35 protein-coding genes (1 of these 35 only partly in view) are annotated in these 44,596 nt (G+C 65.7%); 13 read left to right on the top strand and 22 right to left on the bottom strand.

What is annotated here, in order from left to right:
• Together KHY18_RS05340 and dprA are read left to right on the top strand one after the other, a co-directional pair.
• On the top strand, positions 1-1,136 hold the 3' portion of the coding sequence (locus tag KHY18_RS05340) for a LysM peptidoglycan-binding domain-containing protein (protein WP_213295160.1). Its footprint begins 61 nt before the window's first position; the window shows 1,136 of its 1,197 coding nt (coding positions 62-1,197); its start codon lies off the left edge, out of view; it ends in the stop codon at positions 1,134-1,136.
• A gap of 40 nt (positions 1,137-1,176) precedes the next feature.
• Positions 1,177-2,340, top strand: coding sequence for a DNA-processing protein DprA (gene dprA, locus KHY18_RS05345; RefSeq protein WP_213295276.1), 1,164 nt, complete (start codon positions 1,177-1,179; stop codon positions 2,338-2,340).
• A 1-nt stretch (position 2,341) separates the two neighbouring features.
• On the opposite strand, the gene KHY18_RS05350 is transcribed toward dprA, so the two are convergent.
• The 5 genes from KHY18_RS05350 to KHY18_RS05370 all read right to left on the bottom strand — a co-directional run bounded on the left by KHY18_RS05350 (position 2,342) and on the right by KHY18_RS05370 (position 11,900).
• The gene (locus tag KHY18_RS05350) at positions 2,342-4,597 is read right to left on the bottom strand and encodes a DUF1631 family protein (RefSeq protein WP_213295163.1); all 2,256 of its coding nucleotides are present in this window, start codon (positions 4,595-4,597) and stop codon (positions 2,342-2,344) included.
• Positions 4,598-4,609: 12 nt separating this feature from the next.
• Positions 4,610-5,560: a protein translocase subunit SecF gene (secF, locus tag KHY18_RS05355; protein ID WP_213295166.1), complete on the bottom strand. Its 951-nt coding sequence runs from the start codon at positions 5,558-5,560 to the stop codon at positions 4,610-4,612.
• 11 nt (positions 5,561-5,571) lie between these two features.
• Complete coding sequence (gene secD, locus KHY18_RS05360; protein WP_213295175.1) at positions 5,572-7,464, bottom strand: protein translocase subunit SecD; 1,893 nt, start codon at positions 7,462-7,464, stop codon at positions 5,572-5,574.
• Positions 7,465-7,560: 96 nt separating this feature from the next.
• Positions 7,561-7,893 carry a preprotein translocase subunit YajC gene (gene yajC / locus KHY18_RS05365; RefSeq protein ID WP_213295176.1) on the bottom strand — a complete coding sequence of 111 codons (333 nt, stop codon included), beginning with the start codon at positions 7,891-7,893 and terminating at the stop codon, positions 7,561-7,563.
• Positions 7,894-8,252: 359 nt separating this feature from the next.
• Entirely contained in the window at positions 8,253-11,900 is a 3,648-nt protein-coding gene (locus KHY18_RS05370; protein WP_213295181.1) for an indolepyruvate ferredoxin oxidoreductase family protein, read from the bottom strand.
• 178 nt (positions 11,901-12,078) lie between these two features.
• Between KHY18_RS05370 and KHY18_RS05375 the strand changes: the two genes are divergently transcribed.
• Both KHY18_RS05375 and KHY18_RS05380 read left to right on the top strand, forming a co-directional pair.
• Entirely contained in the window at positions 12,079-12,582 is a 504-nt protein-coding gene (locus KHY18_RS05375; protein WP_213295184.1) for an Lrp/AsnC family transcriptional regulator, read from the top strand.
• 316 nt (positions 12,583-12,898) lie between these two features.
• The gene (locus KHY18_RS05380; RefSeq protein WP_249728928.1) at positions 12,899-14,536 is read left to right on the top strand and encodes an MFS transporter; all 1,638 of its coding nucleotides are present in this window, start codon (positions 12,899-12,901) and stop codon (positions 14,534-14,536) included.
• Here KHY18_RS05380 and KHY18_RS05385 read toward each other — a convergent pair.
• On the bottom strand, positions 14,531-15,445 hold the full coding sequence (locus tag KHY18_RS05385; protein WP_213295189.1) for a hypothetical protein: 915 nt from the start codon (positions 15,443-15,445) through the stop codon (positions 14,531-14,533). The genes KHY18_RS05380 and KHY18_RS05385 overlap by 6 nt on opposite strands.
• Positions 15,446-15,529: 84 nt before the next feature.
• Entirely contained in the window at positions 15,530-16,702 is a 1,173-nt protein-coding gene (gene mltA, locus KHY18_RS05390; RefSeq protein ID WP_502768317.1) for a murein transglycosylase A, read from the bottom strand.
• Positions 16,703-17,001: 299 nt separating this feature from the next.
• Here mltA and KHY18_RS05395 point away from each other — a divergent pair, with 299 nt between their 5' ends.
• Complete coding sequence (locus tag KHY18_RS05395; RefSeq protein ID WP_213295191.1) at positions 17,002-17,652, top strand: YiaD family glycine zipper/OmpA-like lipoprotein; 651 nt, start codon at positions 17,002-17,004, stop codon at positions 17,650-17,652.
• A gap of 185 nt (positions 17,653-17,837) precedes the next feature.
• On the opposite strand, the gene KHY18_RS05400 is transcribed toward KHY18_RS05395, so the two are convergent.
• From KHY18_RS05400 to KHY18_RS05415, 4 genes are read right to left on the bottom strand one after another with little or no spacing between them, the layout of a single operon-like run.
• The gene (locus tag KHY18_RS05400) at positions 17,838-18,467 is read right to left on the bottom strand and encodes a response regulator transcription factor (RefSeq protein WP_213295192.1); all 630 of its coding nucleotides are present in this window, start codon (positions 18,465-18,467) and stop codon (positions 17,838-17,840) included.
• Between the two features lie 4 nt (positions 18,468-18,471).
• Complete coding sequence (locus tag KHY18_RS05405; protein ID WP_213295193.1) at positions 18,472-20,583, bottom strand: PAS domain S-box protein; 2,112 nt, start codon at positions 20,581-20,583, stop codon at positions 18,472-18,474.
• Positions 20,584-20,593: 10 nt separating this feature from the next.
• Positions 20,594-21,409, bottom strand: a complete 816-nt coding sequence (locus tag KHY18_RS05410) for a carbon-nitrogen hydrolase family protein (protein WP_213295194.1) — start codon at positions 21,407-21,409, stop codon at positions 20,594-20,596.
• Positions 21,406-25,521, bottom strand: coding sequence for a YhdP family protein (locus tag KHY18_RS05415; RefSeq protein WP_213295196.1), 4,116 nt, complete (start codon positions 25,519-25,521; stop codon positions 21,406-21,408). Before KHY18_RS05415 ends, KHY18_RS05410 begins: the two co-directional genes overlap by 4 nt.
• 109 nt (positions 25,522-25,630) lie before the next feature.
• On the opposite strand from KHY18_RS05415, the gene glnE reads away from it, so the two are divergent.
• Positions 25,631-28,423, top strand: a complete 2,793-nt coding sequence (glnE, locus tag KHY18_RS05420) for a bifunctional [glutamate--ammonia ligase]-adenylyl-L-tyrosine phosphorylase/[glutamate--ammonia-ligase] adenylyltransferase (protein WP_213295206.1) — start codon at positions 25,631-25,633, stop codon at positions 28,421-28,423.
• Between the two features lie 393 nt (positions 28,424-28,816).
• On the opposite strand, the gene KHY18_RS05425 is transcribed toward glnE, so the two are convergent.
• Positions 28,817-29,437, bottom strand: a complete 621-nt coding sequence (locus KHY18_RS05425; protein WP_213295210.1) for a glutathione S-transferase family protein — start codon at positions 29,435-29,437, stop codon at positions 28,817-28,819.
• A 102-nt stretch (positions 29,438-29,539) separates the two neighbouring features.
• Between KHY18_RS05425 and purB the strand changes: the two genes are divergently transcribed.
• Both purB and KHY18_RS05435 read left to right on the top strand, forming a co-directional pair.
• The gene (gene purB, locus KHY18_RS05430) at positions 29,540-30,919 is read left to right on the top strand and encodes an adenylosuccinate lyase (RefSeq protein ID WP_213295213.1); all 1,380 of its coding nucleotides are present in this window, start codon (positions 29,540-29,542) and stop codon (positions 30,917-30,919) included.
• 216 nt (positions 30,920-31,135) lie between these two features.
• Positions 31,136-31,696, top strand: coding sequence for a YaeQ family protein (locus KHY18_RS05435; protein ID WP_213295215.1), 561 nt, complete (start codon positions 31,136-31,138; stop codon positions 31,694-31,696).
• Between the two features lie 9 nt (positions 31,697-31,705).
• On the opposite strand, the gene KHY18_RS05440 is transcribed toward KHY18_RS05435, so the two are convergent.
• Positions 31,706-32,125, bottom strand: coding sequence for a DUF3717 domain-containing protein (locus tag KHY18_RS05440; protein WP_213295217.1), 420 nt, complete (start codon positions 32,123-32,125; stop codon positions 31,706-31,708).
• A 450-nt stretch (positions 32,126-32,575) separates the two neighbouring features.
• Between KHY18_RS05440 and KHY18_RS05445 the strand changes: the two genes are divergently transcribed.
• From KHY18_RS05445 to KHY18_RS05455, 3 genes are all read left to right on the top strand, one after another.
• Complete coding sequence (locus KHY18_RS05445; protein ID WP_213295218.1) at positions 32,576-33,316, top strand: TerC family protein; 741 nt, start codon at positions 32,576-32,578, stop codon at positions 33,314-33,316.
• Between the two features lie 109 nt (positions 33,317-33,425).
• The gene (locus KHY18_RS05450; protein WP_213295222.1) at positions 33,426-33,869 is read left to right on the top strand and encodes a hypothetical protein; all 444 of its coding nucleotides are present in this window, start codon (positions 33,426-33,428) and stop codon (positions 33,867-33,869) included.
• 56 nt (positions 33,870-33,925) lie between these two features.
• The gene (locus tag KHY18_RS05455) at positions 33,926-34,273 is read left to right on the top strand and encodes a phage holin family protein (RefSeq protein WP_213295225.1); all 348 of its coding nucleotides are present in this window, start codon (positions 33,926-33,928) and stop codon (positions 34,271-34,273) included.
• Here the strand turns inward: KHY18_RS05455 and KHY18_RS05460 are convergent.
• Positions 34,247-35,785, bottom strand: a complete 1,539-nt coding sequence (locus KHY18_RS05460; protein ID WP_213295229.1) for a M48 family metalloprotease — start codon at positions 35,783-35,785, stop codon at positions 34,247-34,249. The two genes, KHY18_RS05455 and KHY18_RS05460, sit on opposite strands and share 27 nt — an antisense overlap.
• Positions 35,786-35,909: 124 nt before the next feature.
• Between KHY18_RS05460 and moaC the strand changes: the two genes are divergently transcribed.
• Positions 35,910-36,389, top strand: a complete 480-nt coding sequence (gene moaC, locus KHY18_RS05465) for a cyclic pyranopterin monophosphate synthase MoaC (protein WP_213295232.1) — start codon at positions 35,910-35,912, stop codon at positions 36,387-36,389.
• Between the two features lie 220 nt (positions 36,390-36,609).
• On the opposite strand, the gene KHY18_RS05470 is transcribed toward moaC, so the two are convergent.
• The 7 genes from KHY18_RS05470 to sucC all read right to left on the bottom strand — a co-directional run bounded on the left by KHY18_RS05470 (position 36,610) and on the right by sucC (position 42,914).
• Positions 36,610-37,158 carry a pilin gene (locus tag KHY18_RS05470; RefSeq protein ID WP_213295235.1) on the bottom strand — a complete coding sequence of 183 codons (549 nt, stop codon included), beginning with the start codon at positions 37,156-37,158 and terminating at the stop codon, positions 36,610-36,612.
• 295 nt (positions 37,159-37,453) lie between these two features.
• A complete protein-coding gene (locus KHY18_RS05475) occupies positions 37,454-38,233 on the bottom strand; it encodes a hypothetical protein (protein ID WP_213295238.1) in 780 nt (259 codons plus the stop codon).
• Positions 38,234-38,301: 68 nt separating this feature from the next.
• A complete protein-coding gene (locus KHY18_RS05480; RefSeq protein WP_213295245.1) occupies positions 38,302-38,871 on the bottom strand; it encodes a pilin in 570 nt (189 codons plus the stop codon).
• A 187-nt stretch (positions 38,872-39,058) separates the two neighbouring features.
• Positions 39,059-39,679 carry an FHA domain-containing protein gene (locus KHY18_RS05485; RefSeq protein WP_213295248.1) on the bottom strand — a complete coding sequence of 207 codons (621 nt, stop codon included), beginning with the start codon at positions 39,677-39,679 and terminating at the stop codon, positions 39,059-39,061.
• 119 nt (positions 39,680-39,798) lie between these two features.
• Positions 39,799-40,611: a Stp1/IreP family PP2C-type Ser/Thr phosphatase gene (locus KHY18_RS05490; RefSeq protein WP_349630253.1), complete on the bottom strand. Its 813-nt coding sequence runs from the start codon at positions 40,609-40,611 to the stop codon at positions 39,799-39,801.
• Positions 40,612-40,839: 228 nt separating this feature from the next.
• Positions 40,840-41,733 (bottom strand): succinate--CoA ligase subunit alpha, encoded by an 894-nt coding sequence (gene sucD / locus KHY18_RS05495; protein ID WP_213295253.1) that lies wholly within the window; start codon positions 41,731-41,733, stop codon positions 40,840-40,842.
• 20 nt (positions 41,734-41,753) lie between these two features.
• A complete protein-coding gene (gene sucC / locus KHY18_RS05500; protein WP_213295257.1) occupies positions 41,754-42,914 on the bottom strand; it encodes an ADP-forming succinate--CoA ligase subunit beta in 1,161 nt (386 codons plus the stop codon).
• A 193-nt stretch (positions 42,915-43,107) separates the two neighbouring features.
• Between sucC and argC the strand changes: the two genes are divergently transcribed.
• Positions 43,108-44,040, top strand: coding sequence for an N-acetyl-gamma-glutamyl-phosphate reductase (gene argC, locus KHY18_RS05505; protein ID WP_213295265.1), 933 nt, complete (start codon positions 43,108-43,110; stop codon positions 44,038-44,040).
• A 133-nt stretch (positions 44,041-44,173) separates the two neighbouring features.
• Here argC and recX read toward each other — a convergent pair.
• Positions 44,174-44,596, bottom strand: a 423-nt coding sequence (gene recX / locus KHY18_RS05510) for a recombination regulator RecX (RefSeq protein ID WP_213295272.1), incomplete at its 5' end; no start/stop codon positions are given.

Here is a 44,596-nt window from a genome sequence, read left to right on the forward strand (position 1 = left end):
CCACCGTGTACGCCCAGGGCGGCTACCCGGTCACGGCCACGCAGCGCGCCACGGCCCAGCAGGTGGCGCAGCAAGGGGTGCCGCTGAGCGATCTCTCGCCAACCGCCCCCGATCAATACACCGTGAAGCGCGGCGACACGCTGTGGGGCATTTCCGGCCTGTTCCTGCGCCAGCCCTGGCGCTGGCCCGAACTCTGGGGCATGAATCTGTCGTCGATCAGCAACCCCCACCTGATCTACCCAGGCCAGGTGCTGTACCTCGACAAGAGCAATGGCTATGCACGCTTGCGCATGGGGGGGGGCGGCGATGGCACGCCCACGGTACGCCTGTCGCCACGCACGCGCAGCGAAAGCCTGGCCGACATGGCCTTGCCGACGCTGCCCGCGCATCTGATCGAGCCTTTCCTGGTCCAGCCGCTGGTGGTCGATGCGCAGGTGCTGACCCAGGCGCCGCGCATTGTCGCGACCACCGACGAGCGCGTGATCATGGGCAGCGCCGACCGTGCCTATGTGCGCGGCAGCAGCGGCCTGGTGCCCCAGCCCGATTCGGAGCGCACGCGCTCCTGGCGCATCTTCCGTGACGCCGCGGCGCTGAGGGACCCCGACAGCGGCGAAATCCTGGGCTACGAAGCCCAGTACCTGGGCCAGGCCGAGCTGATCGAGGGCGAGAGCCTGGTCAGCGTGCAGGACGCCAAGGGCAAGATCCGCGAAACCACGGTTCCGGCAACCATCGACATTCTCGAAGCCAAGGGCGAGATCCGTGCGGGCGACCGCCTGCTGCCCGCGCCCGAGCGCACCTATTCGAACTATGTGCCGCATGCGGCGCCGGCCAACATGAAGGCGCGCGTGGTCTCGATCTACGGCGATTCCGCGGTCAAGTTCGGCGCGCAGAACCAGGTGGTGTCGATCAACCGCGGCACGCGCGACGCGATGACCGCGGGCCAGGTGCTGCAGCTCGTGACCCAGGGCGATGTGATCGTCGACAAGACCGGCGGCAAGCGCGAGCGCGTGCAGTTGCCGCGCGAGCACAACGGTCTGGCGATGGTGTTTCGCACTTTTGACCGCGTGTCGTACGCGCTGATCCTCGATGTGCGGCGCCCGGTGGTGGCCGGCGACCACCTGATCGCACCGAACTGAACGGCATTCTGCCGCGGAGACCGCCGTGGACCCTCTAACCTTGGATCGCGATGAACTCTCGGCCTGGCTGAGGCTCACGCAGACGCCAGGGATAGGCCGCGCACTCGCCCGGCGCCTGCTCGCGCAGGCCGGCGCGGTGCAGGCGGTATTCACGCAGTCTCCCACGGCCTTGCGGTCGCTGCTCACGCCCGCGCAGCTCGCGGCACTGCTGACCATTTCTCCTGCGCAGCGCGACGCGCTGCAGACCTGCTGGCAATGGCTGCAGACGCCGCCGCCAGGGCTGGTGCATGCGGTGATTCCGCTGGGCGATCCGCGCTACCCCGCAGGCCTGCTGGCCACCGAAGATCCGCCGCTGCTGCTGTATGTCGCGGGCGCGGCCCATTTCTTCGCGCGCGCCGAAGCGATGTTTCCCGCGCAGCGGGCGCTGGCCATGGTCGGCAGCCGCCAGCCCAGCGCCCAGGGCCTGATAGACGCGCGGCGTTTTGCGCATGAGCTGTGCCTGGCCGGCCTGTGCATTGTGTCGGGCATGGCCCTGGGCATAGACGCCGCGGCGCATGAAGGCGCGCTGCAGGCCGCGCAGGAAGGCCGCGCGGCGGACGCCGGCCCGGCGACGATCGCTGTCTGGGGCACGGGGCTGGACCAGCCCTATCCCCGCCGCAATGCGGCGCTGGCGCAGCGCATTGCGCGCGCGGGTCTGCTGGTCAGCGAGTACCCGCTGGGCACGCCGCCGCTGGCCGCGCATTTTCCGCAGCGCAACCGCATCATTTCGGGCCTGGCCCAAGGCACGCTGGTGGTCGAGGCGGCGCTGGCGTCGGGCTCGCTGATCACTGCGCGGCTGGCCGCGGAGCAAGGCCGTGAAGTGTTCGCCATTCCCGGCTCGATTCATGCGCCGCAGTCGCACGGCTGCCATGCGCTGCTGCGCCAGGGCGCGACGCTGGTCGAGACCGCGCAGGATGTGCTGGGCGAACTCCAGGGCCTGCCGCAACCCGCCAAGCCCGCGACGACGCCTGCCCGCTCCCCTGAAACGCCGGTGGAAACCGGGCTGCTCGCGGCGCTGGGCTTTGATCCGCAAGGGCTCGATGAACTGGTGGCGCGCACCGGCTGGAGCGCGGCGCAGCTGCAGGCGGCGCTGCTGGAGCTCGAACTCGCGGGGCGCGTGGCGCGCCTGCCCGGGGGGCTGTTCCAGAGGCTGGAGCGGGGCTGATCTACGCTTGCAGGCGTTCCGGATTCGCCTCAAGCTTCTCCAGCGCATCGCGCGTGGCGCGCAGCGTCACGGCTTCGGCGTCATGCCACAGCAGCAGGCCCGACTGCAGGTAGATCGCGAGCCGCTGCAGCGGCATCAGATAGCACTGGCCGTCGAGCGTGGCGAACAGGTGCAGCTGGCGCTGGTTGCTGTGCCAGGCGTATTGCACCTGCACGCTCGCGCCGTTATGGTCCAGCGTGAACCAGCTGCCGGGCTGCAGCGCGCGCGCCCACTCGAGCATCGTCGGGTCGACCGGCTGGGCCGTGCTGCTCAGCACTTCCAGGCCGGCGATGTCCACGCCCAGCAGTATTTCGATGTTCTCGGTCGACAGCGGCGTGTCGTCGGGCAGGCCCTCGCCGGTCATGAAGTCTTCGAGGTGGCTGAGGCGCCGCGCCATGGCTTCGAGGGCCTCGGGCGCGATCGCCGCGGTCTTGGCGATGAAGGCTTCGGCCAGGGTGTCGGTGAGCCGCTTGATCTGCTCGGCCTGCATGCTGGTGGGCATGCCGACCAGCGTCAGGCCCTCGCGCAGGCATTGCAGCAGCTGCGGCAGGCTGCGGATCAATTGGGCGCGTTGCTCGCGCGTGGGCTTGGCGCTGCCGGCCCAGACCAGGTCGCTCGCGGCCTGCTTGAACGCCTGCGTCTGCGCGTGCATCGCGCCCATGCGCACGGCCGACAGCGCAAGCACTTCGGCCCAGTCGCGGAACAGGAAGTTGCGCAGCTCGGCGCGCACCGGCATGCCCTGGAGCAGGCGGCGCAGCTCTATCGTGTACTGGATGGTGAGCGTTTCCTTCTCTTCCATCTGCTGCACCAGCGAGATGATCCGCGCCTTCGACTGTTCCTGCGTGAGGTAGCTGGCCAGGAACTTCTCGAACTCCTGGTGGGCGAGCAGGAACACGCGCTGGCCGGTTTCGGGGAATTGCTCGATGGTCTGCACCAGGCGCGCGATCTCGGCTTCGAGCACGCTGCCGCCCATGCTGGTCGCATCGAAGCCCAGCACGCAGGCGCCCATGCGGTCGATCAAGAGGCGTGCGGGGTGTTGCAGGTTGCTGAAGAACTCGGGCTCGGCCAGCGCCACGCGCAGCACCGGCAATTGCAGGCGCGCGAACCAGACGCGCACCGACGGCGGAATGCGGTCCTGGGCAAGAATGCTCTGGAACATCAGCGCCACGACTTCGATCGCGGCGCGGTCGCTGGGCACCGTGGCCTGCTGCTTCCAGGCATGGGATCGCTGGCGCAGCGTGCGCGCGAGCTGGTCGAGGTCTACGCTGCCCGGCGCCATGTCGGAGAGCGGGGCGGCCGGCAGTTCGGCGTAGAACCGGGCCTCACCGGGCCCTTGCTCTGCCAGCGCCTGCAGCAGGCTTTGCGACGCCTGCTCGGTCGATCCGGTGCCGCTGCTGGGCATGCGCGTGGCCGGCGAAAGCATATGGCGCAGCTGCTGCACCACCTCCTGGGCGCGCTGGCGCGCACGCAGCAGGGGATGCATGGGGCCGGCCGGCTTGCCCGCCGGGCCCTTGCCCTGGCCCGCGGCCGCGGGCAGCGGCGCCGGCGCGGTGTCGGGGTTGCGGCGCAGCACCGCGAGGTCGTCGGCCGGCGGCACGCCTTCGTCGTCGTAGAGTTTGTGCAGCGCTTCGGCTGCGCCTTGCAGCAGCTCGCCCAGCGCGGATTGCAGCGGTGCCGTGAGGCCATGCAGATCGGCGCGCGGCAAGCCCGCGGCGCGCCACTGGTTGACCAGTAGCTCGCAAAAGGTTTCGGGGCGCAGCAGGTCGTCGGCCGCGAGTTCCTGGTGTTGCAGCCACTGGCTGCGCAGGCGCAGGCCTTCAAAGCTGCTGCCCGCGAGCTCATCGGTCGCGAGCGCGAGCCGCGCGGCCTGGATCTGGTTTTCTATGGTTTCGTCGCTGAGCAGCTCGAAGGTGTCGGCATGCGCGGCGTTGCTGCGCGTGGCCGGCGCTGAAAGGCCGGCGCCCGCGAGCGCGGCCTGGAGCTTGTCGCGGCAGGCCTGAACCCAGCCGGCCTGGTGCGCGCGATAGCGCTCCAGCGCCGCACGGTTGGCCTGCATTTCGCGCTGGGTGCCGACCTGGTCGGCGAGATGCTCGAGAAATGCCTCCAGCCGCGCCGCCAGATCTGGCAGCGCCTGGGTGAGTACCTGCGCCAGTTGCTCGCGCGCCTGGCGCACGAGCCCCGTGGCGGGCACGGCGGGAGGGGGGGGCGGGGAAGCCATTGGTCCCCGAGATTACACTGCCGCCCCTGCGTTCGGGTCGTTGGCGTCGTGGTCTTTCTTCGGCGACTTGATCAGGTCTTCGCGCTTGACGCCCAGCCACATGGCGATGGCGGCGGCGACGAACACCGAAGAGTAGATGCCGAACAGAATGCCGATGGTCAGCGCCAGCGCGAAGTAGTGCAGGCTAGGGCCACCGAAGAAGAACATCGACAGCACCATGGCTTCGGTAGAAGCATGGGTGATGATGGTCCGGCTCATGGTCGAAGTGATCGCGTGGTCAATGACTTCGGGCGTGCTGAGCTTGCGGAACTTGCGGAAGGCTTCGCGGATCCGGTCGAAGATAACCACCGATTCGTTGACCGAGTAGCCCAGCACCGCGAGCACACCGGCGAGCACCGCGAGCGAGAACTCCCACTGGAAGAACGCGAAGAAGCCCAGAATGATCACGATGTCGTGCAAGTTGGCGATCACCGCCGCGACGCCGAACTTCCACTCGAAGCGGAAGGCCAGGTAGATCACGATGCCCAGGATCACCATGCCCAGCGCCATCAGGCCGCTGTGCACAAGTTCCTCGCCGACCTGCGGGCCGACGAACTCGGTGCGGCGCAGCGTGACTTCGGGGTCGGCCGCCTTGAGCGCAGTGAGCACCTGCTCGCTTTGCTGCGCAGAGGTCGCTCCCTTTTGCACCGGCAGGCGAATCATCACGTCGCGCGACGTGCCGAAGTTCTGCACGATCACATCGGCATAGCCCAGTCCCGAGACCGTCTCGCGGATCTTGCCCACGTCGGCGCTCTGCACATAGGCGACTTCCATCACCGTGCCGCCCGTGAACTCCACCGACAGGTGCAGTCCGCGCGTGAACAGGAAGAAGACTGCGAGCACGAAGGTCAGCAGGGAAATCGCGTTGAGCCACAACGCGTATTTCATGAACGGGATGTCTTTTTTGATGCGGAAGAATTCCATGGTCTTCCTCCTTACTTCTTGGCCGCCACCGAACGCAGCTCAGATGCGTCTTCGGGCTTCCAGATTTGACCAATAGAAATTTGCTTGAGCTTCTTGCGGTTGCCGTACCAGAGGTTGACCAGGCCGCGCGAAACGAACACCGCCGAGAACATGCTGGTCAGAATGCCTATGCAATGCACCACGGCGAAGCCGCGCACCACGCCCGAACCGAAGGCCAGCAGCGCCAGGCCCGCGATCAGGGTGGTGACGTTCGAGTCAAGAATGGTCGCCCAGGCATGCTGGTAGCCCGAATTGATCGCCGCTTGCGGCGAGGCACCGGCGCGCAGTTCCTCGCGGATGCGCTCGTTGATCAGCACGTTCGAGTCGATGGCCACGCCGATGGCGAGGGCCATGGCCGCGATGCCCGGCAGGGTCAGCGTGGCCTGCAGCATCGACAGCACGGCCAGCAGCAGCAGCACGTTGACGGACAGCGCGATCGTCGAGAACACGCCGAACATCAGGTAGTACACGCACATGAAGGCGGCAATCGCCACGAAGCCCCAGACCACGGAGTGGATGCCGCGGTCGATGTTGTCGGCGCCCAGGCTGGGGCCGATGGTGTATTCCTCGATGATTTCCATGGGCGCGGCCAGCGAGCCGGCGCGCAGCAGCAGCGAGGTGTCGTTGGCTTCCATGGTCGTCATGCGGCCCGAAATCTGCACGCGGCCGCCGCTGATTTCGGCACGGATCACGGGCGCCGTCACGACTTCGCCCTTGCCCTTTTCGAACAGCACGATGGCCATGCGCTTGCCGACGTTCTCGCGCGTGATGTCCTTGAAGATGCGCGCGCCCTTGGCGTCGAGCGTCAGGTTCACGGTGGGTTCCTGCGTCTGGCCGTCGAAGCCGGGCTGGGCGTCGGTCAGGTTTTCACCCGTGAGCACGACCTGCTTCTTGACGATCACTGCCTGGCCGCTGCGGTCCAGATACTTCTCGGCGCCGAACGGCACCGCGCCCGAGCCCATTTCGGCCGCGCGGGCTTCGCTGGATTCGTCGACCATGCGCACTTCGAGGGTCGCGGTGCGGCCCAGGATGTCCTTGGCCTTGGCGGTGTCCTGCACGCCAGGCAGCTGGACCACGATGCGGTCCAGGCCCTGCTGCTGGATCACGGGCTCGGCCACGCCGAGTTCGTTGATCCGGTTGTGCAGGGTCACGATGTTCTGCTTGAGCGCCTGTTCCTGCACCTTGCGCAGCGCTTCGGGCTTGATCGACGCACGCAGGCGGAAATCGCTGCCGTCAGGCTGGCTCGTGGTCTGCAGGTCGGGGTATTGATCGGCGATCAGATTGCGCGCGGCCGTCAGCGAAGCTTCGTCGCGCAGACGGATCTCGATGTTCTGGCCTTCGCGCGAAATGCCGCCGTGGCGGATGTTCTTGTCGCGCAGGCCCGAGCGCAGGTCGCCCGTGAAGGACTCGGCCTTCTTGGTTAGCGCGGCCTGCATGTCGACCTGCAGCATGAAGTGCACGCCACCGCGCAGATCAAGACCCAGGTACATGGGCTTGGCGCCAATGGCCGTGAGCCAGTTGGGCGAGCGCGACACCAGGTTCAGCGCGACGATGTAAGTCGGATCGTTGGCGTCGGGCACCAGTGCGCGTTGGATCGCGTCCTTGGCCTTGAGCTGTTCGTCGGGCGTGTTGAAGCGCGCGCGGATCGACGTGCCTTCGAGCGTCAGCGTATCGGGCGTGACGTTCGCGGCCTTGAGCGCTTCCTCGACGCGCTGCATTACAGCGGCGTCCACCTTGACGGTGGCCTTGGAAGAAGACACCTGCACGGCAGGCGCCTCGCCAAAAAAATTGGGCAGGGTGAAAAGCACACCTACCAGCAGCGCGATCACGATGATCGCGTATTTCCAGACCGGATATCGGTTCATGATCGCGCTCGTATCTCTCAGAAAGCACAATGGGCTCGGCAGCCTGTGGTCAGGCGCCGGGCCGGGGTGAAGACAGGGTCTTCGACAGCGAAAAAATTACTTGACCGAGCCCTTGGGCAGCACTTGCGTGACGGCGCTGCGCTGCAGCTGCACTTCGACGCCGGACGAGATCTCGACCTGGACGAAACCGTCGGACAGACCCGTGACCTTGCCGATCAGGCCGCCGGCGGTGGCGACTTCGTCACCCTTGGCCAGCGCGTCGATCATTGCGCGGTGTTCCTTCTGGCGCTTCATCTGGGGACGAATCATCACGAAGTACAGCACCACGAACATCAGCACCAGCGGCAGCATGCCAGTGAGCGAACCCATCATGCCGCCCTCGGCAGCGGCGGCAGGAGCGGTCTGGGCAAAAGCAGAAGAAATAAACACGGCGAAGACTCCACAGGTGGATGGGGCAAAAAGGAATTCTCATTCCAGCCGCGGGCTGCGCGCTGGATGGGTAACGGAACATTGTATGCGGGTGTTTCTCATCGGCCTCAGGGCCGACCCGCAGGCGTTTGGGTATTTGGCGGCCGGAAGTCGACCTGACAAATACAGCACGCCCGCCAGACTTGGGGCCTGGCGGGCGTGACAAGTTCCCTTGGGGGGGCTTGGGGGCGTTACAGGAGGACAGGCCGTTCATGGTTCGACGGGGCCGCCAAGGCAAGCTCACCACGAACGGGGGATGTCCGTTCGCCCTGAGCCCGTCGAAGGGTGGACGTCCTGGCCTCGATGAACTCGCACATACCTCAATGCGCCACGGCGCTGCGCTGCGGCGCATCACCCGCCACCCGCGCCACCGGCCCGCGCCACTGCGCAATCAGCCCCGCACGCTTGGTCTGGGCCGCCTCGAGGTGGCGTTCCTTCACATGGCCGTAGCCGCGAATACCTTCGGGAATGCTCGCGATCTCCACGGCCAGCGCCAGGCGCTCGTTGCTCAAGCCCTTCAGCAGCTCGGTGATGTCTTCGCGATAGGACACGATCAGCGCGCGCTCGGTGCGGCGCTCCTCGGTGTAGCCGAACACGTCGAAAGCCGTGCCGCGCAGACCGCGCAGGCGGGCCAGCACGCCGAAAGCGCTGCGCACCCAGGGGCCGAACGTCTTCTTGCGCAGATGGCCCTGGTCGTCCTTTTGCGCCAGCAGCGGCGGCGCGAGGTGGTGGACCAGCTTGTAGTCGCCTTCGAACATGTTGGCCAGCTTGGTCGTGAACGCCGCGTCGGTGTGCAGGCGCGCGACTTCGTACTCATCCTTATAGGCCATCAGCTTGAACAGGTAGCGCGCCACGGCTTCGGACAGGCGCGTGCCCTTGCCCAGCGCCTGTTCGGCGGAATGCACCTGATCGACCAGCGCCTTGTAGCTGTCGGCATAGGCCGCGTTCTGGTAGCCCGTGAGGAATTCGACGCGCTTGGCGACGATTTCTTCGAGGCCCGGCTTCTTCGCGAAGTGGATGACCTGCGTGGCCTGGTACAGCGCCTGGACTTCGGCCAGGTCGTGGGCGCAGCGGCGGCCCCATTCGAACGCCGCCTTGTTGTTCTCTATTTGCACGCCGTTGAGCTCCATGGAGCGCATCAGCGCGGCATGCGACAGCGGCACGCGGCCCTTTTGCCAGGCGTAGCCCAGCAGCAGCGGGTTGGCGTAGATGCTGTCGCCTATGAGTTGCACCGCCGCCTGCTCGGCGTCGAAGCTGCCGACCAGGCCGGGACCGACCGCGCTTTCGATCGCGCTGGCGCAGCTGCCGCCAGGAAACTGCCAGTCGGGATCGTGCACGAACGCCGCCGTGGGCGTCGCGTGGTTGTTGAGCGCGACATAGGTGCGGCCGGGCTGCATCACGGCCAGCGTCGACTTGTGTGCGGCGACGATGGGGTCGCAGCCTATCACCAGGTCGGCCTTGGCGGTGTCGACCTTGGTGGTGTAGATGGCTTCGGGGCGCAGCGCGATCTGGATATGGCTCCAGGTGGCGCCGCCCTTTTGGGCCAGACCGCCTGCGTCCTGCGTGACGACGCCCTTGCCGTCGAGGTGGGCCGCCATGCCCAGCAGCGAGCCAATGGTGATTACGCCCGTGCCGCCCACGCCGCCGACGACGATGCCCCAGGCGCTTTCGGCCAGCGGCAGCACTGGCTCGGGCAGAGGCGGCAGCAGATTGAGCTGGCCTTTCTTCTCTTTTTTCGGCTTCTTCAGCGTTCCGCCTTCAACGGTAACGAAACTCGGGCAAAAACCCTTGAGGCAGGAGTAGTCCTTGTTGCAGCTGTTCTGGTTGATGCGGCGCTTGCGGCCGAAGTCGGTCTCGACAGGCTCCACCGAAAGGCAGTTCGACTGCACCGAGCAATCGCCACAGCCTTCGCAGACCAGTTCGTTGATCACCACCACGCGGTCGGGCGTGGCCAGCGTGCCGCGCTTGCGGCGGCGGCGCTTTTCGGTGGCGCAGGTCTGGTCATAGATCAGCGCCGTGCAGCCGGGCGTGGCGCGCAGCTCGCGCTGGATGCGGTCGAGTTCGTCGCGGTGGAAGACTTCGACGCCCGCAGGCAGGTCGTCCAGCAGTTCGGGGTGGCCGGCGCGCGCCGCGCTGCCTTTCACATGGTGGGTGCGGCCTTCGTATTTGCCGGGCTCGTCGGTGACCACGACCAGCTTCACGATGCCTTCGGCGCGCAGGCTGTGCGCGATCTGCGCGACCGAATGGCCTTCGGGCCGTTCACCGACCTGCTGGCCGCCGGTCATCGCGACCGCGTCGTTGTACAGGATCTTGTAGGTGATGTTCACGCCCGCGGCAATGCTCTGGCGAATCGCCAGCAGGCCGCTGTGGAAGTAGGTACCGTCGCCCAGGTTGGCGAACACATGGGGTTCGGTGGTGAACGGCTGCTGGCCTACCCAGGTCACGCCTTCGCCGCCCATCTGGGTGAACGTCGACGTATTGCGGTCGGGCATCCAGTTGGCCATGTAGTGGCAGCCGATGCCGGCGACCGCGCGCGAGCCGTCTGGCACGCGCGTGCTGGTGTTGTGCGGGCAGCCGCTGCAGAACCAGGGCTGGCGCTCGCCGGTCTCGACCAGCGGCGCGGCCAGCGCGCGTTCGCGGGCTTCGATGACGGCCAGGCGCTGGTCCATGCGCGCGACGATGTCGTCGGGCACGCCCAGCTTCTTCAGGCGCTTGGCGATGGCCTTGGCGATGATCGCCGGCGTGAGGTCGGCCTTGGCGCGCAGCAGCCAGTTCTGGCTGGGGTTGGGCTGGCTCCATTCGCCGCCCGAGGTATCGCCTTCGCCTTCGTCGAACTTGCCCAGCACGTTGGGGCGCACGTCGGAGCGCCAGTTGTAGAGCTCTTCCTTGATCTGGTATTCGATGACCTGGCGCTTTTCCTCGACGACCAGGATTTCCTGCAGGCCGCGCGCGAACTCGCGCGTGATCGTGGCTTCGAGCGGCCAGACCACGTTGACCTTGTGCACGCGAATGCCCAGGTGGCGGCAGACGTCGTCGTCCAGGCCCAGGTCGACCAGCGCCTGGCGCATGTCGTTATAGGCCTTGCCGCTGGCGATCAGGCCGAAGCGGTCGTTCGCGCCTTCGACCACGTTGTAGTTGAGGCGGTTGGCGCGCACATAGGCCAGGGCCGCGTACCACTTGTAGTCCATCATCCGTGCTTCCTGCTCCAGCGGCGCGTCGGGCCAGCGGATGTGCAGGCCGCCGGGCGGCATCACGAAGTCTTCGGGCAGCACGATCTTCACGCGGTCGGGATCGATGGAGACGCTGGCCGACGACTCGACGACTTCCTGGATGGTCTTCACTCCCGACCACAGGCCCGAGAAGCGGCTCATCGCGATGCCGTGCAAGCCCATGTCGAGGATGTCCTGCACGCTGCTCGGGAAAAACACCGGCGTGCTGCAGGCCTTGAAGATGTGGTCGCTCTGGTGGGCGGCCGTGCTGCTCTTGCTGATATGGTCGTCGCCGGCGATCGCCAGCACGCCGCCATGCTTGGCCGTGCCCGCCATGTTGGCGTGCTTGAACACGTCGGAGCAGCGGTCCACGCCCGGTCCCTTGCCGTACCAGATGCCGAACACGCCGTCGAACTTCTTGGTGTCGGGGTAGATGTCGAGCTGCTGCGTGCCCCACACGGCGGTCGCGGCGAGTTCTTCGTTGACGCCGGGCTGGAACACGATGTCGTGCTGGGCCAGATGCTTCTTGGCGGCCCATAGCGACTGGTCGTACACACCTAGCGGTGAGCCGCGGTAGCCGCTGATGAAACCCGCGGTGCGCAGGCCGGCGGCGGCGTCGCGCTGTTGCTGCAGCATGGGCAGGCGCACCAGCGCCTGCACCCCGCTCATGAATGCGCGGCCCTGGGCCAACGCGTATTTGTCATCCAGGGTGACTGTTTCCAGTGCAAGCCGCAGGTGCTCGGGCAGGGGGGCATTCATAACTTGTCTCCATCGAGGTGGAAAGGTGCTTTTCTTGCGCCGGAAAACTTCCTGGCGCAGGCACTTTGTTTTGTCTTGATCTCCCGTTCAGTGTATTCCTGAGTCAGCGATAAGTGATTGCGTTGTATGCGCTGTTTTCGCTATTCTCGGAAAGATTCTTGCTCTAAATGGAGTGATTTTGAACACATTGGACAAATTTGACGTAGCCATCCTTGCGCAGCTCCAGGCGGATGCGCGTTTGACCAACGCCGAGTTGGCGCAGCGCGTGGGCCTGTCGGCCGCGCCTTGCTGGCGGCGCGTGCGCGCGCTCGAGGAGGCGGGCTTCATCAAGGGCTACCACGCCGAGATCGACCGCCACAAGATAGGCCTGGGCGTGCTGGCCTTCGTGCGCCTGGACGCGGTGCGCACTTCGGGGCCGCTGACGCTCGAGACCGAGGAGGCGATACGCAAGATTCCCGAAGTGGTGTCCTGCCACTACATCAGCGGCTCGGGCACGTTCGAGCTGCAGGTCGTGACGCGCGACCTCGACAGTTTCGCGCAGTTCGCGCGCAACGTGCTGCTCAACCTGCCCAACGTCAAGGACGTGCACACCAGCTTTTCGCTGGGCGAAATCAAGGCCAGCGCCGCGCTGCCGCTCGAGCATCTGCTGCGTCCGGCGCCGGGAAATAGCTATGCTCGTTAAATAGGTATCGACAGCGTGCGGGGGAGTGCATCAGCCCATGAAACTGGCGTGTCCCAGCAAGGGGGCAGCGAGCAAGGGCCGCCCCGCAGCGAGGCTGCCGTCCCCCTCCACCGAAGGTTGAGAGGGGGAAGCGGCGTAAGCCGCTCAGGGGGTGCTTTTCAATTTCAAGCAAAATCACGTCCACATGCCAGACGAGATATCGCCCCAATCGCCCCCATCGCCCTCCGCCCGTGTATCGCCGCCAGGCGAGGGCGCCCGCCCACCTTCCCCGGCGGGCCGCCCGCCCGCAGGGGGATTGCTCGAAGATCCTTCGGGCATGGCCGATACGGACCGGGCCAGCGCCCAGGCCGCGGCCAGCCAGGCCGCGCAGCACAAGGCGTCCCAGGCGGTCTGGGCACCGCTGAGCCAGCCCACGTTCCGCATGCTGTGGCTGGTCTGGGTCGCGGCCAATACCTGCATGTGGATGAACGACGTCGCCGCCGCCTGGCTGATGACTTCGCTGACCACTTCTCCGGTGCTGGTGGCGCTGGTGCAGTCTGCGTCCACGCTGCCGGTGTTCCTGCTGGGCCTGCCCAGCGGCGCACTGGCCGACATTCTCGATCGGCGGCGCTACTTCATCGTCACCCAGTTCTGGGTCGCGGCCGTCGCCGTGGTGCTGTGCCTGGCCGTGCTGTCAGGCTACATGACGCCTTATCTGCTGCTGGCCCTGACCTTTGCCAACGGCATAGGCCTGGCGATGCGCTGGCCGGTGTTCTCGGCGCTGATTCCCGAACTGGTGTCCAAGCAGCAACTGCCGTCGGCGATGGCGCTCAACGCCGTGGCGATGAATGCCTCGCGCATCATCGGCCCGCTGGTCGCGGGCGCGATCATCGCGAGCCTGGGCAGCGCCTGGGTGTTCGTGCTCAATGCGACGCTGTCGGTGATTTCGGCGCTGGTGCTGATCCGCTGGAAGCGCCAGCACACCGACAGCCCGCTGGGCCGAGAACGCCTGCCCAGCGCGATGCGCGTGGGCCTGCAGTTCGTGCGCGAGTCGCCGCGCATGCGCGCCGTGCTGCTGCGCACCATCTGCTTCTTCTTCCAGACCACGGCCATCATGGCGCTGATGCCGCTGGTCGCCCAGCGTCTGCATGTCGGCGAGGAGGGCGGGGCGGCGACGTTCACGCTGCTGCTGGCCTCGATGGGCGCGGGCGCGATCATCGGCGCCACATTGCTGCCGCGGCTGCGCCAGGCGCTGCCGCGCGAGAAACTGATACTCACGGGCGTCAGCGTGCAGGCGCTGGCGACCATCACCGTGGCGCTGGCGCCGCATCTGGCCGTGGCCGTGGCGGCGATGCTGCTGGCCGGCATGGCGCTGATCTCGACCGCCAATACGCTGGGCGTCGCGGCGCAGATGTCGCTGCCCAACTGGGTGCGCGCGCGCGGCATGTCGATCTACCAGATGTCCATCATGGGCGGCACGGCGCTGGGCGCGGCGCTTTGGGGCCAGGTGGCGTCCATTACTTCGGTCTCGACCAGCCTGATCATCGCGGCCTTCAGCGGCGTGATCGCGATGCTGCTGGTGCAGCGCCTTTCTTCCGACCGGCAGATCGAGGAAGATCTGAGCCCGTCCAAGGCCTTCAAGGCGCCCGAAGCGACCATGGCTCCCGAAGCCGGGCGCGTGGTCGTGACCATCGAATACATCATCCAGCCCGCGCAGACCAAGGAGTTCCGCCAGCTGATGCAGGAAAGCCGGCGCAGTCGCATGCGCCAGGGCGCCTTGGGCTGGACGCTGCTGCACAGCATGAGTCAGCCCGAGCGCTTCGTCGAGCAGATCATCGACGAATCCTGGACCGAGCACCTGCGCCGCTTCGACCGCGTCACGGCCTATGACGTCTCGCTGCGCGACCGCAAGCTGGCCTTCCATGTGGGCGAAGGGCCGCCGCGCGTCACGCGCTATTTCGCCGAATCCTCATAGGTCGCCCGACGCTCCACTGCCTGGGTTGGTATGCGAGGGTGGTGAGATCGTACCGACCACTTCCACATCGCTGATGTCGCTGTCGGAGTCTGTCCAGTAGGTCTCCTGGCTGCGGGCCAGCGCCTGCGGGTACTCGGCGTCGTGCCGGTCCGACGCGCGCTGCATGGGCGGCAGGACCGCAGGCAGCCGCGTCAGCGGCGGCAAAGCGCTTTGGGGCACGTTCCCGGTGGTGGCCGCGGGCCGTGACTGGTGTGCGAGCCAGGCATTGTCGAATGCCGCGGACAGCGACGGCCTCTGCACCTGGTCGATATCCGGCTGGAAGCTGCTGGGCTCCTCCTCGTCCTGCGGCAAGGGAATCCGCATGATCTGGTGGATGCTGTCGAACTCCGGCGTCACATGCCGCAGCAGCACCGGGCTGCTGTCGGGGCTGGACAGCAGCAATTCCGGGGCAGAGGACAGCTCGTTCGGAAGACCCACCGTGCCCTCCAGGCTGGTCAGCGGCGAGCCGGCAATCTCGCGCAGGCCGCCCGGCAGCGCCGGCGGGTGCAGCTGCTGGCCATCGTTGGATGCCCGCGGGGTCGATTCCTCGATGTCGATGTGAAGCGCCGGCAGCTGGGGCTGGCTGGGTGCCGGCGGCAATGGTGCGGGCGGCATGCGCGGCGCGTACAACAATTCCACCGGTCCAGGGTCGGGCTGGTTTGCCAGATCGTCCTCGGATTCCAGGCTGTCGTCGGGGAGCGAGAGCGGAGGGGATGGGGTGGTGTCTTTGCTGGGATCTGTTGGCATGTGGATAAAGTGCAGTGAAGGAATGAAGAGCCTGCGTCCGGCAGCTTGCATTTTTCCTGCAGGCCGCATGCCCGCACCGTCGGCAGCGTGCGCTGCCCGAAGTCGGCGCAGGAAGTGCGCCATTGTAGTATTTATCCTATCGATAATCAAATATAGATAGAATTTAGCTATAAACCGGGGCTGCCGGCGTGGCGCCGGCAGCCGCTATCAGCGGTTGGCGCCCGGCGTCAGATGGCGTGGCCAGAAGGTCCACAGCCGCAGCGTCTGCTTGAGCCGTCCGGCGATCTCGCCGGCTTCCACGCCCCAGCCGGTGAAGTAGTCGGCGCGCACCGCGCCCAGGATGGCGCTGCCCGTGTCCTGGGCAAACACCATGCGGTTGAGGGCCACCGTGGGGCCTGGCGTCGACAACCAGACCGGCGTGCCATAGGGAATGCTCTGGCGGTCCACGGCGATCGAGCGGCCGGGCGTCAGCGGCACGCCCAGCGCGCCCTTGGGGCCGAATTCGGCGTCCAGGCCTTCGAGCGCTTCCTCGCGGAAGAACACATAGCGCGGGTTGCTCCACAGCATTTCGTTGACGCGCGCCGGGTTGGCCGCGATCCAGGCGCTGATGCCTGGCCAGGTCGCGTCGCGCACCAGGTTCTGGTCGAGCAGCCAGCGGCCCACGCTCTTGTAGGGTTGGTCGTTGGTGCCCGCATAAGCCACGCGCACCAGGCGCACCTGGCCGTTGGGCTCGGTCAGGCGCAGCCGGCCCGAGCCCTGGATATGCAGTACCAGCGCGTCGACGGGATCACGCAGCCAGGCGATCGCGCGACCGGCCAGCGCGGCCTGGGCCTCGGGCAGGGTGTCGATCTGCTGGCGCGAGTACCAGGGCTTGCGCGTGCCAAAACCCGTGGGCACCTGGTACAGCGGCACGTTGTAGCCATTGCCGGGCAGGCGCGCGGCGTCGAGCTGGGGTTCGTAGTAGGCGGTCAGCAGGCCTTCCGGGCTGCCGTTGCTGGCTTCGACACGGTAGGGCTGGAACTTGGCGAGCATCCAGGCGCGCTGCTCGTCGCCGGTGGCGATGCTCAGGCGGCGCACTTCGCTGCACAGGCCGGCGAACGCCGGCGTAGGGCGCTCGCAGTTCTTCACCCAGGCATTCCAGGCCTCGTGCAGCGCGTCGCTTTCAAAGCCGGGCAGCTCGGTCCAGGGAACGGGCAGCCAGCGGCTCTTGGGAAACGTGACGGGCGCGGCCGTGATGGGCGCCGGCGTGCTCAGGGAACCCTGGGGCCGCAGCTCGGGAATGGGCGAAGGATCGACGGGCGGAAGGGCTGTGGTGGAACACGCGGCAAGCGTTCCTACAATCAACGCCATTGACGCAAGGCGCAGGAGGTTGAGATTCATGGGGCTGATTTTGCTTGAAGCGTTGCTGGCATTGATCGTTTTGATCGCTATTGTCTGGTGGACCATGTTTTCCGGGCGCAAACGCGGGGAACTTCCTGCGGCGCATTCAGAGGATGACACGCCGCCGGGACCTCCCGGGCCGAGGCCCTGACCCACGCTCCGGTTGTCGTGTCTGTCCTACGGGCGTGGGGATGAGAGGCTGATACGCTGGGCAGCAATTCGTTTTACACGAGGGCGCCTGCGTCGGCAGGTTTCCACGTGGCAGGTAGCGCCCGGATCATTTACGTGAAGGAGTTCATATGCGCAAAAATATTCTCGTGGCCGCAACGGCTGCAGTTCTGTTGATTTCAGGTTGTGCCAACACCGGTATGTCCGACACCCAGCGCCGCACGGCCACGGGTGCGGGCGTGGGTGCGCTGGCCGGCGCGGTGCTCGGCTCGGCCACGGGCGGCAAGGCCGGCACGGGCGCCCTGGTGGGCGCGGGTGTGGGCGCCCTGGGCACCTACATCTGGTCGCAGAACATGGAAAAGCAAAAGCGCGAGATGGAAGCCGCGACGCAGGGCACGGGCATTGCCGTGACGCAGACGCAGGACAACCAGCTCAAGCTCGACATTCCCAGCGACATTTCGTTCGACACCGGCCGCGCCGACATCAAGAGCAACTTCGCTCCGGTGCTTGACCGCTTCGCCGATGGCCTGCGCAACAACGTGAACACCGATGTGCGCATCGTGGGTCACACCGACAGCACGGGTTCCGACGCGATCAACAACCCGCTGTCGCTGCAGCGCGCCAACAGCACGCGCAACTACCTCACCAGCCGTGGTGTGGGCGGCACGCGCATTCAGACCGAAGGCCGCGGTTCGTATGAGCCCATCGCCTCCAACAGCACCAACGAAGGCCGGGCACGCAACCGCCGCGTCGAGATCTACGTAGGCGAACGTCCGCGTTAATCATAAGCACCCCCTGAGCGGCTTACGCCGCTTCCCCCTCTCAACCTTCGGTGGAGGGGGACGGCAGCCTCGCTGCGGGGCTGCCCTTGCTCGCTGCCCCCTTGCTGGGACGCGCCAGTTTCAGAGGCCGTGAGCGAGGCAAGTACTGAAAAACACTCTCCCCCCGACACTCCAGGGCATGGATTTCATATATCCGTGCGCAGCAGATTCGCCAGCTCGACCGCCGACTTGACCTGCATCTTGTCGAACACGCGCGAGCGGTGCACTTCCACGGTGCGCACGCTGATGTCGAGCTGGTCGGCGATCAGCTTGTTGGGAATGCCTTCGACGACCAGGCGCATCACGTCGCGTTCGCGCTCGGTCAGATCGGTCAGGCGCGAGCGCAAGGCGTCGCGTTCGCGCATGCGTGTCAGGTGCTGGTCGGAAGCCGCGAGCGCCTGCTCGATGCGGTCGACCAGCGCATTGTCGGAAAACGGCTTCTCGCAGAAGTCGAAGGCGCCGCGCTTGACGGTGTCGACCGCCGTGGGCACGTCGGCATGGCCGGTGAGAAAGATCACCGGCATGGCCGCGAGCTGGCCTTCGGCAAGCAGTTGGTTGAACAGCGCAAGGCCGCTCATGCCGGTCATGCGCATGTCGAGCAACAGGCAGCACGGGTGGCGCGCGGGCGACTGCGACTGCAGCATGTCCAGAAACGATTCGGCGCAGTCGAAGGACTCGCTGAGCAGGCGGCGCGAGCGCAGCAGCCATGCCAGGGCTTCGCGCACATCGGCATCGTCGTCCACGATGTAGACGGTGGCGTTTTGTACGGGTTCCATGGGATCAATTCTGAGGTGGAGCGGGCAGCGTAAAACTGAATACCGTACCACGCGGAAGGTTGGCACTGTGGCGCAACGTCCCTCCGTGCTGCTCGATCACGGTGCGGCACAGGCTCAGACCCAGGCCCATGCCTTCCTCGCGCGTGGTGAAGAACGGGGTGAACAGCTGATCGGACACGGCTTCATCGATGCCGCTGCCGCAGTCGATCACGGAAAATTCTAGCCAGCTCGCATGCGCGCTGGTGGTGGTCTGGCGCACGCGCAGCGTGAGCTCGCGCGGATGGGTTTCCATGCCGTCCATGGCCTGGGTACCGTTGCGCGCCAGATTGAGCAGCACCTGCTCGATCATGGTCGGGTCGCAGAGCACCGGCGGCAGGTCGTTGTCGAGTTGGGTGATGACGCGCACGCCCAGCTTGCGCGCCTGCATGCGCACCAGCGGCAGCACGGCGTCGACCAGTTCGCTCGCATGCACCAGCTCGCGCGACTGGTCGCGACGGCGCACGAAGTCGCGCACGCTCTTGATCACCCGGCCCGCGCGTTCGGCCTGGTGGGCGATGCGCTGCATCGCGGTGCGCAGGTCCTGCAATTGCTGGCGCAGCGTAGCCGGGTTGTCGCTGGCGGAGTCGTGCTGGCCGAGCATGTTGAGCGAGCCCGTGGCGTAGCTGGCGATGGTCATCAGCGGCTGGGTCAGCTCGTGGCTCAGCAGCGAGGCCATTTCGCCCACGGTCGCGAGCCGCGCCGTCGCCTGCAGGCGCTCCTGCGAAGCGCGCGACAGCTCTTCCATGCGGCGTTGCTCGCTGATGTCGAGGAAGGCGCTCATCCAGCCCGTATGCCGGCCCTGCGCGCTGATCAGCGGAGCTTCGAAGATCAGCACCGGAAAGCGCGTGCCGTCCTTGCGCATGAACACCGATTCATAGCCTTCGCGCGATGGCGGGGCCTTGCCGGCCAGGCGCTTGAGCTGGCGCTGGTGGTATTCCTCGGACAGCTCGGGCGGCCAATACGGCGCGAAGTTCAGCCCCAGCAACTCTTCGGAGGAGAAGCCCACCATGTCGCAGAACGCCGGGTTGACATAGCTGATGCGGCCCTTGAGGTCGCGCGCGCGCAGGCCGGTGATCAGCGAGTCTTCCATCGCCTTGCGAAACGCCAGCGCTTCGCCCAGGTCGCGTTCGGCGCGCAGGCGACGGCGGTTGTCGCGCACCAGAATCACCAGCACCGTGCCCAGCGCGATCGACATGGTGGTGACCAGGGCCGTGAGCACGTTGGGGAACACGCTGGGCGCGCGGTGCCAGTGGTCCAGCCGCAGCACCAGCATATTGCCCGGCAGATCGAGAATCTGCTGGGCGGTGAACACGCGCGTGCCGCGCCAGGCCGCGCCGACCAGCGCCAGCCGCGTGCCGTCGGGCTCGGTGAACGAGACTTCCTGGCTGTGTGCGAGGTTCTTGCTGACCTGGTTGACCAGAATGCTCTGCAGCGAATAGGTGGCGATGATGAAGCCGTCGACCCGGCCGCTGTGCGACAGCGGCAGGCAGACTTCCATCATTTCCGAGCCCAGGCCTTCGTTGAGCAGCTGGAAATAGCTGGGCGAATACGCAGGGCCGTTGAGCCGGCGCGCGTTGGCGCAGGTCAGCTGGGCGTGCGACTGGCTGTCGTCGCGCAGGCCCTCTTCCCATTGCATGGGCCGGTAAGGGGTTTCGGCGTACGACTGCAGGCGCACGCGCGAATCACGCCATTCGATGCGCAGGATCTCGCGCCGCACCTGCAGCACTTCGGCGGCGCGCGCGCGCCATTCCTGCGGATCGCTGGACTGGGCGCTCAGCGCCTGCAGGTCCTGCAGATTGCGATTGAGCGCGGCGCGCACGTCGGCGACCGCATTCGCGGCGTCGCGCTCGAGCCGGTCCTGCACCTGCACGGCCTCGTAGCGGCCCGCGAGCCAGACCAGCGTGATGAGCATGCTGACCACGAGCACCACCAGCACCGTCCACAGCGACCAGCGGCGCCAGGCGCTGCGCCAGCGGCGCCAGGGCCAGCGCGGCGGCGCGGGCTCGGCGCCGGTCGGCGTGCTGTCGGGGAAGCCCGGAAAGGAAATCGAGTCGGGCGGGGGCGTCGGAGCACTCATCGGCAGGGCATTACAGGATACGGTGTTGCAGGGCGGGCAGTTGCGCGCGCACATGGGCGATGTGCTGGCGGTCGAGCTGGGCCAGCGCCAGGCCGGGGCCCTGGTCGCGCACGGCCAGCACCTGGCCCCACGGGTCTACCGCCATGCTGTGGCCCCAGGTCTGGCGGCCGTTGGGGTGCAGGCCGCCCTGGGCCGGCGCGAGCACATAGGCCTGGTTCTCTATCGCCCGCGCGCGCAGCAGCACTTCCCAGTGGGCCTGGCCCGTGGTGTGGGTGAAGGCGCTGGGCACCAGCAGCAGGTCGCAGCCGCGCTGCGCATGGGCGCGGTACAGCTCGGGAAAGCGCAGGTCGTAGCAGATGCTCAGGCCCAGGCGCCAGTGTTCGCCGCTGCGGTCGGTGATGTCGAGGCGCACCGGCGTCTGCCCGGCGGCGATCACCTGGGATTCGTCGTAGCGCTCGCGGCCGTTGTCGTAGCGAAACAGGTGGATCTTGTCGTAGCGCGCCACGCATTCGCCGCCGGGCGAGAACACCAGCGTGGTGTTGCGCACATGCTGGGGGTCGTCGGCTTCGATCGGCAGCGTGCCGCCGACGATCCACAGGTCGAGCTCGCGCGCCGCGCGCGCCAGGAACTCCTGGATCGGGCCCTGGCCGAAGGCTTCCATGTAGCCTAGCTTGTCGGTGTCGCGCAAGCCCATGGCACAGAAGTACTCGGGCAGGGCCGCGAGCTCGGCGCCCGCGTCGCGCGCCTGTTGCAGCAGCTGCCAGGCGACTTCGAGGTTTTCGGCCACGTCGGGCGTGGACACCATTTGCAGGGCGGCGACTTTCATGGCGGAGTTTCTCCTCGGGGGGCGGGCGGGGTGCTGGCGCGGGGTTCGGACTTGGAGGTGATGGGGTTGACCTGGGGGTCGGACCAGGAGCCGTCGATGCGGAATTCCTTGGTGGCCGCGGCGATCAGCGGCCCGCGCAGCAGGATTTGCGCCAGAAAGCTGCTCAGGCCCACGACCGGGTTGATGGCCGTGGCGACCAGCGAGGCCGTGCCGGCGTTGATCTCGGGAACGACCACCACATGCAGGTTCTGCGTTTCGCGGTGCATGTCGGCCTCGCCTTCCATCAGCACCGCGGCATTCACGCCCTTCATCTGCAGGTTGTTGGTGCGCGCAATGCCCTGTGCGATCTGCACGTCGCCGCGCACGAAGTCGAAGCTGAAGCCTTTGCTGAACACATCGCGGAAATCGAGCGTGAGGCGCCGCGGCAGGGCCTGCAGGCTCAGCACGCCCAGCAGTTTTGCCAGACCGGGTTCGGCCTGCAGGAACTGGCCCGAGGCCATGTCGAGGTGCATCTGACCGTTGAGCGAGTGGTAGTCGGGCGCCAGCGGCGAGCCGTTCCAGGCCACCTGGCCGTCGAGCCGGCCGCGGCCGTTGCGTATCACGCCGGGCATGGAAAAGCGGCTCAGCAGCGCGCCCGTGTCGGCGATGTCCAGCGCGAAGCGCAGCGCCGTGCGCGGCTGCGCGGGCTGGCCCGGCTGCAGCGCCCAGCTGCCGCTGGCCTGGAGTTTGGCTTCGGGGCTGATGATGTTGAACTGTGTCAGCTGCCATTCGCGCAGCGCCGTGTTGCTGGGGCTTTCGCGGTTGCGCGCCTGGACTTCAAACCGCCCCATGGGCCGGCCGAACAGTTCCAGCGCTTCCACGGCGATGTCGAGCGCGGGCAGGCTGCGCGGCTGGGCCGTCAGCAGCGAGTCGACCGCGCCGGCCGCGCTTTTCGGCACCGCCAGTCGCGTCAGCCGCGCATAGACCTGGCCCGCGGGGTCGGCGGCATGGCCTTCACGGTATTCGATCTGGCCGCTGAGTTCGCGCGCCTCGACGCTCGCGTTCCACAGGCCGCCGTTGCGCGTGCCGCGCGCACTGAGCTCATGCAGCGTGCGGCCGCTGGCCGTGAAGGTCTGGGCGCTGAGCGTCGCGGTGTCCGGCAGATAGCTTTGCAATGACACGCCCGAAGCGGGCGGCGCAGCGGTTTCGGCCGCTGCCGCGGGCTCGGCCGCGGTCAGGCGCTGCAAGGCCTGCTGCCAGGCGTCGATGTCGACGGCCGCGAGCGCCACCTGGGCATGCACGCCGCGTGCCGGCATGTCGATCGCCGGCATGGGGTTGCCAATGGCCAGCGTGCCGCTGAGCACTTTCGCCGGCGAAGTGCCCGCATCGCGCAGGTAGCGCAGGCTGGCCAGCTCGCCCCATTGCAGCGCGATTTCGTCGTGCAGCGGCGGCAGATCGGTTTTGCTGGCGCTGACCGGCAAGACCGCGGACGGCGCCAGCGTGTGCGCGAAGCGCAGCGGCACGCTCGCCGTCGCCGCCTTGCCCAGCGGGCTGGGCAAATCGAGCGCCAGGCCCTGCAGGTTGCTGGTGATGGTGATTTCGGGCGTGCCGCGGCGCGCGCCCAGGTCCAGCACGTAGTCGGCCTGGCCCTGGGCGGCGCGCGCGATATCGGTCAGCATGCCCAGTTCGGGCGCCGCACGCAGCCCTTCGGCGCTGGCCGTGCCGGTGGCGCGCAGCGCCAGCGGCGACTGGCCCAGCGGCGCCGATGCGGGCAGCACCTGCAGGCCGCCTTCGAAGCGCACCGGCCCGCCTAGCGCCTGCGCCTGCACGCCCGACAGCGCAAAACCGGTGTCTGAAAACTGCACGTTGCCGCGAATCTGGCTCAGCAGCGGTACTTCGGGCATCAGCCGCAGGCTGTTGCCGGCCAGCGCGACGCTGCCCTGGACCTTGGACTGTTCGAGGTGGTCTATGGGCAGGTCCAGCTGCAGCTGCAGCTGCGCCGCGCCGCTGCCCTGGGAATGGTCGAGCAGCTGTTGCGTGAAGTCGGCCACGGGCGAGTTGGCCACAAAGCCCAGCATTTCGGCGAGTTCGCCCTGGGCGCGTGCCTTGACCTCGACGCGCGTGTGCGACAGGTTGGGAATGCGGGCCTCCACCTGCTGCAACTGCAGCCGTGGGTGGCCGGCGACGCGGCCCTGGGCGTTGCGCACCACCATAGAGGAGCGGTCGAACACCAGTTCGCCCGACAGCTGGGTCAGCGCGGGCCAGGGTTTGTCGCCCGCGGACTGCAGCGCCGTCGGCACGTAGACATAGTTCACATCATGCACATCGGCGGCAATCCGGAACTCGCCTTCGCCGTGCTCGAACGGCAGCTTTTTCAGATCGCCCTCGACCTTGAATTGCACGCGGCTGGCGCGCCCGCTTTGCACGCTGTCGCGCACATAGTGGCGCGCGTCGGCCGGGATTTCGAGCGGCAGATAGCGGTGCACGCGGCTGCCGTCGGCATTGCGCAGCGTCCCCGTGAGCGCGAGCACGCCGGGAAAGCGCGTGGCCGCGTCGCGGCCGGTATGCCAGGTCGCCTGGGCCTGGCCTTCGGCGTCGGCATTCGAAAAGCGCATGTCGCTGGCCTGGATTTCGATCTGCTCGCCCTGCAACTGCCAGCGCAGCGCTCCGCTCAGGTGGTCCAGCGGCACGACCGGCTCTTCAAACACGCCGGGCAGGCGAAGCGCGCCGCCTGTCATGCCGAGCTGGGCCGAGCCGCCCAGCTGGTTGAGCGAGAACTTCGCCTGCAGGCCTTCGACGCCGGGAACGCCCGTGCCCTTGGCCGCGGGTTGGTCGGCCAGCGCGAGGTCCTCGACTTCGCCGCTCATTTCATACTGCAGCGGCTTGTCGATGGGCCCGCGCCAGCTGGCCTGCAGCGCCTTGACCCGGCCGCGCGGCGCCAGCGCCTGCAGCCGGTCGCGCGCGGCATCGGCGATGGGCAGGCGGCTCGCGAGCTGGGCGGCTATTCCCAGGTCGAATTGCTCGAAGCGCAGCTCGCCTTGCTCGCCCAGCGCGCCGAGTTCGGCGGCCGCGGCATCGGCCTGGCTGTGGCGCAGCGAGAACTGGCTGGCGGGCCAGCGCAGGCCGTCGCCGGTCTCGAAGGCCAGTGACTGGCCGTTGAGCGCATAACCGCCGGGCAGGCGCGCGACGATCAGCCGCCCCTGCAGCGCGCGCAGCGCGAGCGGCGGCAAATCGGGCCGCAGCCGGGTTTCGACCGCGCTGAGCACCAGATCGGTCGTGACCTGCTGGATTTGCCCGCGCTGCACGTCGACCCAGGCGCGCAGCGCGCCGCGGCCCTGGGAGACGCTCGCGCCCTGCAAATCGATGTATTGGCCCAGGCGCGCGACGTCGAGCTGTGCGAAGTCGGCGTAGGCCTGGCCGTTCCAGCGCCGCCAGTTGCCCGCGTGGGTCGACAGCAGCGGTTGGCGGAACTGCGCGGACAGCGTGAAACGCGCGCCCCATTCGCTGTCGGGCGTGGCATCGAGCCGCACCTGGTGGCGCCAGCCCTTGTTGCGCACCACGAGATCGAGGTTTTTCAGCGACAGCGGCGGCGCCTGGCGCAGTTCATCGGTCCAGCGCAGCTGGCCGCCGCGGATCGCGATCTCGGTCTGGGAGAACAGCCAGTCGGCGCCCTGACTGTCGCCGTCGCTGGCCGCGGGCAAGGGCAGGCCCGCAATCCACAGCTGGCCTGCGCGGTCGCGCCGCGCCTCCAGCAGCGGGGCCTCGATGTAAAGCTGCTCCACACCGAAGCGCAGCAGCGAGCGCGGCGACACCGCCACCACCACCCGCGGCAGCTCCAGCGCCGGCTGGCCGCGCGCATCGAGCAGCGCCACCTGGCCCAGCTCCATGACCGGCATCAGGCCTTCGCTGCGCGCCGTGATCGAGCCTATGCGCACGGGTACCCCCAGGGTGCGCGCGGCCAGGCTTTCGAGCTGCGGACGGTACTCGCTGATTCGCGGCACAATGAATCCATGGAGCACCCCCCACACGGTGGCAAGCAGCAGCCAGAAGGCCAGCAGCAAGCCCAGTGACCACCGCGCGACGCCGGCCATCCAATGGAGCAGGCGTGAGGGGTGCGGTTGAGGTTCGATCATTGGTGGGCAGGTCAGTGCCAGGAATTATGACCCGCTGGGGACCGCAAAGGTGCGGATCCCGGGGGATCAGAGGGTTGGCAGCCGGTCCATCGTTATTCCTGTATTGCGCATGCAGACCGTTGACTATTCTCCTTCCGAGCTCGCCCCCGAGGCCCACTCCCGCCTCGAGCACTCCCGTTTTTACCAACGTTTACACCGACGTTATGCCGAGGAACTAGGGCTTTTCCCCGAAGGCGTGCCGCAGCGCGCGGGCATGGAACAGGCGCTCGACGCCTTGTTCCGCCAGGGGCTGGACCTGTCGGCCGCGCTGCGCGTGCTGCGTCAACTGGTGATGGAACGGCTGCTGCAGCTCGACTGCGCGCAGCAGGCGCCGCTGGCGGTGATCACCCAGGCCGTGACCCAGCTGGCCGAAGTGGCGCTGGACCGGGCCTGCATCCAGGTGCGGGCCGATCTCGACAGCCGCCATGGCGCGCCCACGGGCCCCGAAGGCCAGCCGGTGCAGCTGTGGATCATCGGCATGGGCAAGTTCGGTGCGCGCGAGCTCAACGTGTCCAGCGACATCGACCTGATCTATGTCTATGAGCACGAAGGCGACACCGCGGGCCTGCCCGACGGCCGCGGGCGTCTGTCCAATCACGAATATTTCGGCCGCGCGGTCAAGGGCATCTATGCGCTGATCGGCGAAGTCACCGAACACGGCTTCGTGTTCCGCGTCGACCTGGCGCTGCGGCCCAACGGCAATTCCGGACCGCCGGCGGTGTCGCTGGCCGCGCTCGAGGAGTACCTGCAGACCCAGGGCCGTGAGTGGGAGCGTTTCGCCTGGCTCAAGAGCCGCGTGGTCGCGCCGCGCGACAGTCTGCGCTCGCCCGAAGTGCAGGCGCTGCGCGGCGTGGTGCTGCCTTTCGTGTTTCGCCGTTACCTCGACTACAGCGTGTTCGACGCGCTGCGCTCGCTGCACCGCCAGATCCGCGAACACGCGGCCAAGCGCAGCGCCGGTCATCCGGGCCGCGCCAACGACGTCAAGCTGTCGCGCGGCGGCATCCGTGAAATCGAATTCACCGTGCAGCTGCTGCAGGTGGTGCGCGGCGGACAGTTTCCCGAACTGCGCTGCCGGCCCACGCTGGAGGCCCTGCAGCGCCTGGCGCGCTCGGGCCTGATGTCGGCCGAAACCGCCGAAGCGCTGACCCAGGCCTATACCTTTTTGCGCCAGGTCGAGCACCGCATCCAGTACCTCGACGACCAGCAGACCCATGTGTTGCCCACGCGCGACGACGATTTGCTGTGGATCGCCCAGACCATGGGCTATCCCGACTGCAGCCGCTTCCTGCACCAGCTCGACGCCCACCGCGAGCTGGTCGCCGAAGAGTTCGACACGCTGCTCGGCGGCAATGCGCCGCCGCAGTGCAGCAACGGCCAGTGCAGCGGCCCGCGCTCGCTGACCGTGGCCACGCCGCAGGAAATCGAAGACCTGTTGACGCAGATGCCGCCCCAGCTGTCGGCGCGCGTCGCCGAGTGGCGCGACCACCCGCGCGTCACCAGCCTGCGCGAGGAAACCCGCGCGCGGCTGTTCCGCCTGGTGCAGCGCACCGCGCAGTGGGTCGCCGACGGCAGCGTCGGCGAGGACGCCGCCGTGCGCCTGATCAACTGGCTGGAGCCGCTGCTGCGGCGCGAAAGCTATCTGGCGCTGCTGCTCGAGCGGCCCGCCGTGCACGAGCGGCTGCTGCACCTGCTGGGCGCGGCGCGCTGGCCGGCGCGCTATCTGCTGCAGCACCCGGGCGTGATCGACGAGCTGGCCAGCGATGCCTTGCTGACCGACCGCTTCGTCGCCGCCGATTTCGAGCGCGAACTCGCGCTGCGCCTGACCTCGCTGCAGACCACGGGCGAAGACGATGACGAAACCCTGCTCAATTTGCTGCGTCGTGCCCACCATGCGGAAATCTTCCGCACGCTGGCGCGCGATGTCGAAGGCCGGATCACGGTCGAGCAGGTCGCCGACGACCTGAGCGCGTTGGCCGACAGCGTGCTGCGCGTCACCGGCCAATGGTGCTGGTCGCGCCTCAAAGGCCGTCACCGCGAGGAGCCACAGTTCGGCATCATTGGCTACGGCAAGCTCGGCGGCAAGGAGCTGGGCTATGGCAGCGACCTCGACATCGTGTTTGTCTTCGACGACGACGACGAGCGCGCCCCCGAGGTCTATGCGGCCTTCGTGCGCAAGCTGATCAACTGGCTCACCGTGAAGACCGGCGAAGGCGACCTGTTCGAGATAGACACCGCGCTGCGCCCCAACGGCAGCTCGGGCCTGCTGGTCACGGGTTTCGACGCCTATGCGAAATACCAGCAGCAGCGCGGCAGCAATACCGCCTGGACCTGGGAACACCAGGCCATGACGCGCGCGCGCTTCGTGCTGGGCAGCGATTCCCTGCGCGAGCGTTTCGACGCGGTGCGCGAAGCCGTGATTTCCGCGCCGCGCAACCCCGAGCTGCTGCGCGCCGAAATCGTCGCCATGCGCGCGCGGGTGCGTGCCGCCCATCCGGTGCGCGGCCAGTTGTTCGACGTCAAGCACAGCCCCGGGGGCATGGTCGATGCGGAGTTCGCCGTGCAGTATCTGGTGCTGCTGTGCTCGCGCGAGCATCCGCAGCTGTTGATCAACATCGGCAACATCACGCTGCTGCGGCACGCCGAGGCCGCGGGCCTGCTGCCGCCTGGCGTCGGCCTGGCCGCGGCCGACGCCTACCGCGCGCTGCGCCGCATCCAGCACAAGGCGCGACTCGATGAATCCACCGGTCAGGTCGACCTGCAGACGGCCGTGGCCCATCGCGATGCGGTGCTGGTCCTGTGGCGCGCGGTGTTCGGCACGGCCGACAGCGGCGATCTGGCGCCCGGGCTCACCGCCCATATTTGAAAACAAACGTTAAATCGTCGGCAGTTACCTTACTGCCGCCCTTTCTTTGGGCGTCTCCTTGCCGCCTTTGGGCGACTCTCAGTCCAGGCATAGGAGGCACTGGGTCGGCGTGAGGAAGCCAGAAAAGTATTAGCGTTTGGTTACAGTTTTTGGGCTGCGTTGGTTTGAACTTTGGCGCAGACTTATCCTCAATCACTATGACGGTGCACGGGTGTATGCCCGGTGCAACAAACCTTTTACTGTTGCGAAGCCTTCGAGGACGCGATCCTTGAAGCCCCCCTGAAGCGCTTCTCCTCCCTCCCTCTCTTTATTCGTTTCGGGATGCTTCGCAACTTTTTTCTTCCATGAAAAATGGCCTCCGCAAGGAGGCCATTTTTTTGCTTTGGCGCGGGTTCAGGCCACGGGCACGGTGTCCTTGAAGCTCACGCGCTGGGCCAGCTTGTCGGCCAGTCGTGCGAGGTTGGGATGGTCTTCGCGCCATGTGAGCTGCGGGAAGCGGAACGCCAGCCAGCCGAGCGCGCAGCCCGTGGCGATGTCGGCCAGCGTCATGTGGATGCCGCAGCAAAACGGCTTGTCGCCCAGGGCCTTCGACATCGCCTGCAGGCTCGCATCGACCTTGCCCAGCTGGCGGTCTATCCAGGCCTGGCTGCGTTCGCCGTCGCTGCGGCCGGGCCAGGTGGCTTCGAGGCGGGCGAGCACGCCGGCATCGAGCAGGCCGTCGGCCAGTGCTTCCCAGGTCTTGACGTCGGCGCGCTCGCGGCCGCTGGGCGGCAGCAGCTTGCCCACGGGCGACAGCGTATCGAGGTATTCGACGATCACGCGCGAGTCGACGAGTGCCAATTCATGGCCTTCGATCATCAGACGGGGGACCTTGCCCAGCGGGTTGCTGGCGCTGACCGCGGCGTCGGCGCCCCAGACGTTGTCGATCTCAAACTGGTAATCGAGTTTTTTCTCGGCCATCACGATGCGCACTTTGCGTACGTAGGGACTGCTGGTGGTACCGATCAATTTCATAGGGAACACTTCCATGGCGCGGGACCCGGCAAGTGCCGGCTGGATGATTCTATCGGCAGCCATGCGCGGCATGGGCTTTAGCGGCCACCTACAATTGGGGGCATGAGCCTGTCCACCATTTCCGCCCTCTCTCCGCTCGACGGCCGTTACGCCGCGAAACTCTCCGCCCTGCGCCCGATCATGAGCGAACAGGGTTACATGCACCGCCGTGTGCAGGTGGAGATTGCCTGGTTTATCGCCCTCTCCGACGCGGGATTCGAAGAATTCCAGCCGCTGTCCATCGGCGCGCGCGCATACCTGCTGGGTCTGGTGAAGAACTTCAGCGAAGCCGATGCCGAAGCCATCAAGGACATCGAAAAGACCACCAACCACGACGTCAAGGCCGTGGAGTACTGGATCAAGTCCAAGTTCGAAGCCCGTCCCGAACTCGAGAAAGCCTCTGAATTCGTGCACTTCGCCTGCACCAGCGAAGACATCAACAACACCAGCCACGCGCTGCAACTGCGCGTCGGCCGCGACATGGTCGTGCTGCCCGCGCTGGACCGCATCGTGCTCAAGCTGCGCGAAATGGCCCACCAGTACGCTGATGTGCCCATGCTCAGCCGCACCCACGGCCAGACCGCGAGCCCGACCACCGTCGGCAAGGAAATGGCCAACGTCGTGGTGCGCCTGCAAGCCGCCGTCGATCGCATCGCCAGCGTCAAGATCCTGGGCAAGATGAACGGCGCCGTGGGCAACTACAACGCCCATCTGTCCGCCTGGCCCGAATTCGACTGGGAAGCGTTCAGCAAGAAAGTCATCGAAAGCCCCGAACCCAACGGCCTGGGCCTGACTTTCCAGCCTTACTCGATCCAGATCGAGCCGCACGACTACATGGCCGAGCTGTTCGACGCCGTGGCGCGCGCCGACACCATCCTGATCGACCTGTCGCGCGACATCTGGGGCTACGTCTCGCTGGGCTACTTCAAGCAGCGCCTGAAGGCCGGCGAAATCGGTTCGTCGACCATGCCGCACAAGGTCAACCCCATCGACTTCGAGAACGCCGAAGGCAACCTGGGCCTGGCCAATGCCGTGCTCAAGCACCTGTCCGAAAAGCTGCCCGTGAGCCGCTGGCAGCGTGACCTGACCGATTCGACGGTGCTGCGCAACATCGGCGTCGCGCTGGGCTATGCCACGCTGGCCTACACCTCGCTGATGACCGGCCTGAACAAGCTCGAACTCAACGAAGAGAAGCTTGCCGAAGACCTGGACAACGCCTGGGAAGTGCTGGCTGAGCCCATCCAGACCGTCATGCGCCGTTATGGCGTGCAGGGCGCGTACGAGAAGCTCAAGGAAGTCACACGCGGCAAGACCGTGCAGGCCGAAGACCTGCACCGCCTGATCAACGGCCTGGAAATCCCCCAGGCCGACAAGGACCGTCTGCTGGCGATGACGCCCGCGTCCTACGTCGGCAAGGCCGCCGAACTCGCCCGCCGGGTTTAACAGGCGCTGCCTGGTCCGTCCATTTCTTGGGCGGCACCGCCTTGGCAGGCTCGGGACGAAGGATGAAGAGGCGTCAAGCCCACGCACTCCGTTCGCCCTAAGCCTGCCTGGGCGGGCCCGTCGAAGGGCGTTTTAGGGCGTAACTGACGCAGTCAGCTGCAGCTCCTGCTTTTGATTCCCTTGTGGAATCTTTTCTTTTTTCCGAGCTCCCCGCCCATGGCCCTCAAATCCACCATCTTCAAGGCCAATCTCCAGATTGCCGACATCGACCACGGCTACTACGCCGACCATGCGCTGACCCTGGCCCGCCACCCCAGCGAGACCGACGACCGCATGATGGCGCGCCTGATCGCGCTGGCGCTCAACGCCCACCAGCTCAACGACCTGTGCAATGGCGATGCCACGCTGGCGTTTGGCGCCGGCCTGTCCGATCCCGAAGACCCGGATGTCTCGTTGACCGACTACACGGGCCGCAAGCGCCTGTGGATCGAAGTTGGCCAGCCCGAAGACAAGCCCATCGCCAAGGCCTGCAGCAAGTCGGACCAGGTGCTGCTGTACCCGTTCAGCCATTCGGCCGACGTCTGGTGGCGCGGCATCGAGAGCAAGTTCAGCCGCCTGCCCAAGCTGCAGGTCTGGCGCCTGCCCTCCGAAGCCGGTCCCGAACTGGCCCAGCTCGCAGAACGCAGCATGCAACTGCAGGCGACGATCCAGGAAGGCAGCATCACGCTCAGCAGCAAGCTGGGCAGCGTGGTGGTCGAGCCGATTCGCTGGAAGTAAGCCGGCCGCTCAGCGCCCCGGCCTGTTTTCTGCCGCGCGCTCCGCATAGCGGTTGAAGCGCCAGGCGTTGTTTTCGATAGTGATGCGCCGCCAGACGGTGCGTTTTTCCACCGGGTCGAACCCCGGCCACAGCTGCACTTCCTCGAAGGTGCGGCCGCAGCCTTTGCAGAGGTTGTCGCCCTGGCTGGTCGAGCAGATCGCGATGCAGGGGGTGTCGGGCGTGGTGTCGTACCAGGCGAGCCACGCGGCCTGGGCATGCGAAGGCACCTCGGCGGCGTCGACTTCGCTGGCATGGCGGAAGATCATCAGCGCATACACATCGGCCAGCGCCCGCGCCTCGGGTGCGAGCAGTACGCCGTCAGGAGACGGCTTCTTGTGGCGCCAATAGTTGATGGCTGCCTCGATGTCGGTGATGTGGATGCCTGCCATGGGGGGTGGTAACAATGCGGCCCTGGATGATAAGCGCCGTGTCATCGGCGCGACGCCGCCATGGCTTTTGGCTTGCAGGTCTCCGGCAAAAAAACAGGTTTATGCCGAAAACGTCGCCAAATGTGTTCAAATCTCGAGCTTCGAAGGGGAGTAGCTCTCATGCGGTGTTCGGCAGTGCCGGTACATCGCAGGTGCGTGGAGGTCGTCAATACGAAGCGCAAGCTTCCGGCCTCCCGGGTTCCGTGCAAAACGGTGCCGAGCAAGACCTTTGAGAGACCGGTGTGATGGTCTGTCAAAGCATTTCCCTTCGGCCCAGCTTCCTGGTTCTGGCTGTCGCAGGAAAGTGCTTGAGAGTTCGCGCATCCGCTTCCTTCCGACGCGGGGGAATCCATTCAGGGCTTGGCGCCCTTGGGTTCCTGCCGCTTTATGGCATTCGACTACGAGGTTTTTATGGATTTGGACTTCCTCACGCATACGCCGTTCTGGATTGCACTGGGACAGATCATCATCATCGACATTCTGCTCGGTGGTGATAACGCGGTGGTAATCGCACTGGCCTGCCGCAAGCTGCCGGCGGAGCAGCGCCGCAAGGGCATCATCTGGGGCACGGCGGGTGCCATCATCCTGCGCGTGATCCTGATCGCTTTCGCGATGACGCTGCTGGCACTGCCGTTCCTGAAGTTTGTCGGCGCAATCCTGCTGGTCTGGATCGGTATCAAGCTGCTTGCTCCCGATGAAGACGCGCACGACGGCATCCAGGGCAGCGACAAGCTGCTGGCCGCGATCAAGACCATCATCGTCGCTGATCTGGTGATGAGCGTCGACAACGTGATCGCCATCGCCGGTGCCGCACAAAGCTCGGGCGAACACCAGATGCTGCTGGTGACGCTGGGTCTGCTGATCTCGATCCCGATCATCGTCTGGGGCTCGCAGCTGGTCATCACGCTGATGGACCGCTTCCCCATGATCATCACGGCCGGCGGCATGCTGCTGGGCTGGATCGCCGGCGGCATGCTGGTCTCCGACCCGGTCTTCGCCAACACCGAAAAATGGCTGTGGATGCCCAAGCTCGAGCAGACCAAGGTTCTGCAGTACGGTGCCCAGGTCGTGGGTGCGCTGCTGGTGCTGGCCATCGGCAAGTACGTCGCTTCGCGCAAGCCCAAGGCCGCCCACGGCTCCGGTCACGCCTGATGTGGCAGGGTTTGCGGCAGGCTCAAGCCGGCGCCGCAAGCCTTTTTCTTGCCAAGGCAGGCCCTTCCAGGCCTGCCTTTTTCATTGGCGCAGCCAGACCGGAGTTCTCTTGAACCGCACTACCTTCATTGTCTACGTCGACGATGCGTCCCACGCATTGCCGCTGCTCACGTCGTTGGCGACCTCGTTCGAGGCGACCAATCCCCGCTGGCTGCTGGTCGCCTGCGCACCGCGCATCACCCACCGCGCAAGCAAGTGGGCCAGTCACCGCAGCCGGGAAAACTGGCGCAACCAATGGGCCGACAAGCTGTTTGCCCAGCTCGCACCCAGCCTGCAGCGACCCGAGGCGCAGGCCGATGTGACGCAGCTGCTGGCGCGCCAGCCCTTGCCTGAGTTGCTGGCCGAATTGCAGCAGACCTATGGCCAGGTGCAGGTCGTCGACGCGCGCCGCCCCAAGCGCGAAGAGCCGGCGCCGCAGCGCTGGGGTCCATCGGGCCTGATCGCGGGCATAGGCAGCCTGCTGGCGTGGACATTGGGCGAAGCCATCGCTTGATGGCAGGCCCCCCTGGATGGGGTGCGACCTGAAGCCCGCGCTGCTATGCTGGCAGCATGAAACTTCTCATCCAATGGTTCCTCTACGCCGCCGCGCTGCTTGCCGTGGCGGCAATCTACGGTGGCGTGGAAATCAGCAGCTTCGGCTCGGCGATGATCGCGGCCCTGGTCATCGGCCTGCTCAATGCCGTGGTCCGGCCGGTGCTGGTGGTGTTGACGCTGCCGGTCACGCTGCTGACGCTGGGGCTGTTCCTGTTCGTCGTCAACGCGCTGATGTTCTGGGCCGCGGCCAGCGTGCTCGACGGCATACAGGTCAGCGGCTTTGGCGCGGCCTTTCTGGGCTCGCTGATCTACTCGGCGCTGGGCCTGGTCATCGATTCAGCGCTCCGCCGTCTGTTCCCTTAAAAGCTCCTGCGTCGCGCGCAGCCGGGTGTCGATGATCGACGCCTCGAAGTGGTCGTTCTGCGTGCCGCCGCGGCGCGCGAGTTCCTGGCCGGCGCGGAAACGGTCCACCGCCGCCGCATAGTCGTAGTGCGCGGCCTGGGCTTCGCCTTCGGCGCGCAGCGCGCGCAAAGGCTGGCTCTGTGCCTGCCACACCTGTGCGATCGCCTGCCATGCCGCGGCATCGCGCGGATACAGCGTGACCCAGGTCTGCAGCGGGCTCGCCATGCTTTGCGCCTGACCCAGGCGCAGCAGGATCTGCGTGCGCAGCAGCAACACCGGCCGCGAAGGCTTGTCGGCCTTGTCGTCGATTTCAATCACCGGAGTCAGTGCCTGCAGCGCCGCCTGCGGCTGACCCGCGGCGAGTTCGAGTTCAGCGGCGAGCAAGCTCAGCTGGCGCATGCCTGCGGCGTCGCCTGCCAGCGCCTGCGTGAGCGCCGGCAAACCGGCGCGTGCAGGCCCATAGTCCTGCAGCTGAATATGCGCGAGCACTGCCGCATACAGGGCCGCCACGCGCTGGCCCTGGGGCTGGGCCGCAAAGCCGCTGGATTCGGGCAGGCGCGCCCATTGGCGCAGCACATCCACGCCGGGGCGCGACAGCACGCGAGCACGCGCCGCCATCATGCCGTGTTCGAGCGACGGCGCGGGCTGGGCCTGCACCTGGCCCGCGGGCAGCCGTGACTGCATGTCGGAAATGCGTTCGCTGGTCAGCGGATGGCTGCGCAGGTAGGGCCAGCTGCCGTTGTCGTTGAGCCGGTTGGCCTGCTGCAGCTTGTCGAACATGCCGACCATGCCCTGGGCCGAAAACCCCGCGGGCGCCATCAGGCTGTAGCCCATGCGGTCGGCTTCGCGCTCCATGTCGCGCGAGAAGTTGAGCTGGTTCTGCACCATCGCCGCCTGGCCGCCTATCATCAGCGCCTGGGCCGCGTCGGGGCTCTTGGAGGCGGCGAGCGCACCCAGGATCATCGAGGCGATCATCAGCGGCGTATGCCGGCTTTGCCCGGCGATCATGCGCGCGATATGCCGCTGGCTCACATGGCTCAATTCATGCGCCAGCACCGAAGCGAGTTCATCGCGCGTGCCGACCACGCCGATCAGCCCGAGGTGCACGCCGAAGTAACCGCCCGGCAGCGCAAACGCATTCACCGAGCGGTCGCGGCCCAGCAGGATCTGCCAGGCAAAGCGTTCATCGAGCTCGGGCGACAGCTCGCCGCGCGCGCGCGCCGCGGCCAGCAAAGGCTTCCAGATGCCTTCGACATACTCCTGCAGCGGGGCATCTTCAAGGTAGTCGGGGTCGCGGTACAGCGAGCGGATGATGCGGTCGCCCATGCGCCGCTCGTCGCTGGTGGTGATGCTCGCGCCGTCGCCCAGCGTGGGCAACTGCAACTGGGCCGCAAGCGGAAGAGGCAGCAGCGTGGCACCGGCCATGGCCAGTGCGAGCAGCGCGCGCAAGGGGTTTTGTCGGTAAAAAGGCATTGTTTGGAACCTGGGGGCATCGCCGAACCAGCCGGCGGTGGCAGTGGTACACCCCACTATGATGCCTTGATTGACTTTAACGTTCCGTCGGACACGCGTCCAGCGCGCGGCCCGCACCCACACCATGACTTCTCCTCTCACCCATTTCGACGCCCAGGGCCAGGCCCACATGGTCGACGTCGCCGCCAAAGCCGCAACCCATCGCATCGCCGTTGCCGAAGGCCGCATCATCATGCTGCCCGCAACGCTGGCCCTGATCGCCTCGGGCAGCGCCAAGAAAGGCGATGTGCTGGGCATTGCCCGCATCGCAGGCATCATGGCCGCGAAGAAGACCAGCGATTTGATTCCGCTATGCCACCCGCTGGCGTTGACGCGCGTGGCCGTCGATTTTGAATTGCTTGCCTCAGAGAACGCCGTGCAATGCCGCGCCACGGTTGAAACCGTTGGGCCTACCGGCGTTGAAATGGAAGCTTTGACGGCGGTGCAGATCGCGCTGCTGACGATCTACGACATGTGCAAGGCCGCGGACCGGGGGATGACCATGACCGGGGTGCGCGTGCTGGAGAAGCATGGGGGGAAGTCGGGGTCGTGGCAGATCACCTGAAGCACCCCCTGAGCCGCTACGCGGCTTCCCCCTCTCAACCTACGGTGGAGGGGGGCGGCCGGCCAGGCACGGCACCATCGCTGCGGGGCGGCCCTTGCTCGGTGCCCCCGGGCTGGAACATGTCGGTTGCATGGGCCTTGGGTGGCGCGAGCGCCAGAGATAAATGACGTTGTCTCCCGTTTGTTCTGGGCCCGGAATCGGATCCAGATTCCCGAGCGCATCACGGCACCAGGTAGCGACAATTTGCCGGCACATATTTGAATGCCGCCACGGTGGCAATGCCGCAGCCCCAGACAATCGGTTCAGCTGAGCGCATAGGACTGGAAGGTAGCGCCGAGTTGGTCACAGTGCCGCTGCCAGGCGTGAGCAAGATGGGCGCGCCCAATGCCATGGCGGTTTGGCCGGCATAGGTGATTGTGATGCGCCCATTTCCCATGACGGGCGTTGCCAATACAGGAATGCCGGCAATGGCAATCGACGCTACCTGGGTGCCTGCCGTGTATTCGTAGTTATAGGAGGCCAAGGCTGCACTGGGTGCAGTGGAGGCACCTGTGCCCGCATAGTCCGCAACCCCTGCGGTCGTCACGGTCGAGAAGGTATCTGCCACAGCGGTTTTGGCAGCCGTCGCCAACCCCAGCCCTTCGCTGACGCGCGTGCGCACGACGTAATCCTGGTACGCCGGCAAAGCCACGGCTGCCAAAATTCCAATGATTGCCACGACTACCATCAATTCGATCAACGTGAAACCTTGCTGTAGAGTGCGTTTCATTGAAAGCTCCTGATTAAAGACTTCTCGCCCATGGCCTCATGCATTTCGGCGGGGAATTGCCCGATGATAAATGGATGAGAGGAAGTGGCTGTGGGTTTTACAATATTTCAACGTCTCACAAAATACTGCCCGAATGGTCGTTCTGAACCAGATAAAACGACGAGTCTTATTGCTGGTGCAAGGCATGCAGCATGCCACGAGAACCCGCCGTTCATGGTTCGACAGGCTCACCACAAACGGTTATCCCGTTCGCCCTGAGCCTGTCGAAGGTTGAACGGCCTGTGCTTAAAGATATTTATTTGCGCGGAATGAATCCGTCGCCCGGGAGATAGGTGAAAGGCTCCATATTTCGGGAGTCGATCAATGCAATCCAATCCATGGAACGCACGCTGGTAAGTGGAAGCCAAATTACCGATGAATAAGGTACATTGAATTTTTCCGCAAGCTGGGTGATTGCCGTCTGCATGTCCGGATAGACCGCAAGCAGTTCGGGCAGGGTTCTGCTGGCCGCGCGAATCCTCTCTTTGGCGGACGCATACTCTTCCCACATTTCTGGTCGTACTGAAGGCTCCTTGCCAGCCAGGGATAAGTCAATGCTGCGCAACATTTCGGCGCTGTCCTTGGGTGTGCGAGTGCTTATCAACTGTGGACCCAGGGAAGGGAGTTTTCTCCAGCGGTCGGGTGCTTTTCTCAAATCGTCGGAATCGACTTCCGTGGCATTTATCATTCGCAGACGGTCAATTTCAAAAACAATATAAACTGGCCGAATCTGATGGATGGTCCAGACACCATAGGCGAGGGCGGTTAACTGGATTGCCGCGACAATGGTCGCATCGGTGAGCAATGCCCGGCGAGACTTCTCGGGATTCCAGATAAAAAGCAGGAGCAGAGGACCGCATAAAACGTCCATGGAGATGACCAGCCAATAGAGCGAAGTGCTGCCGGTAATCTCGGAAATTTCCCGAGGAAACCAGACTTTGAAAACAATGGCTGAAATCCCTATGGCGATAATAAGTGAAAGTGCCGCATGTGCCGCTGCTACCTTTATTCTTTCATTTGCTTTATGCTTTTTCATTTCGATAAGTGTGCGCGAATAAAAAAGAGGACCACACTGTGGTCCTCTTTGTAATCTGCATTTAATGATCAGGGCGCTGCGATGCTGGCGACATCGGGATCAAAGCGGCAGTTTGCTGGGACGTATTTGTAAGATGCGGGGGTGTTAATACCACAGCCCCAGACCACAGGCGAGCCTGCAACCATGGGAGCAGAAGGTCGACCAGCGTTGATCAAAACACCGCTGCCAGGGGTCAGAACGACAGTGTCATTCAGCGCAGCAGCAACTTGCCCGCCATAAGTGACTGTAACAGCGCCTTCGCCGGCTGCAGGTGCGGCCACGTTGGCAATGCCTGCGATTGCAATGCGGACGACATTAGTGCCGGCTGTGTATTCATAACCATAAACGGCAGTGCCTGGAGCAACTGCGGCTTGTGCGCCAACGCCAGCATAAGCACCAACAGCACCAGTGTTGACACTTGAGAAGGTGTCGGATACTGCCGTCTTTGCCGCAGTCGCCAAACCAATACCTTCAGTGACCCGCGCACGTGTCGTGTAATCCTGATAAGCCGGCAGTGCCACGGCAGCCAAAATACCAATGATCGCCACAACGATCATCAGTTCGATCAAGGTAAAACCTTGCTGGATAGTGCGCTTCATGAAAGCTCCTGAGTAAAAAATTAGGTAACCAGCATTAGCAATTGTCGTGCCAATGCGTTTGGGTGATCTGTCCTGCGCCGCTGCAAGGGGGTTGGTTGCAAATCCAGCGACGTACAAACATTTTCTGACAAGTTTGCCGCAAGCGTATGACAAAGTTGTCATTCGAGCGCGACTTTGCCAAAAGATGTCAGGTCTGCTCTGGCGAAGTCTCCGAGGCGTTCGCCTGGGCCAGCAGAAAGTGCAGGCGCGTGCCCGCGAGCTCGATGAGATCGCCGTGCTGCAGCGGTCTGGCCTCGGGGCCCACGGCCAGGCCGTTGAGGCGCAGGCTGCCGTCCGCGCCTTCGGTGCGGGTGACGGTAAAGCCTGCGGCCTTGCGCGTGATCGCGGCCACGGCCACGCCGGGTTTGCCCAGTGTGGTCACGGGTTTGACCAGCGGGACTTCACGCGCTGCGTCGCCGTCGATGCGCAGGCAGGCGGGTTGGGCGGCCGCGGCCGCGGCGGCCCAGGCGGCATATTCCTGCGACGTGAACTGCAGGCTCAGTTGGTATTGGCCGATATGCAGCTGGTCGCCATGCTGCAGTTCCTGGCGCGTGATGCGCTGCTGGTTCACGTAGGTGCCATTGGTGCTCTGCAGGTCTTCGATGGAGACGCGGCCGTCCGCGCAATGCAGCAGCGCGTGCTCGCCGCTGACGGCGAGGTTGCTGATGACGATGTCGTTGTATGGCCTGCGCCCGAGCGTGGTGCGCTCCTTGGTCAGCGCGACTTCCTTGATGATGGTTCCGTCAATTGAAATGACCAGGCTGGGCATGCACGGGACTCCTGCGGGTGATGGGTGCGCAGCCTTGGGTGAAGGCAGGCAACACGGGAGTTTAGAGGGTTTTTTCCGTAGCCGCCGGCCGCGCGACGCGCCTGGATGCGGCTTGGGGATCAGTCCGCGGGCGCGGGCTCCACGCTGGCAAGAATGACGCTGATGTTGTCATGCCCGCCCAGCGCGTTGGCGCGCGCGATCAGCTGCTCGGCCTGGCGGGTCAGTGGCTCGGGCGTGGCCAGCAGCGCCGCGATGTCGCTTTCAGGCAGCATGTCGCTGAGACCGTCGGAGCACAGCAGGATACGGTCGCCGGCTTCGAGTGCCTGTTCGTGCAGCGAGGGCCGCGCGCGCTCCGAGACTCCCAGTGCGCGCGTGACCAGATGGCCCAGTCCGGACTGGGCCGCCGCGTCTGCGCTGATCTGGCCGGCGTCGATCTGTTCCTGCAGCCAGGAATGGTCGCTGGTGAGTTGTGTCAGCGTGCCGCGACGCCACAGATAGGCGCGCGAATCGCCGAGGTGGGCCAGGACCAGCCGGTCCTGCATGAATACCGCCGCGACGACGGTGGCGCCCATGCCTTGGCAATCGGCATGTTCGCGCGCATGGGCACGCACCGAAGTGTTTGCCGCCTGCACGCAATGTTCGAGCGCGCGGTGCACCACTGCCATGCGCGGCCGCTGGTTTTTCGTCGCCGATTTCAGCGCGCTGCGCTGCAGCGATTGCGTGATGCATTGCACCGCGAGCGCGCTCGCGACTTCTCCCGCCCGGTAGCCGCCCATGCCGTCGGCGAGCACCGCCACGGACCAGGCGGCCTCCACCTCTACGTGTACTGCGTCTTCATTGTTGGGCCGCACCATGCCCGCGTCGCTGCGCTGCGCAAATGCGTAGCGCCACTGTGGCCGTGGCGGGGAGGGACGGCAAAAGCGCAGGAGCACGGGCAGATGGGTAAGGAAGGCAAGAAAGGACGCATCAGGGGAGGGCGTACCCGAGGATTGTCCCGGGGGCGTAATGACCCTTTGGCTATTGGGGCACATCGTACCGCGCCCCATGAAAAAAAGGATGGTGCCCTGCGCGCCATTGCAGCGCGAAAAGCATCCATCCTTTGTGTCCCGCGGGCTGCGCTGCGAGAGCGCGGCCCGAGGGTGAGCGTCAAGCGCTGGGAATCAGATCAGGCCCTTGAGCAGACGCGCCATTTCCGACGGGTTGCGGGTGATCGTGAAGCCGCACTCTTCCATGATGGCGAGCTTGGCATCGGCCGTGTCGGCACCACCGGAGATCAGCGCGCCGGCGTGGCCCATGCGCTTGCCTGCGGGAGCGGTCACGCCAGCGATGAAGCCGACGATTGGCTTCTTCATGTTGGCCTTGCACCACATGGCGGCTTCGGCTTCATCGGGTCCGCCGATTTCACCGATCATGATCACGGCGTCGGTGTCCGGATCGTCGTTGAAAGCCTGCATCACGTCGATGTGCTTGAGGCCGTTGATGGGGTCGCCACCAATGCCGACAGCCGACGACTGGCCAATGCCCAGTTCGGTCAGTTGAGCGACGGCTTCATAGGTCAGCGTGCCGGAGCGCGAGACCACGCCGATGCGGCCCTTCTTGTGGATGTGACCGGGCATGATGCCGATCTTGATCTCGTCAGGCGTGATCAGACCGGGGCAGTTGGGGCCCAGCAGCAGCGTGCGCTTGCCACCAGCGGCTTCCTTGGCCTTCATGCGGTTGCGCACTTCGAGCATGTCACGGACTGGAATGCCTTCGGTGATGCAGATCGCCAGGTCCAGGTCGGCTTCGACGGCTTCCCAGATCGCGGCAGCGGCGCCAGCGGGCGGCACGTAGATCACCGACACGGTAGCGCCGGTTTGGTGTGCAGCTTCCTTGACGGAACCGTAGATTGGGATGTTGAAGATCGACTCGCCGGCCTTCTTGGGGTTCACGCCCGCGACGAAGGCATTCTTGCCGTTCGCGTATTCCTGGCACTTTTCAGTGTGGAACTGGCCTGTCTTGCCGGTGATGCCCTGGGTGATGACTTTGGTGTCTTTGTTGATATAGATCGACATGTTGCTCTCTCCAGGGTCTATTACTTGACGGCTTCGACAATCTTGGTGGCAGCTTCAGCCATGGTGTCGGCCGAGATGATGGGCAGACCGGACTCGGCCAGCATCTTCTTGCCCAGCACTTCGTTCGTGCCCTTCATGCGAACCACCAGAGGCACTTGCAGGTTCACGGCCTTGCAAGCCGTGATCACGCCCGTGGCGATGGTGTCGCACTTCATGATGCCGCCGAAGATGTTGACCAGAATGCCTTCGACCTTGGGGTTCTTCAGCATGATCTTGAAGGCTTCGGTGACCTTCTCGGGAGTGGCGCCGCCGCCCACGTCCAGGAAGTTGGCCGGTTCGCCGCCGAACAGCTTGATGGTGTCCATGGTCGCCATGGCCAGGCCAGCGCCGTTGACCAGGCAGCCGATGTTGCCGTCGAGCGAGATGTAGGCCAGATCGAACTTCGAGGCTTCGACTTCGGCTGGATCTTCTTCGTCCAGGTCGCGGAAGGCAACGATTTCGGGGTGGCGGAACAGCGCGTTGGGATCGAAGTTGAACTTCGCGTCCAGGGCGGTGATGGTGCCCTTGCCGTCACGGTTCAGCGGGTTGATTTCAACCAGCGAAGCGTCGGTGTCCATGTAGCACTTGTAGACCTTCTGGCAGATGTCGATGAACGATGCCACCGAATCCGCAGGCATGCCGATGCCCTTGGCGAGTTCTTCGCCATTGGCCTGGGTGAAACCTTGCAGGGGGTCGACCATCACGGTGATGATCTTCTCGGGAGTGGAGTGAGCCACTTCCTCGATGTCCATGCCGCCTTCGCTGGAGGCAATGAACGCCACCTTTTGCGTGGCACGGTCGGTCACTGCCGACAGGTAGTATTCTTGCTGGATGTCAGCGCCGTCTTCGATGTACAGGCGGCGGACCTTCTGGCCTTCGGGGCCGGTCTGGTGCGTCACGAGTTGCATGCCGAGGATTTCGCCGGCAATGCGCTTGACATCTTCAATGGTCTTGGCGACCTTGACGCCGCCGCCCTTGCCGCGGCCACCCGCGTGGATCTGGGCTTTCACGACCCATACTGGGCCGCCGAGCTTTTGAGCCGCTTCGACGGCTTCTTGTACTGTGAATGCAGGAATGCCGCGCGGAACGGGCACGCCGAACGTACGCAAGATTTCCTTGCCTTGATATTCATGAATCTTCATGAGCTGTCTCTCTCTCAGGAATGGTGGTTTACCCGGTTGCCATAATGCTGTCTGGCCGCGGGCGTGGGACATGGCAATCCGGGAATGTATCATGCTGCGATGCACCATCCCTGGTGTAAAACTACTAACCCATATACTGGCTTTAGTGCTGCGCGTGTAGTGCAGGGCTGGTAACGATTGCAGGAGTTTTTCCATGTCCAAAGTCTTCATCGACGGCGAAGCCGGCACCACGGGTCTGCAGATCCGCGAAAGACTGCAGGCAATGCCTGGTGTCGAACTGATCAGCATTGCCCCCGAACTGCGCAAGGATCCTGCCGCCAAGCGCGCGCTGGTCGCTGGCGTGGACCTGGTGATCCTGTGCCTGCACGACGACGCCGCGCGCGAAACCGTGGCCATGGTCGATGCCATCGCCCAGGAGACCGGCCGCGTCATCAAGATCATCGATGCGTCCACGGCCCACCGCACCGCGCCGGGCTGGGTCTATGGCTTCCCCGAGCTGTGCGAAGGCCAGCTCGAAGCCGTGAAGAACGCGACGCGCGTCTCCAACCCCGGCTGCTACGCCACCGGCGCGATTGCGCTGCTGCGCCCGCTGGTCGACGCCGGCCTGGTGCCCGCAGACTTCGCGGTAAGCCTGCCTTCGGTGTCGGGTTATACCGGCGGCGGCCGCCCCATGATCGAAGCCTACGAGGCCGGCACCGCCGCGCCGTATGAGGCCTATGCATTGGGCCTGGCGCACAAGCACATCGCTGAAATCCAGCGCTTCACCGGCCTCACACGCCGCCCGCTGTTCATTCCCGCCGTGGGCAACTTCGCCCAGGGCATGCTGGTGCAATTGCCCCTGCATCTCGACCTGCTGCCCGGCGCGCCCAAGGCCGCCGATCTGCACGACGCGCTGGCCAGCCACTACGCGCGCACCGCGACGCCCGAGCAATGGGTGTCGGTGCTGCCGCCCACCGACGACGGCAAGCTCGCCGCCGACACGCTGGCCAATACCAACAAGCTCGAACTGCGCGTGTTCGCCAATGAGCAATACCGCCACGCAGTGCTGATCGCCCGCCTCGACAATCTGGGCAAGGGCGCGAGCGGCGCGGCGGTGCAGAACCTGCAGTTGATGCTGGGAGTTTGAGGGGGCGCGGCCGATAGGCCGCGCGAGCTCACCACGAACGGGATTTCGTGGCCATGCGTCACGCTGTGCCAACGGTTTTCCCCCGTTCGCACTGAGCTTGTCGAAGTGCCGTTTGCTTAGTGCAGCTGCAGCGCTATTCCTCCGGCACCTGCCCCGCCACCACCTTGCGCACCACATCGCCCGAGAACCCGCGGCTCGCCAGAAAACGCATCTGCTTGAGCTTTTCCTGTGGCGTGTCGGCCGGCGCGCCAAAGCGCTGGCGCCAGATGACGCAGGCGCGCTGCCATTCGGTGGCGCGCAGTTCCTGCGTGGCGGCGCGCACGGTGTCGTCGTCCAAACCCTTGCTGCGCATTTCCTGGACCACGCGCGCCGTGCCCAGCTTGCTGCCGCGGCGGTAGGCAACAGACTGTGCAACGCGTTCGGGGTTGATGAAGTTCTTGGCTTCGAGCTCGTCGAGCACGGCCGTCAGGTCGTCGCCTTCGGCGACATGGCTCGCGAGCTTGCGTTCGAGCTCGAGCCTGGAGTGTTCACGCTGCGCGAGCAGGCGCAGCGCACG

This window comes from Acidovorax sp. CCYZU-2555 (genome assembly GCF_018413525.1).
Classification (GTDB): Bacteria; Pseudomonadota; Gammaproteobacteria; order Burkholderiales; family Burkholderiaceae_C; genus Comamonas.

Excerpts from the sequence above, each read along its gene's own strand:
- KHY18_RS05405 (WP_213295193.1), bottom strand. The coding sequence starts at position 20,583 with ATGAGTGCTCCGACGCCCCCGCCCGACTCGATTTCCTTTCCGGGCTTC.
- KHY18_RS05385 (WP_213295189.1), bottom strand. The coding sequence starts at position 15,445 with ATGGCGCACTTCCTGCGCCGACTTCGGGCAGCGCACGCTGCCGACGGT.
- KHY18_RS05415 (WP_213295196.1), bottom strand. The coding sequence starts at position 25,521 with ATGATCGAACCTCAACCGCACCCCTCACGCCTGCTCCATTGGATGGCC.
- sucC (WP_213295257.1), bottom strand. The coding sequence starts at position 42,914 with ATGAAGATTCATGAATATCAAGGCAAGGAAATCTTGCGTACGTTCGGC.
- KHY18_RS05400 (WP_213295192.1), bottom strand. The coding sequence starts at position 18,467 with ATGGAACCCGTACAAAACGCCACCGTCTACATCGTGGACGACGATGCC.
- KHY18_RS05395 (WP_213295191.1), top strand. The coding sequence starts at position 17,002 with ATGCGCAAAAATATTCTCGTGGCCGCAACGGCTGCAGTTCTGTTGATT.
- KHY18_RS05380 (WP_249728928.1), top strand. The coding sequence starts at position 12,899 with ATGGCCGATACGGACCGGGCCAGCGCCCAGGCCGCGGCCAGCCAGGCC.
- KHY18_RS05480 (WP_213295245.1), bottom strand. The coding sequence starts at position 38,871 with ATGAAGCGCACTATCCAGCAAGGTTTTACCTTGATCGAACTGATGATC.
- KHY18_RS05445 (WP_213295218.1), top strand. The coding sequence starts at position 32,576 with ATGGATTTGGACTTCCTCACGCATACGCCGTTCTGGATTGCACTGGGA.
- KHY18_RS05435 (WP_213295215.1), top strand. The coding sequence starts at position 31,136 with ATGGCCCTCAAATCCACCATCTTCAAGGCCAATCTCCAGATTGCCGAC.
- argC (WP_213295265.1), top strand. The coding sequence starts at position 43,108 with ATGTCCAAAGTCTTCATCGACGGCGAAGCCGGCACCACGGGTCTGCAG.
- KHY18_RS05475 (WP_213295238.1), bottom strand. The coding sequence starts at position 38,233 with ATGAAAAAGCATAAAGCAAATGAAAGAATAAAGGTAGCAGCGGCACAT.
- purB (WP_213295213.1), top strand. The coding sequence starts at position 29,540 with ATGAGCCTGTCCACCATTTCCGCCCTCTCTCCGCTCGACGGCCGTTAC.
- sucD (WP_213295253.1), bottom strand. The coding sequence starts at position 41,733 with ATGTCGATCTATATCAACAAAGACACCAAAGTCATCACCCAGGGCATC.
- KHY18_RS05470 (WP_213295235.1), bottom strand. The coding sequence starts at position 37,158 with ATGAAACGCACTCTACAGCAAGGTTTCACGTTGATCGAATTGATGGTA.
- moaC (WP_213295232.1), top strand. The coding sequence starts at position 35,910 with ATGACTTCTCCTCTCACCCATTTCGACGCCCAGGGCCAGGCCCACATG.
- KHY18_RS05460 (WP_213295229.1), bottom strand. The coding sequence starts at position 35,785 with ATGCCTTTTTACCGACAAAACCCCTTGCGCGCGCTGCTCGCACTGGCC.
- KHY18_RS05440 (WP_213295217.1), bottom strand. The coding sequence starts at position 32,125 with ATGGCAGGCATCCACATCACCGACATCGAGGCAGCCATCAACTATTGG.
- KHY18_RS05425 (WP_213295210.1), bottom strand. The coding sequence starts at position 29,437 with ATGAAATTGATCGGTACCACCAGCAGTCCCTACGTACGCAAAGTGCGC.
- secF (WP_213295166.1), bottom strand. The coding sequence starts at position 5,560 with ATGGAATTCTTCCGCATCAAAAAAGACATCCCGTTCATGAAATACGCG.
- secD (WP_213295175.1), bottom strand. The coding sequence starts at position 7,464 with ATGAACCGATATCCGGTCTGGAAATACGCGATCATCGTGATCGCGCTG.
- KHY18_RS05485 (WP_213295248.1), bottom strand. The coding sequence starts at position 39,679 with ATGCCCAGCCTGGTCATTTCAATTGACGGAACCATCATCAAGGAAGTC.
- mltA (WP_502768317.1), bottom strand. The coding sequence starts at position 16,702 with ATGAATCTCAACCTCCTGCGCCTTGCGTCAATGGCGTTGATTGTAGGA.
- KHY18_RS05455 (WP_213295225.1), top strand. The coding sequence starts at position 33,926 with ATGAAACTTCTCATCCAATGGTTCCTCTACGCCGCCGCGCTGCTTGCC.
- glnE (WP_213295206.1), top strand. The coding sequence starts at position 25,631 with ATGCAGACCGTTGACTATTCTCCTTCCGAGCTCGCCCCCGAGGCCCAC.
- KHY18_RS05370 (WP_213295181.1), bottom strand. The coding sequence starts at position 11,900 with ATGAATGCCCCCCTGCCCGAGCACCTGCGGCTTGCACTGGAAACAGTC.
- KHY18_RS05350 (WP_213295163.1), bottom strand. The coding sequence starts at position 4,597 with ATGGCTTCCCCGCCCCCCCCTCCCGCCGTGCCCGCCACGGGGCTCGTG.
- KHY18_RS05410 (WP_213295194.1), bottom strand. The coding sequence starts at position 21,409 with ATGAAAGTCGCCGCCCTGCAAATGGTGTCCACGCCCGACGTGGCCGAA.